At 69.4% G+C, this 43,290-nt stretch carries 38 protein-coding genes and 1 pseudogene; 25 read left to right on the plus strand and 14 right to left on the minus strand.

Going from position 1 to position 43,290, the window contains the following annotated elements; translation table 11 throughout:
• Positions 1 to 437: 437 nt before the first annotated feature.
• Positions 438 to 1,907, minus strand: a complete 1,470-nt coding sequence (locus HKK72_RS15985; protein WP_187235164.1) for a WS/DGAT/MGAT family O-acyltransferase — start codon at positions 1,905 to 1,907, stop codon at positions 438 to 440.
• A 167-nt stretch (positions 1,908 to 2,074) separates the two neighbouring features.
• On the opposite strand from HKK72_RS15985, the gene HKK72_RS15990 reads away from it, so the two are divergent.
• Positions 2,075 to 2,752, plus strand: a complete 678-nt coding sequence (locus HKK72_RS15990; protein ID WP_187235165.1) for a uracil-DNA glycosylase — start codon at positions 2,075 to 2,077, stop codon at positions 2,750 to 2,752.
• Between the two features lie 52 nt (positions 2,753 to 2,804).
• Here the strand turns inward: HKK72_RS15990 and HKK72_RS15995 are convergent, their stop codons facing one another.
• The gene (locus tag HKK72_RS15995; RefSeq protein WP_187235166.1) at positions 2,805 to 3,542 is read right to left on the minus strand and encodes a TenA family transcriptional regulator; all 738 of its coding nucleotides are present in this window, start codon (positions 3,540 to 3,542) and stop codon (positions 2,805 to 2,807) included.
• Positions 3,543 to 3,758: 216 nt separating this feature from the next.
• On the opposite strand from HKK72_RS15995, the gene HKK72_RS16000 reads away from it, so the two are divergent.
• Entirely contained in the window at positions 3,759 to 5,144 is a 1,386-nt protein-coding gene (locus HKK72_RS16000; RefSeq protein ID WP_187235167.1) for an FAD-dependent oxidoreductase, read from the plus strand.
• Positions 5,145 to 5,206: 62 nt separating this feature from the next.
• Here HKK72_RS16000 and HKK72_RS16005 read toward each other — a convergent pair whose 3' ends face one another.
• Together HKK72_RS16005 and HKK72_RS16010 are read right to left on the minus strand one after the other, a co-directional pair.
• Complete coding sequence (locus tag HKK72_RS16005; RefSeq protein WP_187235168.1) at positions 5,207 to 6,616, minus strand: hypothetical protein; 1,410 nt, start codon at positions 6,614 to 6,616, stop codon at positions 5,207 to 5,209.
• A 1,534-nt stretch (positions 6,617 to 8,150) separates the two neighbouring features.
• A complete protein-coding gene (locus HKK72_RS16010; RefSeq protein ID WP_187235169.1) occupies positions 8,151 to 9,191 on the minus strand; it encodes an RNA ligase family protein in 1,041 nt (346 codons plus the stop codon).
• A 324-nt stretch (positions 9,192 to 9,515) separates the two neighbouring features.
• Between HKK72_RS16010 and HKK72_RS16015 the strand changes: the two genes are divergently transcribed.
• The 4 genes and pseudogenes from HKK72_RS16015 (at position 9,516) to HKK72_RS16030 (ending at position 12,245) form a co-directional block, all read left to right on the plus strand.
• Positions 9,516 to 9,710 carry a hypothetical protein gene (locus HKK72_RS16015; protein ID WP_187235170.1) on the plus strand — a complete coding sequence of 65 codons (195 nt, stop codon included), beginning with the start codon at positions 9,516 to 9,518 and terminating at the stop codon, positions 9,708 to 9,710.
• Positions 9,707 to 10,881, plus strand: a pseudogene (locus HKK72_RS16020) (epoxide hydrolase family protein). The gene HKK72_RS16015 and the pseudogene HKK72_RS16020 overlap by 4 nt, the downstream one beginning before the upstream one ends.
• A gap of 363 nt (positions 10,882 to 11,244) precedes the next feature.
• Positions 11,245 to 11,439 carry a hypothetical protein gene (locus HKK72_RS39860; protein WP_222720777.1) on the plus strand — a complete coding sequence of 65 codons (195 nt, stop codon included), beginning with the start codon at positions 11,245 to 11,247 and terminating at the stop codon, positions 11,437 to 11,439.
• 71 nt (positions 11,440 to 11,510) lie between these two features.
• Positions 11,511 to 12,245 carry a CPBP family intramembrane glutamic endopeptidase gene (locus HKK72_RS16030; protein WP_187235171.1) on the plus strand — a complete coding sequence of 245 codons (735 nt, stop codon included), beginning with the start codon at positions 11,511 to 11,513 and terminating at the stop codon, positions 12,243 to 12,245.
• Positions 12,246 to 12,551: 306 nt separating this feature from the next.
• Here the strand turns inward: HKK72_RS16030 and HKK72_RS16035 are convergent, their stop codons facing one another.
• Positions 12,552 to 13,976: a PLP-dependent aminotransferase family protein gene (locus tag HKK72_RS16035; protein WP_187235172.1), complete on the minus strand. Its 1,425-nt coding sequence runs from the start codon at positions 13,974 to 13,976 to the stop codon at positions 12,552 to 12,554.
• A gap of 76 nt (positions 13,977 to 14,052) precedes the next feature.
• Between HKK72_RS16035 and HKK72_RS16040 the strand changes: the two genes are divergently transcribed.
• Positions 14,053 to 15,225: a trans-sulfuration enzyme family protein gene (locus tag HKK72_RS16040; protein WP_222720778.1), complete on the plus strand. Its 1,173-nt coding sequence runs from the start codon at positions 14,053 to 14,055 to the stop codon at positions 15,223 to 15,225.
• Between the two features lie 26 nt (positions 15,226 to 15,251).
• Here HKK72_RS16040 and HKK72_RS16045 read toward each other — a convergent pair whose 3' ends face one another.
• Positions 15,252 to 15,707: an Imm1 family immunity protein gene (locus tag HKK72_RS16045; protein WP_187235174.1), complete on the minus strand. Its 456-nt coding sequence runs from the start codon at positions 15,705 to 15,707 to the stop codon at positions 15,252 to 15,254.
• 119 nt (positions 15,708 to 15,826) lie between these two features.
• Here HKK72_RS16045 and HKK72_RS16050 point away from each other — a divergent pair, with 119 nt between their 5' ends.
• Positions 15,827 to 17,002 carry a hypothetical protein gene (locus tag HKK72_RS16050; protein ID WP_187235175.1) on the plus strand — a complete coding sequence of 392 codons (1,176 nt, stop codon included), beginning with the start codon at positions 15,827 to 15,829 and terminating at the stop codon, positions 17,000 to 17,002.
• A 181-nt stretch (positions 17,003 to 17,183) separates the two neighbouring features.
• Here the strand turns inward: HKK72_RS16050 and HKK72_RS16055 are convergent, their stop codons facing one another.
• Entirely contained in the window at positions 17,184 to 17,597 is a 414-nt protein-coding gene (locus HKK72_RS16055; RefSeq protein WP_187235176.1) for a hypothetical protein, read from the minus strand.
• Between the two features lie 743 nt (positions 17,598 to 18,340).
• On the opposite strand from HKK72_RS16055, the gene HKK72_RS16060 reads away from it, so the two are divergent.
• The gene (locus HKK72_RS16060; protein WP_187235177.1) at positions 18,341 to 19,306 is read left to right on the plus strand and encodes a hypothetical protein; all 966 of its coding nucleotides are present in this window, start codon (positions 18,341 to 18,343) and stop codon (positions 19,304 to 19,306) included.
• A 173-nt stretch (positions 19,307 to 19,479) separates the two neighbouring features.
• Here the strand turns inward: HKK72_RS16060 and HKK72_RS42175 are convergent, their stop codons facing one another.
• Positions 19,480 to 21,057, minus strand: coding sequence for a MinD/ParA family protein (locus HKK72_RS42175; protein WP_187235178.1), 1,578 nt, complete (start codon positions 21,055 to 21,057; stop codon positions 19,480 to 19,482).
• Between the two features lie 297 nt (positions 21,058 to 21,354).
• Positions 21,355 to 22,668: an MFS transporter gene (locus HKK72_RS16070; RefSeq protein ID WP_187235179.1), complete on the minus strand. Its 1,314-nt coding sequence runs from the start codon at positions 22,666 to 22,668 to the stop codon at positions 21,355 to 21,357.
• 295 nt (positions 22,669 to 22,963) lie between these two features.
• Here HKK72_RS16070 and HKK72_RS16075 point away from each other — a divergent pair, with 295 nt between their 5' ends.
• On the plus strand, positions 22,964 to 24,928 hold the full coding sequence (locus HKK72_RS16075) for a RiPP maturation radical SAM C-methyltransferase (RefSeq protein ID WP_187235180.1): 1,965 nt from the start codon (positions 22,964 to 22,966) through the stop codon (positions 24,926 to 24,928).
• A complete protein-coding gene (locus HKK72_RS16080; protein WP_187235181.1) occupies positions 24,925 to 25,503 on the plus strand; it encodes a DUF5825 family protein in 579 nt (192 codons plus the stop codon). The genes HKK72_RS16075 and HKK72_RS16080 overlap by 4 nt, the downstream gene beginning before the upstream one ends.
• Before the next feature lie 57 nt (positions 25,504 to 25,560).
• On the opposite strand, the gene HKK72_RS16085 is transcribed toward HKK72_RS16080, so the two are convergent.
• Positions 25,561 to 26,427 (minus strand): phytanoyl-CoA dioxygenase family protein, encoded by an 867-nt coding sequence (locus tag HKK72_RS16085; protein ID WP_187235182.1) that lies wholly within the window; start codon positions 26,425 to 26,427, stop codon positions 25,561 to 25,563.
• A gap of 102 nt (positions 26,428 to 26,529) precedes the next feature.
• Between HKK72_RS16085 and HKK72_RS16090 the strand changes: the two genes are divergently transcribed.
• From HKK72_RS16090 to HKK72_RS16150, 13 genes are all read left to right on the plus strand, one after another.
• Positions 26,530 to 27,564, plus strand: coding sequence for an NAD-dependent epimerase/dehydratase family protein (locus HKK72_RS16090; protein ID WP_315987284.1), 1,035 nt, complete (start codon positions 26,530 to 26,532; stop codon positions 27,562 to 27,564).
• Positions 27,561 to 28,733, plus strand: a complete 1,173-nt coding sequence (locus HKK72_RS16095) for a glycosyltransferase (RefSeq protein WP_315987285.1) — start codon at positions 27,561 to 27,563, stop codon at positions 28,731 to 28,733. The genes HKK72_RS16090 and HKK72_RS16095 overlap by 4 nt, the downstream gene beginning before the upstream one ends.
• Positions 28,734 to 28,776: 43 nt before the next feature.
• Positions 28,777 to 29,490 (plus strand): hypothetical protein, encoded by a 714-nt coding sequence (locus HKK72_RS16100; protein WP_187235183.1) that lies wholly within the window; start codon positions 28,777 to 28,779, stop codon positions 29,488 to 29,490.
• Positions 29,460 to 29,837, plus strand: coding sequence for a hypothetical protein (locus HKK72_RS16105; protein ID WP_187235184.1), 378 nt, complete (start codon positions 29,460 to 29,462; stop codon positions 29,835 to 29,837). Before HKK72_RS16100 ends, HKK72_RS16105 begins: the two co-directional genes overlap by 31 nt.
• Complete coding sequence (locus HKK72_RS16110) at positions 29,837 to 30,958, plus strand: glycosyltransferase family 4 protein (RefSeq protein WP_261986868.1); 1,122 nt, start codon at positions 29,837 to 29,839, stop codon at positions 30,956 to 30,958. Before HKK72_RS16105 ends, HKK72_RS16110 begins: the two co-directional genes overlap by 1 nt.
• The gene (locus HKK72_RS16115; protein ID WP_187235185.1) at positions 30,955 to 31,782 is read left to right on the plus strand and encodes a hypothetical protein; all 828 of its coding nucleotides are present in this window, start codon (positions 30,955 to 30,957) and stop codon (positions 31,780 to 31,782) included. Before HKK72_RS16110 ends, HKK72_RS16115 begins: the two co-directional genes overlap by 4 nt.
• Positions 31,783 to 31,944: 162 nt before the next feature.
• Positions 31,945 to 32,274 carry a hypothetical protein gene (locus tag HKK72_RS16120; RefSeq protein WP_187235186.1) on the plus strand — a complete coding sequence of 110 codons (330 nt, stop codon included), beginning with the start codon at positions 31,945 to 31,947 and terminating at the stop codon, positions 32,272 to 32,274.
• 89 nt (positions 32,275 to 32,363) lie between these two features.
• Positions 32,364 to 32,729, plus strand: a complete 366-nt coding sequence (locus tag HKK72_RS16125; protein ID WP_187235197.1) for a DUF2203 domain-containing protein — start codon at positions 32,364 to 32,366, stop codon at positions 32,727 to 32,729.
• A 258-nt stretch (positions 32,730 to 32,987) separates the two neighbouring features.
• Positions 32,988 to 34,868 (plus strand): DUF2334 domain-containing protein, encoded by a 1,881-nt coding sequence (locus HKK72_RS16130; RefSeq protein ID WP_222720779.1) that lies wholly within the window; start codon positions 32,988 to 32,990, stop codon positions 34,866 to 34,868.
• Positions 34,869 to 34,938: 70 nt separating this feature from the next.
• Positions 34,939 to 35,586: a PadR family transcriptional regulator gene (locus tag HKK72_RS16135; protein WP_187235187.1), complete on the plus strand. Its 648-nt coding sequence runs from the start codon at positions 34,939 to 34,941 to the stop codon at positions 35,584 to 35,586.
• A 123-nt stretch (positions 35,587 to 35,709) separates the two neighbouring features.
• A complete protein-coding gene (locus HKK72_RS16140; protein ID WP_187235188.1) occupies positions 35,710 to 36,675 on the plus strand; it encodes an ATP-binding cassette domain-containing protein in 966 nt (321 codons plus the stop codon).
• A complete protein-coding gene (locus HKK72_RS16145) occupies positions 36,672 to 37,517 on the plus strand; it encodes an ABC transporter permease (RefSeq protein WP_410050308.1) in 846 nt (281 codons plus the stop codon). The genes HKK72_RS16140 and HKK72_RS16145 overlap by 4 nt, the downstream gene beginning before the upstream one ends.
• A 171-nt stretch (positions 37,518 to 37,688) precedes the next feature.
• A complete protein-coding gene (locus HKK72_RS16150) occupies positions 37,689 to 38,540 on the plus strand; it encodes an MBL fold metallo-hydrolase (RefSeq protein WP_261986869.1) in 852 nt (283 codons plus the stop codon).
• Between the two features lie 50 nt (positions 38,541 to 38,590).
• Here the strand turns inward: HKK72_RS16150 and HKK72_RS16155 are convergent, their stop codons facing one another.
• Positions 38,591 to 39,304: a hypothetical protein gene (locus HKK72_RS16155; protein WP_187235189.1), complete on the minus strand. Its 714-nt coding sequence runs from the start codon at positions 39,302 to 39,304 to the stop codon at positions 38,591 to 38,593.
• Positions 39,305 to 39,404: 100 nt separating this feature from the next.
• On the opposite strand from HKK72_RS16155, the gene HKK72_RS16160 reads away from it, so the two are divergent.
• A complete protein-coding gene (locus HKK72_RS16160) occupies positions 39,405 to 40,124 on the plus strand; it encodes an NDP-sugar synthase (RefSeq protein ID WP_187235190.1) in 720 nt (239 codons plus the stop codon).
• Positions 40,125 to 40,248: 124 nt separating this feature from the next.
• Here HKK72_RS16160 and HKK72_RS16165 read toward each other — a convergent pair whose 3' ends face one another.
• The 3 genes from HKK72_RS16165 to HKK72_RS16175 form a co-directional block, all read right to left on the minus strand.
• Entirely contained in the window at positions 40,249 to 40,539 is a 291-nt protein-coding gene (locus HKK72_RS16165; protein WP_187235191.1) for a hypothetical protein, read from the minus strand.
• 171 nt (positions 40,540 to 40,710) lie between these two features.
• Entirely contained in the window at positions 40,711 to 42,459 is a 1,749-nt protein-coding gene (locus HKK72_RS16170) for a serine/threonine-protein kinase (protein ID WP_315987286.1), read from the minus strand.
• A gap of 106 nt (positions 42,460 to 42,565) precedes the next feature.
• A partial coding sequence (locus HKK72_RS16175) for a quinone oxidoreductase family protein (protein ID WP_187235193.1) occupies positions 42,566 to 43,290 on the minus strand: 725 nt, incomplete at its 5' end.

Below are 43,290 nucleotides of genomic sequence, written 5' to 3' on the forward strand. Positions count from 1 at the left end.
CAGCGTCCCCTCACCCCGGTCGGACGAGGATGCGGCGCGGCCCACGGCCCCTGCCCCCCGGTCCGTTAATGGCACGGCACACCTCCGCCGAGACCATATTCACCAGCGCACAAAATGCCCCAGAGCCCCCGGACCCAAGAGCGGGCCCATTCCGCGATGCCGGCCTGTAGGTACGGGAGGACTGACCCGGGTGCCGACGACGGATCAGGCCACCAGGCGGGCCTTCAGGGGTCTGTCGTGTTTCGGCAGCTCACGCAATCGTTGGCGCACGACGAGCACCGCTTCGATCAGAGCGCACGCACGTGAGAAGCGTGCCGAGAGCCTCGGTGTGCGCCTCGGTGACCGGCCCGGTGACCTCGAGATCGAACCAGTACTAGGCGCGAAGGTCGAGGGATCCCGGGGAATGGTGCGATGGCCTTACCTGGAGGGTGGCGAGGTCACGCTTGCGGGAGCGCGTCGGCGAGGATCTTGAGTTCTTCGAGGCCGTCGCGCATGTAGTCGATCAGGTCCCAGTTGCCGGGCACCAGGTCCGGACACGCGACGATGCCGATGTCGAGGCTGCCGTTGTAGGAGAACACGGTGATGTTGACCCCGCCGGTGAGATCGCTGATGACCGACGCCGGATAGTAGGCGAGCACCCGTGCGCCGCAGATGTACAGCGGCACCTGCGGCCCCGGCACGTTCGAGATCATCAGGTTCGCCGGCTGGACGAACGCAGGGGCGACCTGAAGGGCCACCCGGGTCGCCATCGCCGAGAACGCCCCCGGCACCATGCCGCTGAGCTCTTCGAACCAGTCGCCCGCCGAGGTGGTGACGAACCGCCGTTTGACCGTGCCCATGGCCGTGTGCACCGCCGCGAAGCGCTCGGCGGGATCGGCGATGTGCGTCGGCAGCGGCGCGATCATCGCCGACAGCCGGTTGGCGCCGTCACACCCGGGCCCGCCCCTGCGCAGCGACACCGGCACCGCGGCGACGAGCGGCTGGCCCGGTAGGACGTCCCGCTTGAGGAGCCAGCGGCGCAACGCGGTCGCGCACGTCGCCATGACGATGTCGTTCACGCTGACTCCGAGCGCACGCCGCAGCCGCCGGATGTCGCTCAGCGGCACCGATCCGAAGGCGAAGCTCCGGCGGGCCCCGATGGGACCGTCGAAGGGCGTGCGCGGCGGAGTCAGCCGCGGCAACCGGGGCGGGCTGTCGCGGCGCAGCACCGTGTGGGCGGCGCGGGCCATGAGGTCGGCGCCCGGATACTGGCCGACGACCGGTATCTGGTCGAGGTACGGAGCGGTGCGCGCGATCGAGCGCGCCGTGTGAAGCGGATGGATGGCGGCCTTGGCGAGCCCGAGGCCGAGCATGCGCAGCGGGTTCGGCGGACGCTCCGGCTCCTCCGACTCCGGCGGACGCCCCACCGCCCGCACCGGCTTCGGCTCCGGGTCGACGTCCAGCAGCGCCGTGAGCAGCTCGGCACCGAGCACGCCGTCGCTGGCCGCGTGGTGGACTTTGGCGAACAGGGCGGCCCGGCCGCCGTTGAGGCCCTGCACGAGGTACAGCTCCCACAGCGGGCGGCGCCGGTCGAGCGGGCGTTCGTGCAGCCGTGCGATCGCCTCCCCGAGCTGCAGGTCGGTGCCCGGCGCGGGCAGGCCCACCTCGTGGACGTGCCACGACGGATCGAAGTCCGGGTCCTCGATCCAGTACGGCCGGTCGATGCCGAGCGGCGCCGCGGACAGTTTCCTGCGCAGCGGCCTGGCCAGATGAGCGCGCTGCCGGACGAGCTCGACCACGGCCTCACGGGTGAGCGCGCCGCCTGGACACTCCGCCGGATCAACGATCCCGAGCCCGCCGATGTGCGCGACGGTCCGCCCACTCTCGACATGCAGGAAGGTGGTGTCCACTGCGGTCAGTTGGCTCATTGTGAGGCCCCCACGGCACGTAAGCGCATAAGCGATCCTCACCACGAATTACGGGGTACCCGACAGTAGGTCAATAGAGATGGTAAGGAAGTAACCCGCACTTAACGGCACGTTGACAGGGGCGACTACCACCCGGGACGTCCGGGTTGTCACTAAGCTAAATGTCCATGGCAGGACGTCCTCTACAGGAAATCGTTGAAGCGGGCTGGGCCACGGCGCTCGACCCGGTGGCCGGCCGGATCGCCGCGATGGGCGACTTCCTGCGCGCGGAGGTGGCGGCCGGTCGCCGCTATCTGCCCGCCGGTGCCCATGTGCTGCGCGCGTTCCAGCAGCCCTTCGCGGACGTACGGGTGCTGATCGTCGGACAGGATCCCTATCCGACGCCCGGTCATCCGGTGGGGCTCAGCTTCTCCGTGGCCCCTGACGTACGGCCGTTGCCGGGCAGCCTCGTGAACATCTTCCGGGAGTACTCCGAGGACCTCGGCCATCCGATGCCCAGCACGGGCGACCTCACCCCCTGGACCGAGCGCGGTGTGCTTCTGCTCAACCGCGCGCTCACGGTCGCGCCGCGCAAGCCCGCCTCGCACCGCGGCAAGGGCTGGGAGGAGATCACCGAGCAGGCGATCCGGGCGCTCGCCGCGCGAGGCACTCCGCTCGTCGCGATCCTGTGGGGCCGTGACGCCCGTAACCTGCGCCCGCTGCTGCAGGGGGTGCCCTGCATCGAGTCGGCTCATCCGAGCCCGATGTCGGCCGACCGCGGCTTCTTCCGGTCCCGCCCGTTCAGCCGGGCCGGTCATCTTCTCGAGCAGCAGGGCGGCCAGTCGATCGACTGGAAGCTCCCCTGATCGGGGTGGTCAGGTCAAGGCGTTCCTGACCACCCGGTCAGGTCATGGGCGGTCAGATCATGGCGTCGAAGGCGCGGCGGAACAGTTCGAGCGAACGGCGGATGGCCGCCTCGACCTGCTCGCGCTCGTCCTCGCGCGCGGTGATCTTGATGAGCTCCAGGGCCTCGCGGGGATGGGCGTCGTCATACTCCGCGTGCTCGATGAGCCACATGAGGGCGTGCTTGTCGTCCCCGCAGTACTCCTTGAAGGCGGGAAGCACCAGGCGGGTCCAGTCCCCGGTGACACCCTCGATCGCGTAGTTGATGGCGCCGAAGGCCTCGGCGAGCGATCCGCGATAGGCCATCGACCAAAGGAATTCGTAGAGCGCGCCGACCTCGGGGCCGGGCCGGTGAGAGACCATCTCTTCGTAGGAGATGCCGAGCGCCGCGCCCCAGTCGATGTACCACTGCGCGTGCAGCGCCTCGGTGCGGATGTTGCCGATCAGCCAGTCGCGGGCGAGGATGTCGCCGGGTTTCTGCCCGAACGTGGTCCTCGCCAGGTAGGCGCCCATGTACTTCGGGAACGCCTCGACGACGCAGAAGAACTCGAGCAGGACGCCTCGCCATACCCCTGCGGGGAACGGCTCTTGCGTGGTCGCCGCGAACAGAGGCGACTTGAGCACGCCCGTCCACTCAGGTGCGAGATTGGCGGTCATTGCCTCGACCCACTCGGGGTGAGGGGTCTCCGTCAGGTCCTCCTTCACCGCGCGGTGATACTGGGTGCGCGACGGCGGTCGTGTCGCAGTGCTCATCGGTGTGCGCTCCTCATTGGATGCCCTGCCCCGATTCCAGAGTGCGAACGCTTAGAGTATCGGCACGGTGGGCTCAAGGGGCAATCAACGATTTCCTTACTTTTCCGTTAGATATGTCGGTAACGCGCACCTTTCGCATACTGATCCTTGGTTAACGCGTCGAACGCACCGACAATCGGTCGACCGCCACCGAGCCGTCGAGACCAGGGAGGCCTCGTGCCGGAGAGCCGTGACCACGCGGTCGTGATCGGAGGCAGTCTGGCCGGTCTGCTGGCCGCGCGCGTGCTGACCGGCCACTTCACTCGCGTGACCATCGTCGAACGCGATCGCTTCCCTGAGACACCCGACCAGCGTCCCGGCGTACCGCAGGGGCACCACCTGCATGTGCTGTGGACGCGCGGGCTGGAACTGCTCGAAGAGCTCTTCCCCGGGTTCGAGGAGGAGATGCGCGCCGCCGGTGCGCCGAACCTCCACGTGCCCAGGGACGTCCTCTGGCTCACCGCCGCCGGGTGGCGGCAGCGCTTCGAGGTCACCCGCATGCTCACCTTCGGCCGCGGGCTTCTCGACTGGATCCTGCGCGGGCGCCTGGCCAAAGAGGTCGAACTGATGACCGGGCACGAGGTCACCGGCCTCATCCCGCGCGGCGGAGGCGTCGGCGGCGTCGTGGTGCGGGAACGCGGCGAAACCGGCGCTGACGAGCCGCTGCATGCCGACTTCGTCGTGGACGCGAGCGGGCGCGGCGCCCGCACGCCGGGCTGGCTGGCCGAGCTCGGTTACCCGGCGCCCCCGGAGACGCTGGTCGATCCGCTGCTCGGATACGCCAGCCGCCAGTACGCCGTCCCGGAGGGCTTCGACGCCGACTGGACGGCGCTCTATCTCCAGGCGGATCCGCCCGCCACCAGGCGCACCGGCGGGCTGTTCCCGATGGAGGGGGGCCGGTGGATGTGCAGCCTGAGCGGGGCCGGCCGGGACTACGGGCCCACCGACGAGGCCGCCTTCCTCGACTTCGCCAAGGGCCTGCGCAGCCCGGTGCTCTACGAGGCGATCCGGGACGCCGAGCCGCTCACGCCCATCATGGGATTCCGGCACACGGCCAACCGGCGCCGCCACTACGACCGGCTGCGCGCGTGGCCGGAGCGGTTCGTCGTGATGGGCGATGCCGTGTGCACGTTCGACCCGATCTACGGTCAGGGCATGAGCGTCGCCGCGCTCCAGGCGGTCGCGCTCGACCAGTGGCTGCGCGGTCGCGCCGGCACCCGGGAGTTCCAGCGGCGGGCCGCGCGCGTCGGGTCCGGCGCCTGGCTGATCGCCACGGGCGAGGATCTGCGGTACGCCGAGACCGAGGGCCCCCCGATCCGGCTGCGTACCAAGGTCATCAACCGGTACGTGAGCAGTGTCGTCGCCGCGGCCGACGTCGACCGGCGCGTCTGCGCCCAGCTCCTCGACGTTCTCGCGCTGCGGTCACGGCCGGAATCGCTGTTCCTGCCGCCGGTGCTGCTGCGGGTGATGACCGCCGGCCGCTCCACCGCATCGCGCGAGGCGGCGCTCGTCGGCGGCGCGGACCCGGGCCCCCCGCCCCGAGCCATGTCGTCAGGTCGCTGAGCCGTGTCCACGGAGGGAACTTGAACCAATCTCCCACCGTCGTCATCCCGCTCGGCGCTTTTCTATCCGACGCTGAACCCCCCAGGCCAGGCCTCACCGGTGATCATTCCGTGGACTTGGACCTCACGAAGTCGCTTCAGCGTCCACTCGATCGCGGTGTCGCTCAGGCCGGTCTCACGAAGCGTTCGCGCCAGATCTTCTGGATCCACTGCTCTCACCTCGGCCAGCACCTCGTCGCTGATTCGTCCGTTCTCGCGCTTCATCGCCTCCAGAACGAAGTCGGATCGGATGTTACGCACCGTGTTGTCCGGGAAGGCATGGCCGTGATCGATCGCCGCGGGGCGGCCATCCGGACGCATGAGGAAATTACCCTTCCCGGGCTCATTGTGCCGATCGGTATTGCCCCCGACGTAGTCCAGGACGGCCATCCGCTCCCGGTCCTGCACCGTATACCGCGCGAGTTCGCCCGGGCTCGAGCCGGTGACCCACTCCTGCAGCGATCCGTGCCCACGTGGCCCATCCAGAAATATCGTAGGGGGCACAAGACCGAAGCCAAGCTTTTGATCCAGCTTGAAGAAAGCGACCTCTCGTGCGGACGGCCCGCCCACGGGAAAGGGAACCGGCTTCAGCCAGGTCGGCGAACCGTCCTTGTCGGCTTTGTACGCACCGTACATACCGTCGCCCAGTGTCAGCCGGTAGACGACGCTGGCTCCCTGGTGGTCCACCTTCTCAACGAGATCCGGCCGTTGCGCCCACGGGATCCGCTGCGCCCTCTCCCGCATGGCGTCCTCTGCCGCACCGGCGGCCTGTGCGGCGCTCCGAGCTCTCGGCGGAGCGGATTTCCCGGCATTTCTCGGCTTGTGCGGTTCGGGAACCCCCGCCTTCCCCAGCTTGGCCGCTTTACCGATTCCTTTGCCGCCGTAGACCACGGCCGCGATGGTTGGAAATACACGCCCGTACGCCCGCGTCCTATGGCCATTGTTCCAATCGTCACGGAACGGCTTGGTCTCATCGTTCCAGATCGCCGCGGCACTGCTAACGGGATGGGCGGCCAGTTCACGAAGACCGGCATAAGTGCTATTAAAATTGGAATGACTGCAAAGATGAACCAGGCAAGCCGCGAAAAGGACGCCGTCCCAGGCCTCGGTGATCGCATGCCATGAACCGCGACGAGCACCGTCCATTCCTCCGCAGTAAAAGGCTATCCATTCCCAGCAATTACCATCGCTCGCCTCCCGGGCCACGCCGACGGGACCACCGTCCGCACGCGACCCCGCCGGGTCCTGCCCGGCCGGCGGGGCACCCGCCGAGCCCCCCGAATTCACCGCGCTCAACGGGCCGCCACCGTTCGCGGCCGGCCCGCACGGGCGCGAACCGACCTCGCACACGGCCGCCCCGACATCGCCGGTGACCCGCGCCGCAAGCCCAGACCCGGCCAAGGCCGCGAGAACGCAAACGACCAGCGCAACCATCGCCACATGAGAGACGGCGCCCTCGCCACGATCCGACGACGACCGTCGCGTCCGAGCGCGTCCGAACAACGCGATCACAACACCCCCCCGAGGGCCAGACGCACCGTCGGCACGCTAACCACCGGATTCCCCGCAGATCCAGAGCCCGCGGCCCCGGCCCCCCAGGTCCCAGGTGAGACCGAGGTCCACCCACATGTCACGCCTCCCGGGATGCGCCGACACCCCTCCGGACATCAGGCCCGAGCTTGTTCCGCACACCGGAACCGAGCATGATCGCACCGTTACGGCAGGCGCATGATGGGCGACCGTCCGGCCGAGCGCGTCACCACGATCACCACTCGGTTCCGACGCCCGCACCGGCACCACCGTCCAATACGATCGTGTCCTTTCCACGCACGACGATCGCCACGGGCATCACGCGAGCCGTCAGCCGCCAGTAGGCGCGTGGCCCGATGACACGGCTCGTGAGCTGGCGGTATGTCTCCGAACGCTCCGACGGCCTGCGCACCGACCTCACCGTGGACAGCCGGTGGCTGCAGATCCGTGTTCAGGTCGGCGCCGGCGACGAGACGCTCCGCGAAAGGCATGTCCCACTTCCATGTATTCGGTACGTCGTGATTCGATGCTCTCGCGGAGCTTTGAATCCCGAGGCTCGGATTGACGGCGTGCGGAGGTGAAGTCTCCGTATCACTCTGGCCGCGTCGTGCCTTAAGCGGCGGCGCGCTCGGCCGATGAGAAGGTCCTAAAGAGACATCACTGCACAACCTGGCTCGTGATCAATTCCGCAGACTCGGCGTCAGAGCCGAGATTCGTAGAACCCGGAAAGGCGCGACGAGCGAACGCGCGCGGGCAGGCGCAGCGTTTCGAGCGCCACGAGAATATTCATGGCCACAGTCTGGCGACAAGACGACCTTGTGGTCGATATCCACTTGCCGGGACATTGGACCTCATAGCCATCACGGACCTCCCGGGCAGGGCCGCTCTATATACGGCGGCCGGAGATCGCGATCTGTGGGGAGCTGCCCGTAAGGTAGAAAAGGATCAACAAGCTCTCCGACAACACCGCCGCCCGCGACGTTCTTCGCGGCCTCGGTGTCACCGTGGCCGAAGATGGCACGATCGGCACGGATCCCGACAGCGACTCCGCCTATGCGGCCCTCGCCCGGACATTGACCGATGACCAGCGGCGGCGACGGGATCCCTATCTCAACCGGAGCACACAGGTGCCGTTGTACGCGCCGTGTCCTGAGGCGCTGCCGCTGATCGGAAGACTCGGAGCGGTGGTTGTGACAGTGAGAAGCAGCAACGTTTGTTCGCTGGTTCGAGCGACGGCTGCGAGGGAGCCGGGGCGGTGATGTCGATGAGATTTAGTGACGGAGTCATGGAGGTGCATGGGTGAAGCACGGGCCTGCGGTGCGGTCCCGCCCTTGGCGAGGGAGCGGCTGTTCTGTGGAGACCTCGTTCGCCTGGCTCAAGCGGCCCAAGAACTTGTTCATATCGCTGCGGGTTGGCGTGTCGGCCAAGTACGGCTGGTTCAGTGGTTTTGAAGTGTGGCCAGCGTGCGGGCTGCGGGGGTGAGCGTGGCGGTCAGGCGCTGGCGGTCGGGCTCGGGCAGGCCACCCAGGTCGTCATCGAGGTCGGCGAGCAGGTCGGCCACCACCTCGGCGGCCAATGCGGCGGTGTCAGCGGCTGGGCCGAGCTTGCTGCGGGCCGCGTCCACTCGCGGCGGGGTGAGCCGCTCGACCGCGGCTCCCAGCAGCCAGGCCGGCACTCCCGTCACTCCGCCGGGCGGCGGCACGAACGGCCGGGCGCCGTTGTAGCGGGCGTCCTCGGCGAAGTCGGGATGCTTGACCTTCAATACCGGCCGTGGTCCCCGTTCGCTCGTATCCCAGGATACGGCGGGCTTGAGGACGTAGCCTTCGGCGCGGTTGCCGGGTAGTTCCGGAAGGCCCAGCGTGCCGGGCACCAGTGTCGGGAAGTCGACCGTCAGCTCTCCTAGCTTCTGCCGCTGGCCTTGACCCACCAGCGGCACGCACTCCAAGCCCACACCGGCCACCAGGTCCGCCAGCTCGGCGCGGCTCATCCAACGCGGTCCCGACGGTGTGGCGACGGCGCCGTCGAACGCCAGCCATACCAGGTCAGGGCTGTACCACACGCCGGTCTGCACCGGGCCGATGTCCTCGACTGGCGGTATCTGCGGGTGCGGATAGCCTCCGCCGGCCAGTTCCCCGTACAAGACCACGTCCTGTCCGGCCGTCCGGGCCGCTGCTGCCGCCGCTGTCGCCAGTACCGGCCACAGTCGCGTCACCCCGAAGAATGTCTCAAGCCGATCCTCGTCCAACAGCCCGCGCCGCCCGGCAGCCCGCGCCGTCCGGCCGTCGCTGACCAACGCGAGATGCGCGCCGTGCACCTTCTCCTCGGCCACCCAGCTCCCACCGGGCAACGTCCCGTCGCCGAACCGCTGCGGGATTTTCGGGTACCACACGGCCTTGACCTCCGTTCCGTGCCCGGGCGCCCTGCTGCCCGGCCGGGACTCTCCGGCGGGCAGCTTCTCTGACGCCCACCTGAAGATCAACTCATTTTCCGAGCCCGCAGGACACCACGACTTCAAACATCCGGTTCAGAGGCTCCCCAGGGACGGGCTCACGCTGGCGAAGGTGTGATGGCCGGGGTGCATTTGACCCACCCGGCTATGCGCAAGGGTCCTCGAAAGTCTTCCCTTGAAACAGAATGACCTACCGCGCGGGAGGCGGGGACTCGCTGATCCGGTGCCGTCACATCGGACGTTCAGGGCCGCAAGTGTGTCCAGCTCGGGAGGTGTGCTGTGACGGTACGACGTCAAGGGGGCCTGACGTCAAGAAGGCTTGACGTCAGGCCACCTTGACGCAAGAATGCTTTCATGTCGACTCCCGACGAGATTGAGGGCCGGTTCACGCCCGCATGGCAGGCTCACGGCCGGTGGATCGGCGATCAGGCCGAGCAGCACTTGCGTGGTGGCTGCTCCGGCTTGGGCGAGGGCCAGGTCGTGGCCCTACGAGCCGCTGCCGGCGAATCGGAGGCCGAGGCCTACGCTGATGACGAGGACCGGGCATGAGGCAGGACGCCGGGAGTGCGGTAGAGAACTCCGTCCGTCCGTTCACGCTCGACATCCCGCAAGCAGACCTGGAGGACCTGACCCGTCGTCTGGACGCGACCAGATGGCCGGATGAGATATCCGGGGTCGGCTGGTCCCAGGGGGTACCGCTGGTCTATCTCAAGGAACTGGCCGAGTACTGGAGCACCACCTATGACTGGCGGTCGCACGAAGCAGAACTCAATCGGCTTCCCCAGTTCACGACGGTGATCGACGATGCCGACGTTCATTTCCTCCATGTCCGATCCGCCGAACCGGATGCATTGCCGCTGCTGATCACCCACGGCTGGCCCGGGTCGATCGTCGAGTTCCTCGACGTCATAGGACCGCTGACCGATCCCCGGGCCCACGGGGGCGATCCCGCCGACGCCTTCCACCTGGTGATCCCCTCCATCCCGGGTTCGGGCCGTCCGGCCCGACCAGTGACGGCGGCTGGGACGTGCGTCGCATCGCCAGGGCCTGGGCGGAACTCATGCGGCGCCTGGGCTACCAACGCTACGGCGCGCAGGGCGGTGACTGGGGGCATGCGATCACCTTGGAGCTGGCCGTCATCGACTCTGACCACGTCGTCGGCATCCACCTCAACACCCTGCTCACGCTTCCTCCCGACGACCCGGCGCAGGCGGTCGGGCTCACCGATGACGACAGGGCGCGGCTCGATCGGCTGATCAGAGCGGAGCCTGAGATGTCGGGTTACGCGAAGATTCAAGGCACGCGGCCGCAGACGCTCGCCTATGCGCTCACCGACTCCCCGGTCGGGCAACTGGCGTGGATCGTCGAGAAGTTCAAGGAGTGGACCGACTCCACCGAACTGCCCGAGGACGCGGTCTCCCGCGACCGTCTCCTGACCAACGTAATGCTCTATTGGCTCACGGCGACCGCAGGGTCGTCTGCACGCCCTTACTGGGAGGAGTTCCATCAGTCCCGTCCGCCGCGCGCCGAGGCGCCGACGACGCCCACCGGTGTCGCGGTCTTCGCGGCGGACGTCGCCCGTCCCGTCCGGCGGCTCGCCGAACGCCAGCACAACATCGTCCACTGGTCCGAATTCGATCGAGGCGGTCATTTCGCCGCAATGGAGGAACCGGACCTGTTCGTTCAGGACGTGGGCGCGTTCTTCCGCCGGTTCCGCTGACGGCCCGCGCGAGCGAACGCGGATGTCAACACTTGGGTCCGCGGCGGCGCACACGGCCTCGGTAAGGGCGGTCGGAACCCATCGTTTCCCATCTCGTAACGTGCCGCCCTCGAATGCGGGCTCGACGTCCTCGCCGTCGTTCGGGTGACCCGGTATTCGGCAGCCGCAGGACATGACGTTGTCCGGTCATCGAGCCGCCGGGTGACGCCGCCGCGGACGACCACTCCTGAAGTGGGATACCGGCTTACCCTTCAGCACCGCGGTAGCCTGAATTGACGGTGGGCGCCGGGATGAGCTGCTCGGAATCGAACTGAATTACCCACGCAACGATGGACAGAAACGACTTCCAGTACGATCTCAGGAATGACAACCGGAAACGCTCGCTCCCAGAGCGGATCGGAACTCGGTTACGCTCGCGTCTCCGCCACCAGGCAGTCCCTGGAACGCCAACTCGACGCGCTCGCCAGTATCGGTATCCCCGTCGCGGGGGTCTGCGTCGACAAGAAGATCACTGATGATCGCCCGGCTTGGCGACACTATCGTGTGAAGACGGCGTGACCTCGGCACCGGCGACAGTCGCAGGCCGCGGTGATCGAGACGGGCTCGTCCCAGGGCTTCTCGTCCTGACGATGGTCATCTGCGCGATCTGGCCCGTATGCACGATCTCTGCCGTCGTCGGCGGCGTGGCCCTTGCCGCCACGGCGGCACTTGCCATTGTCCTGCGCTCATCGGCGGGGATCCGTGCGGCGGTATTCATCGGCACCTTGGCCGTCTGTTTCACCACCGGGATCCTCGCGAATTGGCCACCAGCGCTGACCGCGATCCTCGCGTGCGCCCTGCCTTTGACCGCACTACACCTTGCGGCGCGCCAGGCTCCGCGGCTTCGTCCTGCGACTCCGTGGCTGGCGTGGGGAAAAACAAGTCGGGAAACACCATGGCTCGCCCTGGCGACCGTGATGGGCGCCGCCATCGCGCTCGCCGCCTGGGCGCTCGCCGTCCACCCCGAACCTTCCGCCTATCTGCGCAGTCTCCAAGAACTCCCGACGTGGCAGGCCCTACTCGGCGTCGGAGCGTTCGCCCTCGTCAACCCCGTCTGGGAAGAAGCTCTCTTCCGCGGGGTGCTCCTTTCCGAGCTCGCCACCATCTGGCGGCCTCGCGTCGCACTCGTGCTCCAAGCGCTGTTGTTCGGCGCTGCGCACTGGACCGGCTTCCCCTCCGGCCCCACTGGCACGTTCATGGCCGCGAGCTGGGGCTTTATTCTCGGCATCATGCGCTTGCGCACCGGCGGTATCATCATCCCTTACCTCGTCCACGTCACCGCCAACGCCACCATCGGCGCCCTCGCGATCACCCTCCTGCGCTGAGTCCACAGGCCGCAGGCAACCCGAAGTGCGCCCGGTCGACAAAAAGGGCCGCGACGCCGTCACGTGCGTCGGGCTCGTTGACGGCCGATCTGTTTCACAAGCCGTGACCGCGGTCGCCGGGCGCTTGTTGAGAGCGCCCGCGCTTGGCGTGTCGAGAAGGGCTGCTGACGGCCGCTGTGGGCGGCGAGGGCGGTGCGTTCACCCCGGGTACCCGTGCTCGATGGGGGTTGCTCTATAAGAGATCATGAAGTTCTCCGGGCGGCGGAACTGACCGTGTCGCCTTACCCGTGTCCGTGCTCTGCACGACTAGACCGCGAAGTCGAGCGCGGCCTGGCCGTTGTCGCCGGATTCGAGTTCGGCCCAGGCCCGGCGCAGTCGTTCGGCTGCGAGCCGCAGGTCGGGCGGTTCGGCGACATAGGAGATGCGCAGGTGATTTGAGAATGCGTCGTCGTGTGAGGTCTTGGTGCCGGAAAGGACACGTACGCCATGGCGGGCCGCGAGCTGGGAGAAGTCTTCCGCATTACCGTGAGGGAGGCGGACCCACAGGAAGGGCCCGCCCTGTGGATGGGTCCATGACCATGTGGGCAGGTGCGTGCGGAGCAGACCGGAGAGGATGTCCAGCCGTTCGGTGAGCTGGCGTCGTCGGTACGCCCTCGTCTCGTCGGTTGCCGGCAGGACCCGTGCGGCGAGGAGCTGAGAGATGTGCGACGAGCCGAGGTCGGCGACGACCTTGAGGCGGGCCAGGCGTGTGATGAGGTACTCGGGCGCGCGGATCCAGCCCATGCGCATGCCGGCCCAGAACAGTTTGCTCAAAGAGCCGACGGTGATGACGGTGGCCCCGCCCGAAGAGGCGGTGAGGGACACCGCGGGCCGCCCGTCGAACGCGAGGTCGGCGAGCGTGGTGTCGTCGACGATCGCGGTCCCGGTGGCCTCCGCGAGGCGGGCGATGGCGTGCCAGCGTGCGGAACTCATCATCGTGCCCGTCGGATTCTGGCAGGCCGTCATGAGGTAGATGAGCCGGGCGGGTGAACGGTCGAGCGTCTCGCGCAAGGCGCGTACCTTCAGGCCCTCGTCGTCCACCGGCAGACCGATGACGGTCGCACCGACCGCTCGTGCGGAGTCCAGGGCACCGGCGTAGGTCGGGTTCTCCGTGAGGATGGTCCCCCGGTCTCGGCCGAACAGGGTGAACAGCAGATCGATGGCCTGCTGGGCCCCGCTGGTGACCAGGATCTCGTCGGCGGTCGTGGTGAGCCCGAGCGAGGTGTAGCGCGCCGCGATCGCGGCACGGAGCGAGGGCAGGCCGAGCGGCTCGTAGTCGAAGCCCGCAGCGAGAGCACGCAGGTCGCCGGCCGTGACGTTCAGGGTTTCTTCGGGCAGACCGTCCAGGCAGGCGGGCATGACCGAGCCCGAGCAGTCGATGAGCCCGTCGAATCGCTCGCCGGGGAGTTTGGCGGCCGGCATCTCCGAGACCGGGACCGCGGGCCCGATCGAACGGGCCGAGACGGCCACGCGGGTCCCGCTGCCCCGTGCGCTTTCGAGCAGGCCCTCCTCGCGCAGGACCCGGTAGGCGGCGATGACGGTGGTGCGGCTCAGTCCCAGCGATCTGGCCAGGTCGCGTTCGGACGGCAGGCGTGAGCCGACGCCGACCTCGCCGCGGCGGGCCGCGGCGCGGATCTGGTCGGCCAGCCGCCGATATAGAGGGCCGCTGCCGGAGAGATCGACGCTGTCCATTTAGGTCCAATGGCTCGGCAAGTGGATATCGATTAACAGGCCACTTTGCCGTCATTCTAGTCGAATGGATACTTCCATGATGCTCGAAACCCTACTGGTGCACGCGGACGCCGACGACGGTGAGTCCGCCATAGTGCCACCGATTTATCAATCCGTGCCCTTCTCGGCCGCCTCGGCCGAGGAGTTCGCGAAAGTGAGCACCACTCCTCGGGCGGAGCGGTTCTACCGACGGTACGGCAACCCGACCCAGGCCCGGCTCGAGGCCGTCATGGCGACCATCGAGGGAGCTGAGGCCGGGCTGGCCACCGCGTCCGGCATGGGCGCGGTCTCGACCACGGTCTTGTCGCTTGTCGCAGGCGGCGACCACGTCGTCGCGCAGCGCAGCATGTACGGAGGGACTCTGAGTTTCCTGCAGGAGGTGGCGCCGAGGCTGGGCATCGAGGTCACACTCGTCGATCAGACGGACACCAGGGCGTTCGAGCGCGCGGTCCGGCCGAACACCAAACTGATCATGCTGGAGACCCCCAGCAATCCGCTGCTGCAGATCACGGACGTGGAAGCCGTCACCGGGATCGCCCGCGACCACGGCATCCTGACGTTCGCCGACAACACGGTCGCCACGCCGGTGAATCACCGCCCGCTCGACCAGGGCGTGGACCTCGTCATGCACAGCATCACAAAGTCCGTGTCCGGGCACTCGGACGTGCTGGCCGGGATCGTGCTCGGCCGGTCCGATCTGATCGACAGGATCTGGCAGACCCATACCTTGATCGGGGCCGTCATCAGCCCCCACGACGCCTGGTTGGCGCTCCGCGGCCTGCGGACCCTGGCGATGCGCGTGGAACACCAGAACCGTACCGCTCTCGCCCTCGCCCGATTCCTGGACGATCACCCTGCCGTGGCCAAGGTCAACTACCCCGGCCTGGCCGGTCACCCTCAGCACGACGTGGCGAAGCGCCAGATGCGCGGCCATGGCGGGCTGCTGAGCTTCGAGCTTCGCGGTGGCTATGACACGGCGGAACGATTCATCGCCGCACTCGGCGTCCCCGCGCGCTCGCCAAGCCTGGGCGGCGTGCGTTCACTCGTCGTCCAGCCAGCCGCGATGTGGGAACACGAACTGACCGAGGAACAGCTCTCCGAGGCCGGTGTCCCGCCCGCGCTGGTACGGTTCGCCGTTGGTCTGGAGGCCGAGACCGACCTGATCGCCGATCTCGAGCGCGGGCTCACCGCGGCCTCGAGCGCCCGGTGACCGATGGACGCCCGCATCTCGAGCAACTATGCCGGTTGCCAGGTGAGGCCCGTGGTGGGGCGCTCTCCGGTAGTGATGTATTCGATCACGGCGCGGCGGGCGCTGGTCGCGCTGACGCGTGCTCGGTAGCCGGCTACGGTGATGGATCGTGCGTCGATCGACCACACGATATGCAGTAGCGGGTCGCCCGGTGGCAGTTCGACGGCGATGGTGTGGTCGGGGAGCCAGGTCACAGCGGCCCTGTCCACTTCGATGTCGATCTCGATGCGAAGGCCTTCGCCGTTGCCGTCGTAGGAGTGGACGAAGTCCCGGGGAAAGAGGTCTCCGCCCTCGCCTTCTCCCTGAGGGCGAAACCACAGCGCCTGGCCGGAGCGGCCGGTTCGCAGGATCTCACGGACGGCCTCATCGAACTTCTCGGCCGCCTCTTTCGGGCCGGACAGCTTCTCGGGGTACACCAGGTGGTTGATCATTAGGTACGTCATCAGAGGGTAATTCTGGATCTTCTGACACGAGGTCGCCTTGAGTTCCTGGCCGTCAGCGTATAAATCACAGCGGATGAACCGCCGTGTGGACCATGCGCAGCAGGTGGTGTACACAGGCGATGAACGAGCTGGACGCTGAAGTGGTTCAGCCTGCGATGCTCGAGCGTCCGGTGGATCCGGCCCGTTATCGGGGTGTGGTCCGGTCGGACAAGACCGTGCGGTGGGCGGTGGATGAGCTCGAGCAGGTCAGGCGGATGCGTGGGCGATCCCCGGGTGCGTGGCCCTCGCCGACCGCCCTGCCCGAGTCGCTGGACCGACTCGCCGAGTGGCTGACCGAGCTGGGATGGGATGATCTCACCTGCCTGGTTCGCCGGGAGGAACTGGCGGTCTATCGGACATTGTCGGCCGTCCAGCCGGGCTTGTTCACTGATCGGATCGTTCGCGTCTTGGTCGCGTTTCGCCGCAGCCTCATGGAGTGCAAGCGGTATGAGGAAGCACTCGAGGTCGTCGAGGAGCTCGTGCGGCTGTCGGAAACCAGCCGATCAGCGCAGGCGGAGGCCCCGGATGCGCGCTACTCGCGGACGCTGCTCCTTGCCAGGCTCGGCCGCGATCAGGAGGCGGTGGAGTCCGCGGCCGAGGCGGTGACCGAGGCCCGCGGGCGGCTACGGCACGCTGGGGTCGCATCGGCGAGCTTCGAGCTCATCCATGCACTGGCGGCCTATGCGGATCGTCTGGACAAGGTCGGCCGCGTCGCCGAAGCGGCCGAGGTGAGCGCCGAGGTCATGGCGGCTTGGTGGCGACAGGCCGACTCGACGGTTCAGTTCCTGCAGACGCTGGATCTGTGCAGCGACCGGCTCGTCCGGAGCGGGCAGACCGAACAGGCGCGCGCGTGCATCGTCGAGGCGATGGGAAGGATGCGGCGCCGTAAGCGTGACACCTACCAGGCAAGGGCCTGGCACAATCTCGGCGTCCGCCTGCTCGCGCTGGGGGCGCCGGAAGCAGCGCTGACCGCCGGCGAGGAAGCGGTACAGCTTTACCGCGACAGGGCGCGCGCTCATCAGGAGCGGCACCGGGAGCTGGAGGCGGACGACGACTGGGACGACGATCACCGCTACTCCCAGGCGTACCTGCTCGAGCGGCGGAACGAGGAGCTGAAGTCCTCGCGGCAGGAGGTTTGTCGAGCCGAGCAGGACCTGCACGACGCCCTGCTCGCCCTGAGTGCCTGCCTGCAGCAACTCGACCGCATCGACGAGGCGGCGGCGGCCACCGCCGAAGCCGCCGCACTCCCCGCTTGAATCCCGTCTCGTAACGATCTTGGGCATACCGGCTGCGGGGTACGGGACCGCCACGACCAGGCGGGCGTCGGCGCGGATGATGGGACCCGCAGGTTGACCGAGTGCCGATGGTTCCTGGAGGAGGCCGCCACGCTGCGCCTAGATCACGGCCAGAGATGCGCCCTAGCCCGGGGCCCCATGCCTACCCGTCGAAGTAGGACCAGCGGAATCTGTGTTCGAGCAGCGGCGTCAGGGTTCCACGGTGGAGCGCGCCGAAGCTCACGACCAGCTCGTTGTCGTCGTTGCTGACCTGCGCGAGCAATCCCGGGGCCGCAAAGAACCTCTCGGCGAAGAAGGTCGGTAGGAATGGACTCAGGGGTATGGGACGGAGCAGGTTCCACAACGCGTCAAGGCTCGCGGTCGGCATGCAGTAGGTCCATGCATGGTAGGGGGCGGCAATGATGGCTTCGAAGAGGGTGAACTGCAGGAGGAAGCGGCTCAGCGGTTCCTTTTCGAGGATCGTCTCCGGGGCCTCCGCGTAGGGGTCTTCGGTGAGCCACACGGGGGGATCGGCATCGCCCGGCCTCTGTGGTGGCCACAGGATGGACCAGTCCATACCGGCCCCATTCCACACCGCAAGGACCAACCGATCGCCGAGCGGTCCGGAAGCACGCTTGGGGCTGCCTCAGCACCGGGTCGTTGAATCTGTGGATCGCCGGGCGGAGGCGAGCCAAGCGGTGGAAGGCGGCCAACGCATCCGGCCGGTCGCCCAACTCTCCCGCAGTGCTCTCTTCCCTGGCCGACTCCGTCTCCTCGGCGGGGAACCAGCCGAGGACGAACGACTCCAGGGCCCGGATCGGATCGGTCTCCACGTGGTCGACCCATTCCAACCCCTGGCACCGGCCCGGGTGCCGGGACCGGTCGGACCGCGTCCAGCATCTCGCGGCTCAGCGGCTGGTCGAGCTCCAATTCGGCGTGGTTGAAGTCGGCAGGTGCCGACGACCGTCCCCGGCAGAGCGCGGTACCGAGGGGAAGGCAGCCCCGATCCAGGCGGGCGAAGAGGTGAATGGGCAGGGCGGCCCGGAAGTCGAACCGTGGGTGCAGCGCCGGAACCGTGTCCCCTTGAAGGAGCACCTTGGTGAAGTCCTGGACGCCGCTTCCCCCTGGGTGGTCCCCGGGCGCGACGATGCAAGATCTGTCCAATGGACCTCCACGGTCGGCGTCGTCGGCTACCACCTCGGCGGCGGTGCAATCCCCGGTGAAGCGGTTCTACGGCGGTGAGCCGCCCACCGGGGCGGCCGTTCACCACACGCAGGACGCAGACCTCGAGCCCAGACCCGACCAGAATAGGGTGCTTGGGTGCGAGCTGAGTTGATCATGGAGCGTGAACTGTTCCCGGAACGGGGACCCGGTCGCTCCGCTGACGGAGGCTGGCAGGTGCGCACACCCGAGCCGCGGCTGCTGATCTTCGACCCGTACTTCCAGACGCTGTGTCAGGCCTTCGACCTGCCATGGGAGGGGTACTGTTCGGTGCGCTCAGACCTAGAGCGCGTCGCGGTGGCCGGTCCGGACCAGATCGCGGTCGTCGCCCGCGACGGCCGTACCGTGTGGCGGGTGCCTCATCACAGATGGGGACCTCGCCTCGGCGCCGTCGACTCGGCGGGTTCCTGCGCGTTCAGCCCGGACGGGAGCCAGGTCTGGGCACTGGTGCCCCGGCCCGTCGACGATACGGGTGGCGACCATTGCTGGGTGCTCGACGCAGCCACCGGGCGCCTGCTGGACCGCGTGCCGTTGCACTGCTCCATCGTCGATTCCTCGATTTCGCCTCATCCCGACGGACGTCACCTGGTGATGAGCCTGGACGCACCTTACGAGGTCGGCTGGATCGGCTGGGGTCGGTGGGACAACGGCCGAGCCATGGTCTCCCTCCGTCAAGCGGACTACGAGGTCCTGGCCGACGTGCACCCGAACGGAGGCCGCTATCTGACCACACCGATCGAGGACGACAAGCTCACGGTGCGTCGCTTCCCGGACAGGGCGGTGCAGGCGGTCCGCCGGAGCGCGGAGGTCTTCGACGGCGTCGCCGGGTTCGACGTCTCCGGCGGGTTCCTGGACACCGGACGGGTCATCGCCAAGGAATTCGACGGTCCGACCGCCCTGTTCACGGCCGAGACCCTGGAAATGGTGGATCTCGTTGACTACCCACCCGATACGGTCACCGACCTACCGCTCCCCAACGGCAGAGGCATCTGGAGCACCTTCGACTTCTTCACCGGTCGCCTGCAGATCTGGAAAGATCCATCCGCACCGCTCCACAACTCTTGATCCAACTGGCTGGGATGCTTGGTGCTCCCTCGAGGTGAGGAGCCTGGTGTGAAGCCGAGCGGCAGGTTGGTCATGTCGGCGTTGTTGTTCGGCAGCCCCGTCCCGAGGGCGTCGGCGATATCGCCCACCCGCCGGCGTGCGGGAGCAGCCGGCCGCGTGACCTCGGGATGATCTCAGGACGCGATCGCGCGCCGCATGGCCTCAGCGGCGATGCGTACGCCCGTCAGCCTGGTGGCATAGGCCATCCGGCGCGCGTCGAGGGTGCTCCCCAGCGCGACGTGCCGGTCATAGCGCAGCCACACCGCACCCGCACCGCGTTCCTGGACCAGTGCGGTGGCCCGGCCGAGGTCGAGGAGCGAATCCGCGTCCGGGTTGCGTGACACGAACACCACGACCGTCCGGTGCACCAGCTCGGAGTAGCCGCTGAGCATCATCCAGTCGAGCGCCTCGCGCGCGCTCACGGCGCCGTCATACGTGGTGTGGGTGACCAGGATCTGGGCGTGCGCGCCGCTCAGGACGGCGCGGGGCACGTCGCCGAGCAGGCCCGCGCCACAGTCGACGACGGTGAGCCCGAACAGCCGGTTCAACGGCGCCGCGACGTTCTGGTAGGTGCCGGCGTCCAACGGGCTGTCGTGCACGGCCGACCGGGTGCCCGGCAGCACCCACAGGTTCTTGCCGGCGCGCGTGAGATACGGCTGGAGCTCCTCGAACGAACCGTTCTGAGCGGTGGTCGCGGCCAGATCTCCCAGCGAGTGGGCGGGAGTGATGCCGAGCCGCAGAGCCAGCGAGCCGAGGCCCGGGTCTACGTCGAGGGCGAGCACCGGGTCCTGCCGGTAGTGCCCGTACACGGTCGCGAGCAGCGCCGCCACCGTGCTCTTGCCCGCACCGCCGCGGATGCTGGTCACGGCGATCCGCCGGCCGGTGGTGACGGGGTGCTGGACCCATTCGCCGAACTTCGCGGCCGTCTGGACCTCTTCCGCCGGACGGAAGGCGTGCGCGACTCCGTGGCCGACCCGGCGAATCAGCGAGTCACCGTGCGCCTGCTGCCCGACGAGCTCACGCGGGTCGCGCACCTGGGGCACGGGCGGGCGCGTGACGGGGTTCGGCACTTCGGGCAGCGCCATCTGCTGCGCGGCCTGCTGAGGGTCGGCGTACGGCTCCTGACCCTGCGGGTGCAGGTTCTGTGGATACGGGCCCTGGGGGTTCGGCTGCTGTGGGTACGGGTCCTGCGGGTACGAGTCCTGTGGGTAGGGGTCTTGCCGGTACGAGTCCTGTGGGTAGGGGTCTTGCGGGTACGGGTCCTGCGGCTTTTGGGGCTGCGGCTCCGGAGGTGCCGGCTCCGAGGCGTACCACGGAGGCGCTTCCGCCGGCGGCGCCTCGGCGTCCTCGGCCGCCGGCGGCCGCTCGGTCCGTGGCGGGTCGGGCGGCCGCTGGTACCACTGCGCGTTGCCGGACGGCTGCTGGGGATACCACTGCGCGAAGGCCGGCTGCTGCGGGGGAGCGAGGTCTTTCGCGGGATCGGGCTCTGGTGCGGGGGTGGGCTCTTGCTCGAAAGCACGCTCTTGCACGGGGGCGGGCTGCTGGGCGTACCACTGCCCGGGCGGCTGGGAAGGCGTGGCCTGGGGCCTGGAGCCCGCTGTCGGCTGTGGCGTGTGATCTTCGGCGACATGCGGGCCGTTCCGCTCGTCGTCTGGGTCGGGTCGTGCGGCGCCGGGCGTTTCCTCCCACCCGCCGCGGTCCTCGTAGGCCACCCCGACTTCCTCTCAGTTAGAAGGTGTTGAGCAGCCGAGCGCCATCGCGCTCAACGTCGCCGTCCACCGCATCGGGCGCGCCCCACCCGCCAGGTGGCGAGAACCGCTCCTCGAGCATGCTCTCACCCGCCTACTCGGTTCGTCGCCAGTGGCGCTCTGCCCGTTCCTTGCAAACGTCGGTGAGAACGCCGTCGCCATGGTTCGGCGGCTCAGGTCCGGGCTCCGGCTCTTCTCTCAATACAGATGTGTCACGTGACGCATCGGTTCCACGCGACGAGGGTTCAACGCCTCATGGAGTCAGGACACCGTGCTGGTCTGGAGTGGGGGTTCGGTGCCGGCCGTGGCGGCGCTGGAGAAGCTGGTGCCACCGCGGACCAGCAGTGGCAGGGGCGCGGTCACGAGCACCAGGATCGCCCCGGCGAGGAGTACGTTGCGGGTGCCCAGCGCGCTGACCGTGACGCCGGCCAGCGCGAAGCCCAGGGGCGTCAGCCCGTCGCTGCCGAGCCAGTCGAGCGCCAGGACCCGGCCGAGCAGATGGTCGGGCACATCGTGCTGCACCGCCGTCATCCACAGGATCTCGAAGATGGTGAGGCCCACGCCGGTGACGGCCCAGCACAGCAGGACGCCGGCCAGCGGCAGGAAGGCCAGTGACAACATCGCCCCGGAGATGGTCGTCACCCCGAGGGTCGCCACCACACCGGGCCGGTGGGTACGGATTCGGCTGCCGAACACGGCACCGAGGATCGATCCGACCCCCAGGGCGGTGAACGCGGCGCCGTAGGCCTGGGGGCCGCCGAGTCGCTGCCCCGCCTCGATCGGAGCCGCGACGAACGCGGGCGCCATCACGAACCCCATGACGACCGTGGACATGCAGATCGACGCCAGCAGCCAGCGTCGCTCCCGGATCGCGCGCACGCCCTCGGTGAAGTCGCGTGCGCCGCGGCGGAGCAACCCGGCCTCGGGGGAGCCGACCGGTCTCGCTCGCGGGTGTTCTCTCGTCAGCGTCAGCGTCACGAGGCTGGCCGTGAAGGTCGCGACATCGATCCACAGGGCGGGCCCCGCTCCGTGCGTGGCGATGATGACGCCCGCGAGCGAGGGGCCGATGATGATGGCGACGTACTGCGACAGCGAGGTGAGCGCGTTGCCGGCCTGCAGATGGGTCTTGGGCAGGACGCGGGGGAGCACTGCGCGGTAGGCGGGCTGGAACATGCCCTCGGCGACGCCGATGGCGACGATCGAGACGATGAAGACCGGGCCGGGCAGGGTCGTCGGGCCGGCGGCCATGACGGCCACGCCGACGACCCGTACGGCGTCGGTCGACATCATGACGCGGCTGCGACGCCAGCGGTCGCCCACCGACGTGGCGGCGACCGTTCCGACGAGGACGGAGATGCCCTGGACGGCCAACACCAGACCCAACCCGGCCGCCCCGGCATGGCGGTCGAGGACCACGAGCGCGAGGATGATGGGGAACATCCGGTTCCCGATCGCGCTGAGCGCCTGACCCGACCACAGCAGGGCGAAGTCTCGGTGGGCCAGCGCGGCCGACATGCCGGGCTTGGAGCCGGCCTTCTCGACGGTGGCCAGGTCATCGGATGTTCTGTCAGCCATACAAGAACTCCCGTCACTTTACTCGCTATCTTGACCCCTTCTTGTTGCAAATGGAACACCCCGGAAACGGCCACCGGCACCCGACGGCAAGGGCCGACCGGCCATTATCGCGCAGCCGGTCAATGTTACGGAATGACTGTATTTAGACAGGAGTGTTGTCATTTGCAGTAAGTATGGCAAAATACTCCTGCATTGACCCCGTGACCAGGCGTAATTGATAGTAGTCGTCCGACTGCGCAACGCAATCGCCCCGGCTTCGTTGCAAGAAATTACCCATGTGGCGAAAAGTAGGACCATGCGAATCAGTCTTGTCTCCATGCCATGGCAGTCGATCAGACTGCCGTCCCTCCCTGTTGCGCTGCTGCACGCGCGATTGACCGAGGATCGCCCGGGTGACACGGTCGCGGAGTACCACGGATACCTCAGGTGGGCGGAGTTCCTGCTGGAGTCGAGTGCCGGTTCGGTGACGCCGGCGGACTACATGTCCGTCGCCGATGACGGGGTCTTCCACGGGCTGGGCGACTGGGTGTTCTCAGGTGTGCTGTACGACGATCCGGATTGGCGGGCGGACGTCCTCGACGACTACGCCCGGCGGTACGGCGTGGACGTCGAGGTCGCGCGGCGTGCCCGTTCGCATGCCGGGCGGTTCGTGGAGATCGCCGTTGACGAGATCCTCGCCACCGGGCCGGAGGTCGTGGGATTCACCAGCACCTTCATGCAGAACGTGCCGAGCCTGGCGGCCGCCCGGCGGCTGAAGGAGCGCGCCCCCCACGTCATCGTGGTGATGGGAGGCGGAAACTGCGACGGTTCCATGGGGCACGTCCTGCACCGCAACCACCCCTTCGTCGACTACGTCGTACGAGGTGAGGGGGAGTTGGCGTTCCCCGAACTGTTGAGGAGCATCGAGGCGGGCGTCCGGCCCGTGGACGTACCCGGGGTGTGCTGGTGGAGGGGCGAGGAGTCGGTGGCCAATCCGCAGGCCCCGCGTGCCGTTCCGCCCGACGTGATCCCCCGTCCCGACTTCGACGGATGGCAGCTCGCCCTGGACGCCTCCGGAATGACCGACCACCTCGAGCCCGAACTCGTGCTCGAAGGGGCCCGGGGCTGCTGGTGGGGGGAGAAGCACCAGTGCACGTTCTGCGGGCTCAACGGGTCTTCGATCGAATTCCGGAGCAGGCCGGCCGAGCGCATGTGGTCGGACCTCCGGCACCTGGTGGCCCGGCACCGCATCCTCGACGTGATCATGGTGGACAACATCATCGACATGGCCTACTTCCGCGATCTGCTGCCGAGGCTGGCGGAGGCCGACTGGGATCTGCGGATCCACTACGAGGTCAAGGCGAATCTGCAGCCGGAACAGGTCGAGTTGCTCGCCGCCGCCGGAGTGATGTGCGTACAGCCGGGGATCGAAAGCCTGAGCCGCCGCGTGCTCGGCCTCATGAACAAGGGCACGACCGGTGTCATCAACCTGCGGACGCTGCGCGAATGCGAGAACCGCGGGATCACCGCGTCCTGGAACTACCTGTACGGGTTTCCCGGCGAGACCGCGGACGACTACGACCCGATCATCGATCAGCTCCCGGCCCTGGCGCATCTGCAGCCTCCGGGATCGGTGTCGCGCCTTCTCCTGGAGCGGTTCAGCCCGTACTTCGACCGGCCCGAGCTCGGGTTCCGCGAGCGCCGGCCCGCGGAGATGTACGAGCACGTCTACGACCTGCCGGAGCGGGAACTGCACGACATGGTCTACTTCTTCGACTCCCCGCCGCAGGGCATCGGCGCCGACACCGCCAGACGGCTCCATGCCGCCGTGGAGCGGTGGCAGCGCGACCACTCGCGATCCAGCCTCATCGCCCGCGACGGTTCCGGCGACGCGCTCGTCATCGAGGACTCCCGAGCCGGCCGACCGCAGCGGGAGCACGTTCTCACCGGCTGGCGGGCCGCCGCGTACCGTGCGCTCGAACGGGGCCGTGACGCGCGGTCGCTCGTCGACGCCCTCGCCGCGGCAGGTCACGAGCGGTCGCCGGCCGACGTCGAGGACTGGCTCGCCGAACAGGTGGCGTACGGCCTGCTGTTCGTGGACGACGGCGTCCACGTCGCGCTCGCCACGAGCGGCGCCCCCCGGAAGGCGGGCGGTCCGCTCACCGAGAGCCTGAAGATCTTCCCGCACGTCCGGCTGCCGTTCACCTTCCCCTGGTGGAGATTCGAGCACGAGCCCCCCGCGGCAACGCCCGAGCAGAGCGAGCCGAGGGTGCAGGTATGAGCGCCGCCGCCCTCGGCGCCCCCGACCTGCCCGGTGTGCTCGACCTGCCCGGTGTGCAGGTGCGCCAGGCGACCTGCGACCGCGTCGAGGTCGGCACTGAGATGGACCTAGGCGCCGAACCGATGCCGACGGCGCGCGCCGTGGCGTTCCTGCGGGACCAGCGCGCGCTCGGGATGACGGTCGGCTGGCGAGGACGGCTCTCGGGCCGGCTCGACGTCACCCCGCTCCACCATCTGCCGCCGCCGGAGACGCTCGAGGGCGGGGCGGCGGAGGCCGCCGGCTGGCGGGACTCCCACCGGCGGGCGTTCTGCCAGTTCCGCCGCGGCCCCGGGTTCATCCTGGTGCTGGACGGCCGGGACCCGGGGTTCACCGGGCGGTACGTGCTCGACCGGCCCGACCTGGTGACCGCATTCACGACCTGCCTGCGGCCCACCCCGCTGGAGCGGCTCGGGCCCGCCGAACGCGAGGCCGCGCTGACCTTGCACAAAGAGGGCCTGCTGCTGGTGACCGGGCACATCGCCGTGACTCTCCCGACCCGCGTGCGCGAATGGCGGGCTCCCGCGCCGACCGGCTGACCGGGCGCCGACTCCGGCGACCCCGCGACCCCGCGACCCCGCGACCCGGCCAGAGGCCTACGGGAGTGCGGGCGGACCCTCCAGCAGACGCTCGGGATGCATGCCGTCCACCATGCCGATGAACGGCGGATAGATGCCGTACCCGAGCATCCGCCGGATCTCCGGCGAGACGGCCCGCGCGACGTCCCGGGGAGTCGACAGCGTGAACGCCTCCTGGGTGCGCAGCCACGGCTCGCAGTACTGCGCGGTCACCGCCAGCCGGGCCGAGCCCGAGTCGTTGGCGCCCCCGCCGTGCCAGAGCGTGCCGAGGAAGAGGACACAGGATCCGGCGGGCATGACACTCGGGCACCGAGGGTCGGCGTCGGTGGGAACCCGGCCGTCGCCCCACCGATGGCTGCCGGGGACCACCACCGTCGCGCCGTTGTCCTCGGTGAAGTGATCGATGGCCCAGATGGTCGCGGCCGACAGCGCCCGTCGGGGGCGCGGCACCGGGTAGAACCCGTCATCGGGATGCAGGAGCTGGGCGTTCTCGCCGGGCAGGATGTTGATGACCTGGAGCTGGGAGAGCAGGTAGCCCGGCAGTAGCAGCCGGTCGAGCAGCGCGAGCACGCGCGGATGATCCACGAGCCGGTCGGTTACCCGCGTCTTGGTGAGCGTGCTGTAGAGACGCTGGGTGCGGTGCCCCTCGAAGCTGTTGCGCCCGGGCGGGCCGAGCAGTGCCAGTGCCTCGCCGCGGATCCGTTCGAGCTCGGCCGCTCCGAGCAGGTCCGGCAGGATGACATGACCGTCGCGGGTCAGGGTCCGCAGATCGGACTCCACGACCGCCGGGTCGACGCCGCGGTCGCCGGCGTCCGCGGCCCGATGGGTGCCGGCGAGGTCGGTCGCCAGATCCGCGAGCCCGCGCACCTCGGGGTTGTCGCTCATGACACGCTCCTGTTCGCCGCAGATCATGAGTTGCGGTCGAGTCGACTGTCAAGAGCCGCCGCGCTTCCCCTTCGCGGATGCTGATCGAATAGGGTGCGCTCCGTGCGGGTCGTGGTGACGGGGGCCGGCGGGTTCATCGGCGGCCATGTGGCGGAGGCGATGGCCCTGGCCGGCCACGAGGTCCTCGCCGCCGACGCGCTCGGCCGGTCGGCGACGCCGGCCGCCGCACGCGCGAATCTGGCGGCGCTCGCAGATCACCCCGGGCTCACCCTGGTCGAGGCCGATCTGGCCGTCGACGACCTGACGAGGCTGGCCGAGGCTGACGTGGTCGTGCACCTCGCCGGCCGCCCGGGCGTGCGCACCTCCTTCGGCGCGGGGGCGGCCGAGGTCGAGCGGGACAACGTGACCGCGACCCGCAGGCTGCTTGCGGCCTGCGCGGAGCGGCCGCCCGGCCGGCGACCCCGCGTCGTGGTCGCATCGAGTTCTTCGGTGTACGGCTCGGCGGGCGACCGTCCCCACCGCGAGGACGACCCGCTGCGCCCCGCCAGCCCGTACGCGGTCAGCAAGGCGGCGGTGGAACGGCTGGCGGCCCAGGCGGCGCGCGGCGGGGTCCCCACGGTGGTGCTGCGCTACTTCTCCGTCTACGGGCCACGGCAGCGCCCGGACATGGCGTTCCACCGGTTCATCGACGCGGCCCTCGGCGGCCGTCCGCTGCCCGTGCTCGGGGACGGCGGGCAGTCACGGGCGTTCACCCACATCTCCGACATCGTCACCGCCACGCTCGCCGCGGCCACCGCCGAGCTCGGCACCGCCGAGCCCGGCACCTCGGATCCGGCCACCTCGGATCCGGCCGCCGCCACGGTGATCAATGTCGGGCACGCGGAGCCGGTGCAGGTGCGCACGGCGATCGCGCTGCTCGCCGACCTGCTGGGGGTACGGCCGCACGTGCGCCACTACGAACGGGCGCCCGGTGACGTGTCACGCACGTGGGCCGATACCGAACGCGCCGCGCGGCTGCTGGGGTGGCGGGCCCGGGTCGGGCCGGCCGAAGGGCTCGCCGACCAGATCGCCTGGCACCGCGGGCGCGAGACCTGGGCGACCGGTGCGCGTGAGGCGGCGAGGTGGGGAGCGCGGTGACCGACGGAATGCTCGACCGGCATGAGGCGGCCTACGTGGCCTTCGACCGGTTCCCCGGCAGCAAGGGCGCGGCCGTGCACATCGGCCAGATGGCCGGTCAGCTGTTCGACCACTTCGGCGGTGGCCTCCTCGCCGTGCTCGGCGGCGGCGGGCTCCCGCGCTATCAGCGGGACGGCGGTATAGAGATCGCCCGGTTCGACGAGCCGATCCCCAATCTGATCGATCGGGCGGAGGCGTTCTCGGCGTGGGTCGCCGGCCATCTCACGCCGCATCTGGGCACGCTGCGGGTGTGCCACGTGCGCGATCCGTGGGGGGCGCTGCCGGTCGTCACCGCGCCCGGGCGGCGGCATCAGGTGGTGTACGAGGCCAACGGGCTGCCGTCGATCGAGATGACCCATACCTGGCCGTCGGCGGCGCCCGCCACCCTTGACAAGGTGCGTGAACTGGAACGTCTCTGCCTCGAGCGCTCCGACGTCGTGGTGGTCCCGTCGGCCGTCATCGCGGGTGCGGTGGCCGGGCTGGGCGTACCCGAGGACAAGATCCGTCTGGTCCCCAACGGCGCCGACGTGCCCGAGCGCCCGCCGCCGCGTCCCGCCGCCGCGCCGGACCGCTACCTCGTCTACGTCGGCGCGCTGCAGCCCTGGCAGGGGATCGACGTGCTGCTCCGCGCGTTCGCCCGGCTCGCCGATCTCACCGACCTGAGGCTGGTGGTGTGCGCGTCGGTGCCGGAACGGCGCGCCCGGCCGCTACGGCGGCTGGCGGAGCGGCTCGGTGTCTCGGACCGGATCGACTGGCACCACACCCTGCCGCACGAGGAGGTCGCGGGCTGGCTGGCCGGCGCCGAGCTGTCGGTGGCCCCGCTCACCGGCTGCGCGCGCAATCTCGACCAGGGCTGCGCGCCGCTGAAGATTCTGGAGTCGATGGCGGTCGGCACGCCGGTGGTCGCCTCGGACCTACCGGCCGTGCGCGAGCTGATGGCCGACGGTGAGCACGGCAGGCTGGTCGCCGCCGACCGGCCGGCCGACCTCGCCCGGGCCATGCGAGTGCTGCTCGAGTATCCGGACGTCGCACGGGCGATGGGCGAGCGTGCCCGCAGGCGCGTCGGCGACACCCTGACCTGGAGCCGGTCGAGGGCCCGGCTGACCGAGGTCTACAAGTCGATCGCTTGATTGGGTCTTGTAGGAATTATCCCGATTGGTAGTGTTCCGAATCATGTTCTGGCGCAAGACTCGCGAGGCGATCGGCCGCTTCCATCCGCTGCACCAGAGCCTGATCTGGGAGCGCACGCTGTCGGCGGCCCTGCCGCCGGCCGAATGGGCGATGCTGCTCGCGAGCATGTCCCAGCACGACGCCCTGGTGAAGCGCCGCAAGTGGCGGCTGCCCGACCGGATGGGGACCACGCTGGTCCCGCTGATCCGGGTGCTCTGCGAGGACGTCGCGCCGAACGGGGCACTCGCCCTGACGGCCGACCTGCGCGGCCCCGACGTGCCGGGAAAGGCCGGACCCACGCGGGACCTGCCGGTGCATCGGCCGATCCGGTCCGTCAAGGAGTGGTTCGTCCATGACACGTGGCTCCGGTTGCGCGCAGACCTGCGCGACGGCAGCGTGCTGGAGCTGACGGTCACCGACCGGATCCGGCACCGCAGGATCCACAAGGTGAACCCGCGCGGCAAGCACAAGAGAAAGACCAAGACCAAGGTCGTGCAGCGGATCAGCGCCACCCGCGTGCTGCCGAAGGGCAGAGCGATCCAGCGGCCGGCCGTTCCACCGCCGGGATGGATTCGCCTGCGGGTCCGCGACGACAAGCGGGCGGTGCTGCGCGCCACCGCGAAGGTCGGCCCGAACGCGATGGCGCCGGCCGAGCAGGTCCTGATGGTGGCCGCCGAGCTGTTCAGATGGACGCCCCCGAGGAGGACGGCAGCGTGAACCACTGCACGGTCACCACCGGCTTCTTCGTGCTGGGCCACTGCGGCCGGCCGGCCGTCGCGGCGTGTCAGTGCGGCCGGCCGGTCTGTGCCGGGCATGTCGGGCCGAGCGGGATGTGCCCGGAGTGCACGGCCGCCCAGGCCTACGGCCACTCGGGTCCCGGTCCCTACGACCCGGCCTGGACGCACGGCTACCGCCGCTGGTTCTACCAGCGCAGCTCGCACGGTTACCAGGACACCACGTGGTACTCCACGTTCGACGGCTACGACCGCGGCGCCTTCGAGCCGGGCGCGGCGTACGCACCGGACTACGGCCCCGATGAGGGCGGCGGGTTCGTGGACAGCTGATGCGGGTTCTGTGGCTCACGGAGCACTATCCGCCCAGCCGCGGCGGGATGGCCGAGTCGTGCGATCGCATCGTCCGCGGGCTGCGCGCCGCGGGGGTGGTGATCGACGTCGCGCACCTCACCCGCAGAGCCCGGCCCTGGCAGGTGACCCGCGAACACGGCGGCCGGCTGCTGACCGTACCGCTGGAGGACAACCCGGAGCACGCGCTGCGCCGGCTCTGGACCACGCTCAGCGCGGAGCCCGCGCGAGATCGGGCCTACAGCCACGTGGTGGCGTTCGGCGGCACCTACGCGATGGCGGCCGCGCCCATCCTGTCGGCCTGGCTGGCGGCTCCGCTGGTGACGCTGCTGCGCGGCAACGACTTCGACACCGGTGTGTTCTCGCTGCGCCGGCGCGGCGCGCTGATGGACGCGCTGCGCGCCTCGGCCCGCGTGTGCGTGGTCGCCCGTTCGCACGCTCCGCTGGTGTCGGCACTGGTGCCGGACGCCCGGGTGAGCTGGGTGGCCAACGGCATCGACACCCGAGACTGGCGGATCCTGCCGTCCGAGCGGGAGAAGGCGCGGATCTGGCGCGAGTCGCACGTGGAGCCGGGCCGCCGGACGCTGGGGCTGATCGGCCAGCTCAAGAACAAGAAGGGCGTGGGATTCCTGCTCGACGCGCTGCACGCCTCGGGCCGGGCCGGCGAGTTCCATCTCGTGCTGGTCGGCGAGCTCGAGGAGGTCGTCGCCGAGCGGCTCGACGCCGGCCAGGTCGCCTGTTCCCGGCTGCCGTTCCTCGACCGCTACGAACTGCTCGCCGTCTACGCGGCTTGTGATCTGGTCGCGCTGCCGTCGTTCTACGACGGGCTCCCCAACGTCGCGCTCGAGGCCGCGGCACTGGACGTACCTCTGCTGGCCTCCGACGCCGGAGGCCTCGCCGACCTGGTCGACGACGAGATCGGGTTCACCTTCCGGGCGGGTGATCCGCATGCCTGCCGGGCGGCCGTCGACCGGGCGGCCGACGCCGCCGTCGAGCCGCTGGCCAAGCTCGGCGCGGCCGCAGGCGAACGGGTCCGGCGGGACTTCACCCCGGCGAGGGAGACCGCCGAATATCTGGCCGTACTGCGCGACCTCGCCGAATGATCGTCTGTTACGCGCAGGGCGGTGGGCTGGGTCATCTCACCCGGATCCGGGCCTTCCTGCACACGACGCGCCGCCGGGAGCGGGTGACGATCCTGACCGGTTCGCCGTTCGCCGCCGACGCGCGCGTGGTGGGCGGGCATGAGGTGCTGTCCGCGCCGGCCGGGATGGACCGGGACGGTCTCAGCCGCTGGATCGGCGCGGCTCTGGCCGATCTCGCGCCTCGTGAGCTGCTGGTCGACGCCTTCCCAGCGGGGCTGTCCGGAGAGCTCCACTCCGGGGTCGCGCCGGCCGGAACGCGCATGGTGCATCTCGCCCGCCTGTTGCGCTGGGACGCCTACCGGAGGCTGCTGCCGGCCGCGCCGCCCCGGTTCGACCAGACCTGGACCGTGGAGCCCCTGACCCGGGCGCACCACGCCTACCTCGGCTCGGTGTCTTCGGCTCTCGCGCCCTTGGAGCTGGCCGAGCCCCCGGCCGATGCGGTGCCGCCCTCCCCGGGCGGCTGGTTGATCGTCCATACGGGTCCCGCGGCCGAGGTGCTCGATCTGGTGGAGTACGCGCGGGAGAGCGCCGCGGCCGAGAACGCGCGGCCCCGGTTCACCCTCGTCTCACCGCAGCGGCCCGCCGGGCTGCCCGCCGAGGTGGCGCACCTGGACGTCTACCCGGCGTGGCCGCTGTTCCCCGAGTCGGAGCGGATCATCACGGCGGCGGGATGCAACGCGGTGCGGCAGCTCGCGCCGTGGCGGTCACGGCACCGGATGGTCCCGTTCCCGCGCCGCTTCGACGACCAGTTCGCGCGCGCGGCCCGGCACCGCCGCCTTCGTTGACTTGCGGCGTGTCGTTGGTGCTGCGCACAGCGGTCCAACGACACGCCGCAACTCAACGGGACGGCGCACCGTGATATCGGCCACTGACCGGAACACGCGATTCGGCTCCTATCGTTGTTGGCATGTCCAGGAGATCCATGATCGAGCCGGAAGGAGAGCCGAGTGAAGATCCCCAAGCCCGTCAACGCGGCCTGGGACTGGGTCGAGGAGCACTTTCGTCTGATCGCCCTCGTCGTGACCCTGATGATCGCCGCTTCGACGGTGCTCTGGATACCGCTGCTCGCGGCGTTCGTCGTGGGCGCCACCGTCGGTGGCCTGCTGGTCCAGTTGCGGACGGCCGGCCGGCTGACCCGGTTGCGGGCCGAGGCGGATGAGCTGCTGCGGGAGAACGGCTCGCTGCGCCATCAGAAGACCGTGCTCGCCAGCGGAGTGCTCTCCTCGCAGACCATGCTCACCCAGCGGCTCCCGACGATCCCGGAAGACCCTGAATGATCCCGGAGGACACCGGCGAGCCGTGAGGGCGGCGGGCTCGCCCGCACGTCGGTATGTTCGCACCAGGGAATGAGGGGGTCGCGGTGACGATGAGCGAGCGGGAGTTCACGATCGAGGAGGCCGGCGCCCTCATGCCCGACGTTCGGGCGAAGGCCGCCGAGATCGTACGGCTCCGTGCCGACCTGGCCGAACTCACCCTCGACCTGCACACCGTGGGCTCGTCGCCGATGGGCGGCGTGCCCGAGGCGAAGGCCTACGAGGCACGGCTGCAGGAACACGTGACCTGGTTCACCGACCAGGGCATCGAGATCAAGGGGCTGGCCCCCTTCCTGGTCGACTTCCCCGCCCGGCGCGGCGGCCGGTCCGTCCGGCTCTGCTGGATCGAGGGCGAGCACGACCTGGCGTGGTATCACCTCACCGAACTCGGCTTCGCCGGTCGCCGGCCGCTGGACTGACCGTTCCCCGCGCCGGCCGGTCGGCGGGCGGAGTCGGCGCGAAACGCGTCCATTCTTTCCGGCCATTGTGTTGAAAAGAAAGACCCGCCGATTCAATGGCCGATACCTGCCATCATTGATTTCTCGCCCGTTCGCCGTGGACATCCGTCATCCACAGATCGCACAATAGCGGCGAGGTCGGCGTTCCCCGCATTCCGGTCGGCCGTATTCCATTGCGAATTCCATCATCTCGAGAGGCCGGGCGGGAACGTCATGAGGGTGAGCTGGAAAAATGGCGGGCATGTCTTCTCCGCCACGGCGGCGCTGGTCACCGTTGTGCTGACGGCCGCGATGGGCACCGCGGTCGCCGACCCGGCACCGAATCCGACACAGGGCCCGGCGCAGATCCGGCCGAACACGGTGAAGAGGGCGCCGAGGGCAGTGCGGCCTCTGCCGCCGCACAGCGCCGCCGTCGCCTCGAAACTGGCGGGCTGGGCCAAGGCGCAGCGCTCCGCCGACCAGACCCGGCGCACCCGGCCGCGCGCCGCCACCGTCACCCGCCGAGCGACGGGCCCGGCCGCCGCCCCCCGGCTGCGGCTCGCCGAGACCGGCGAGCCCACCACCCTGGTGCTCTACGACACCGCCGGGCCGTACGGAGCACTGGGCGAGTTGTACGCGACGGCGGCCGCGAACCTGGCGGGGCACTTCGGCCCGGTCACCGCCGAGCCGGTCTCGTCCTACACGGCCGGCCAGGTGGACCAGCACACCGCCACGATCTATGTCGGGTCCACCTACTACGGCGGAGCGATCCCCGACGCCGTGCCGGCCGCGTTCTACTCCGATGTCATGACCACCGCCCGGCCGGTCGTCTGGATCAACAACAACATCTGGAACCTGGCCGGTCACGCGGGCTCGGCGGCGTTCGCGGCCCGCTACGGCTGGGACCCCACGTCGTCGTACTTCGCACCGGGCGGCTCGGTCGGAGACGTGACCCGGGTCGACTACAAGACCCGGGCGCTCACCCGCACGCTCCCGGCGGGGACGGACGGCGGCGTCCTGCACCCTCACATCCTCACCGGCGGCGGTCACCCGGCGGTGACCGAGCTCGCCGAAGCGGTCGACACGAGCACCTCACCGGCCGGCCGGTTCCCCTGGGCGATCCGGTCGGCCAACCTGACCTACCTCGGAGAGATCCCGTTCACGTACACGAGGGAGACCGATCGGGTCCTCGCCTTCGCCGACCTGCTGTTCGACGTGCTCGCACCCGCCACGCCGGAGCGGCACCGGGCGCTGCTCCGGCTCGACGACATCAACCCGACCGCCGGCTCTCACGCCGCCGAGCTGAGAGCCACGGCCGAGTACCTCAAGTCACGGAACATCCCGTACGGGTTCAGCGTCACCCCCGCCTACACCGATCCGCTCGGCGCCTACAGCGTCGGCAACGTGCCCCAGGGAGTGCCGCCCTGGAACCTGCCGCAGTCGGTGACCGAGGTCATCGAGTACATGCTCGCCAACGGCGGGACCATGGTCGGCAAGGGTCACACCCACCAGTACGGCGCCGTGAGGAACCCCTACACCGGTGCGACGCCCAATGACCATGAGTTCTTCCGGGCGCACCTGGACGCCGATGCCCGCGTGATCCTGGACGGCCCGGTGCCGGAGGACTCCGCCGCCTTCGCTGCCGACCGCGTGACCGCGGCGAAGGCCGCCTTCACTTCCGTCGGGCTCCCGGTGCCGATCCTGTGGTCCACGCCGAACTACGCCGCCTCGGCCACCGACTACGGCGTCTTCGGCCGGCACTACGCCGCTCGTTATGAGCGGAGCCTGTACTTCGCCGGCGTGCTGTCCGGGCAGCCGGTCGACGCGGCCCTGCGCATCGGCCAGTTCTTCCCCTATCCGGTCAGGGACGTCTACGGCTCGGCCGTCATCCCCGAGAACCTCGGCAACTACGGTGCCATGGGCCCGAACAGCAACGAGCCGCCGAGAACCGCCGCCGACCTCATCAACGCGGCCGGGCTCAATCTGGCGGTCCGTGACGGTTTCGCGAGCTTCGTTTACAACAGCGGCTATGGTCTGCCGGTCCTGGAGGAGACCATCGACGGCATGAGCGATCTCGGGTACACGTTCGTCGCACCGGACGGCGCGTTGCCCGAGCACTGATCGGTATCGCGCCCGAGACGCGGTTAGCCTGGAGAGGGAACACCAGGCTCCGGGCGGAGGCGGGAAGACGATGTCGGCAACGCGGCTGCTGGTTCTCGGCGGGGTGCGCTCGCTCGGGCGGGCGCACGGCTACCAGATCCGCGGTGAACTGCTCTCCTGGGGGACGGACGAGTGGGCCAACGTCAACCCCGGGTCGATCTATCACGCGCTGAAGCAGCTCACCAAGGACGGACTGCTGCGCGCCCACGACGTCGAGGAGAGCGATGCCGGGCCGCCCCGTACCGACTATGAGCTCACCCAGAAGGGCGACGCGGAGTTCTTCCGCCTGCTGACCGAGGCGCTGAGCAAGGTCGATCAGCGGCAGGACATGCTGTGGGCGGGTCTCGGCTTTCTGTCCGAGCTGCCGAGGGCTAAGGCGATCGACCTGCTCAGGCAGCGGCTCGGCGAACTGGAGGACTGGCGTGCCTCTGTGGCGCCGCATCTCGGTGCCTGGGACCACAGCCTGCAGGAACTGCTCGGCCTGTGGGTCCATTCGGCCGAGACCGGCGCGGAGTGGACGAGGGGTCTGATCGCCAGGCTTGAGGGCGGCGCCTACGTCATGGCCGACGAGGACGACCAGATGCCGGCCCGCCATGCCGCGGCGTGCGTCCATGACATGGCGAGCGCCCCGGTGCCGAGCACGGCCACGTCGGGCGCCTCGGGCGCCTCGGGCGCCTGACCCGAGGGCAGAGCCGCCACCGTGCACGCTCCGGTCACGACCGCGAGATCTATTCAAACTTGACGACCGAAGACGAACGGCTTACGCTCTACGCGGTAATCAAGTTTGATTAGAGAGGTGAGCATGGCTGCTGCCGAGTACGCGGTCGTCGCGGAGGGGTTGCGGAAGCGGTACGGCGACACCAGGGCGCTCGACGGGTTCGACCTCAGCGTCCCCGAGGGCACGGTGTGCGGATTGCTCGGGCCGAACGGCGCGGGCAAGACCACGGCCGTCCGGATCCTGGCCACGCTCCTGCGACCGGACGGCGGGCGCGCAGAGGTGGCCGGCCTCGACGTGGCGCGCCAGACGCAGCGGGTGCGCTACCGGATCGGGCTGCTGGGTCAGCACGCGGCGGTGGACGAGATCCTCACCGGCCGGCAGAACCTGGAGATGTTCGGCCGGCTCTTCCATCTCGACGGCCGGGCCGCACGGCGCCGGGCGGACGAGCTGCTGCGGCAGTTCGGGTTGGCCGAGGCGGCGGGCAAGCCGCCGAAGCGGTACTCCGGAGGCATGCGACGCAGACTCGATCTCGCGGCCAGCCTCATTATGGCGCCCCAGGTGCTCTTCCTGGACGAGCCCACGACCGGCCTCGACCCGCGCAACCGGGGGGAGGTGTGGGAGGCGATCCGCACCTTGGCCGCAGCGGGCACCACCGTGCTGCTCACCACGCAGTATCTCGACGAGGCGGACCGGCTGGCCGACCAGGTCGCCGTGATGGACCACGGCCGTGTGATCGCGGAGGGCACGCCGGACCGGCTCAAGTCGAAGATCGGTGGCGACCGGATCGACATCGTCGTCCGGGATGCGGCCGCGCTCCCCGCCGCCGCCGCGCTCGTCTCCCGCGTCTGCGTCGCCGAGGCCGAGACCGAACCGGCGCTGCGCCGGATCAGCGCTCCCGTACGGGACCGGATGTCCGTGCTCACCGAGGTCGTACGGGCGCTGGCCGACGCGGAGATCACGGCCGAGGACATCTCGCTGCGACGCCCCACGCTCGACGAGGTGTTCCTGCGGCTCACCGGCCACCGCACCGACGAGGAGGCCGCGGCGTGACGACCACGACCACGGCGGCCGGGGGCCTGCCGATGTCCCCGGCCACGCCGGTGGACCGGGCCCGCTGGGCCGTCCTCGACAGCTGGACCATCGCCCGCCGCGACCTGACGCACTGGGTCCGCGAGCCGACGCGCGTCCTCAGCACCCTGATCTTCCCGATCGTGTTCGTGGTGCTGTTCGGCTACGTGTTCGGCAGCGCGATGTCGGTGCCGGGCGGCGGTGCCTACCGTGAGTTTCTCATGCCGGGCATGTTCGCCCAGACCATGATGTTCGGCATCGGGACCACGATGACCGCCGTCATCGCCGACACCGCCGCCGGCGTCACCGATCGGTTCCGCTCGATGCCCATGGCGCCGTCGGCGGTGCTGACCGGCCGGAGCGTCGCCGACCTCGTCAACTCCGTCATCGACGTGGCGATCCTGGTCGCCTGCGGTTACGTCGTCGGCTGGCGGCCGCACGGCGGGGTGGCGGAGACGCTCGCCGCGGTGGGCCTGCTGTTGCTGCTGCGGTTCGCCTGCGTGTGGATCGGCATCTACCTGGGACTGCTGATCCCCAGCGTCGAGGCCGGCGGCGCGGTGTGGGGCCTGCTGTTCCCCTTCACCATGATCGCGAACACGTTCGTGGCGCCGTCCCAGATGCCGCACTGGCTGGGCGTGCTGGCCGAATGGAACCCGCTGTCCTCCACGGTGGCCGCCACGCGCGAGCTGTTCGGCAACCCCGGCCTCGACAAGGGCTCCTGGATCATCGAGCACCCGGTGTCCATGGCCGTCGTATGGCCGTCGGTGCTCGTGACGGTCTTCTTCCTGCTGTCCGTGCGCCGTTACCGGGGGCTGAGCCGCTGAGACCGGCTGAACGGGTCGCGCGGGACGCCGTGATGGCGCGGTCTAACCTGGGGATTAGGGATGCCGCGCCGCACCGGCCGCGACCGGGGCGGACCATCCGAAGCGGCGGCACGATCACGAGCCGGACGGCCGTACGGACAGGAGTCGCGCTCTCGAGAGGAGTGTCGTCCGATGACCACCGCCATGAAGGCCCCGCTGGAGTTCCCCGCGCGGGAGACCCCGGACTTCTCCGAGGGAGAGGTCTACTTCATCGGGAACGCCACCACCGTGATCCGTTACGGCGGCTTCACCATTCTGACCGACCCCGCGTTCATGCACCGCGGGGGATACGCCGATCTCGGACACGGGATCTACACGCGGCGAGAGGTCGATCCGGCCTGTGACCTCACCGACCTGCCGTGGCTGGACATAGTCGTGCTGTCGCACTTCCACGGGGATCATTTCGATGAGGTGAGCCTCAGGGAGCTGAACCCACAGCTACCGATCATCAGCACCTTCCACGCCATCGGGGAACTCCGCGCGCACGGTTTCGAGCGCGGACACGCCCTCGACACGTGGGAGTCCATTCCGGCCGTCAAGGGCGAGGCTCAACTGAGGATCACGGCCATGCCGGGCAAGCACGCGCCGGACCCGCTGGCGGCGATGTTCCCGCCGGTCATGGGCACCATGTTCGACTTCAGCAGGGGGCGCGAGCGGCTGTTCCGGCTCTACATCACCGGCGACACGCTGCTGCACGACCGGCTCCATGACATCGCCATCCGCTATCCCGGCATCGACCTGGCCCTGGTGCACATCGGAGGCGCGATGCTGTTGAGCACCATGGTGTCGATGACCGGGGTCCAGGGCGTGCGCGCGGTCGAGATCGTCAGGCCGCACGTCGCAACGCCCATCCACTACAACGACTTCTCGGTCTTCGCGTCCGGGCTGGACGACTTCAAGAAGGCCGCCGAGGCGTCGACGCCCGCCACGGAGTTCCACTACCTCATGCACGGCGACACCTACCGCTTCCGCCGTAACGCGTAGCGTCGGCCCACCGCCGCAGATCTGAGGCGTCCCGCCGATCGATCGCGCGGTCACGGCAGGATGCGGGCTCGGGCGGTGCGGGTGCGTTTCCACCGGGAGATCCATTGGGCGACCCATCTGCGGATGCTCAGGGCGAACACGCGCTGCAGACGGCGGCACGTCACCGCGAGGCCGACCACGATCAGCGCGACCGCGATGACGACGGGGACCGGGCCGAACCGGTCGCTCAGCTCCGTGAGCAGCTGCCGGGTGCGGGAGCGGTGGTCGGCGAGAACGAGGCCGGCGAACGCGAAGGCGACCAGCGGCCCCGCCGCGACGGAGACGCGTCTCCAGAACCGGTCGACGAGCAGATGGTGGCGCAGGGTCTCGGTCGCACCCAGGATGCGGTTCACCCGGAGCAGCCGCACCGCGGTCATGACGTGCACCAGGCGCAGGAGCCGCAGAGCCTGAAAGGGCAGGAGTGCGAAGAGCGCCGCCGGGACCGCGACGGCGGCGATCACGATCGGCCACAGGTGCGCCCGGAGCCAGGTGAGACGCTGCCCGGTTAGCAGGAACAGCAGGACGGGCTCTCCCGTGAGCACCGCGGTCGAGCCCCAGTTCAGCACCTTGCCGAGCTGGCCGGGCCAGCCGCCGACCGCGCTGAGGAAGGTCGCGGGCACCGATACACCGGCGGCGACGATCACCGGGACCGCGAGCCGCCGCTCGACGCGGGCGGCCCGGTCGTTCCTGCGGCGCTGACGAGCTGTGACGTTCTCTTCCGGCATCAGTCGGGATCTTAGACACCGATTCGCCGGCACGGCGGGCAATGCCCGGATTCGCCGAGCACGGGGCACGGCGCCGTCAAGGTGGCAATAGGGTTTCCCCATGTCGATTAGCGGAAAGAGTGCGGAGGTCCGGCAAGCGGTCATCCTGGCGGGTGGCCAGGCGACCAGGCTGCGGCCCTATACCGATGACCGGCCCAAGGCGATGGTGCCGGTCGCGGGCCGGCCGATCGTGGACTGGCAGCTCGAATGGCTTGCGCAGGCGGGCTGCGAGCACGTCGTGATCTCGTGTGGCTACCTGGCCGACGTGCTGGAGAAGCACCTGGCCGACCACGCCTATCCGCTGCGGATCGAGGTCACGGTGGAGACCGAACCGCTCGGCCGCGGCGGAGCGCTGCGTTTCGCGGCCGGCCACCTGCCGTACCCGGGGGAGCGCTGGCTGGCCCTCAACGGCGACGTTCTGTGCCGGTTCCCGCTGGAAGACCTGATCGATCGGCATGCGACGGCGGACGCGAAGGCCACGATCGCACTCGCGCAGTACCGCACCACCTGGGGCATCGCCACGCTGGACGAGCAGGACCGCATCGCGGGGTTCGTGCAGTCACCGAGGCTGCCGTACTGGATCAACGGCGGGATCTACGTCTTCGAGCCCGAGGTCGTGGAGCTGCTGCCCGTCAAGGGCGATCACGAGGACACCACGTTCCCGCAGCTGGCGGTGGACAAGCGCCTGGCCGGTTACAAGATCGACGGCTACTGGCGCGGGGTCGACACCGTCAAGGACGTCAAGGAGGCCGGCGCGGAGCTTCCCCGGCAGGGCTGGTAGCCGGGCCGGCGTCGAGGCACCGCACACAGCCGAGTCGCCCGCTGCGCGATAGTCAGGGCGGCCGCGGCTGCCGTGCCGGGCCGTCCTGACCTGTCTGAAGATCTGATCTTCGGGATGAGGGGGCTCAGCTCTCGTTACGGATCACGTCGTAGTCGCCGAAGACGATCGGCCCGTCGCACAGCTCGGCCATGCGCTTGGCAAAATTCTCGGTCTCCTCCATCTGGTTATTGCGCTGTGCCTCCTCGTAGGACAGAAACTCCATGATGGCGACGTAATGGTTCGGCCGGTCGTGACAGCGGCCCATCATGTCATGGCTCATGGTGTTCTTCTCCATGGTGCAGCAGCGCCATTCCTCCATGAGCGCCATGACGTCCTGCGGCTTCCTCGTATCGAATTCCATGATCTGAATGAACACGATATTCCCCCTTTTCGGCGATACTGGCACCTCTCATTAGACCTGCGGGGTGGATGTGTCGCAAGGAAAGATTCGTGGAAGCAAGTTTTACCGCGAACAAACGGAAATCGCCGCTTTTGTCGCGCAAAACGATACGGTGAGACGCCCTGATAGGCCGAATATCTGCGTATGTTAGTTAATGCGCGATATGTCGAAATTGTCGTAGTCTGCAGCCACTTGGCCGCCGCTACCGCCGCCCTGCCGCATGACGACGACCCCGGCCTTGCGCGGCGCCAGCGGATTGTCGCCGTCGGTGTACTCCGCGGCCAGCTCGCCGTTGATCCACATCCGCAGGTGCACCTTCTTGTCCTGCCCCTCACAGGCGATCTGGATCTTGTTGGTGCCCTGCGGCTTGAAACCTTTGGCGTCCGACGTCGGAGCGAGCTCCTTGGAGATGTTGGCGCCCGAAACCTTGCGGATGACCGTGCCGTCCCCGTCGCGACGGACCAGGAACACGTAGCCGTCCAGTTGCGAGTCCTCCGCTCCGAAGCACCACAGCCCCACCTGACCGTACTTCGGTCCGGACACCGGCGTCACGTCGGCGGACACCAGGGCTCGCGACGGCAGTTCCCCGTCGAACGGCGCAATGGTCGACTCTTCGGTGTCGTTGCCCGTGGTCCCGAGCCGGTACCGGCCGTTGAGATAACCCGATCCGAAGAGATCCCGGTACTCGCCGCCGGACCAGCGCGTGCTGATGTTGGAGAAGTCGTCGCTGAAGACGGTGCTGGTGCTCGAGGGCGGGCCACCCGAGCCGGTGAGCCAGAGCACGGCGATGAGCGCGAGCACCAGAACGCCGGCCACGCCCGCCCCGGCCAGTGCGAGGGCGCGGCGCTTCTCCCGGCGGGGAGCCCGGCCGGGGGCCTGACCCGGCGGCGCCATGGCGGTGGGCGCGTTGGCGCCGGGGTGGCCGGGCGCGTAGCCGGGCGGCGTCGGCACCGTTCCAGAGCCGTCCGCCCGCGTCGGCTGGTACGGATAGGGCCCGCCCGGCGGGACGCCGGGGGGCGGTGTGGCCTGCCAGGTGCGGCCGATCGTGGCGGCGGTCTGGGCGGTGTCGGCCCGCTGCTGGCCGACCAGCCCGTCCAGTAGTTCCTGAGCGGTCGGCCGCAGCGCGGGATCCTTGGCCAGCGCCCGCTCGACCAGGTGCCGTATCTCGTCTTCCAGACCCTCGATCTGCGGATCGCCGTGGGAGATCCGATAGAGCACTGCGGGCAGGGTGGCCGCCGGGAACGGCGCGTCGCCGGTCCCGGCGTAGGCCACGACGGCGCCCCAGGCGAAGACATCGGACGCGGCGGTGGCCCGCCCGCCCCCGATGATCTCCGGCGCCATGTACGCGGGAGTGCCGACGAACTGGCCGGTCTTGGTCTGGTCCACGACCGTGTCGAGCGCACGGGCGATGCCGAAGTCGATCACCCGTGGGCCGAGCGAGGAGAGCAGGACGTTGGCCGGCTTCAGATCGCGATGCACGACCCCGGCACCGTGGATGGCGGTGAGCGCCGTGGCGACCCCGACAGCGAGATGGTCGAGGGTCGCCCCGCGCATCGGGCCGGAGTCGCGCACGAACTCGTGCAGGTTCGGACCGTTGACGTACTCGGTCACGATGTAGAGCGGATCGCCGTCGAGGTTGGCGTCGAGCACCGGGGCCGTACAGAACCTGCGCACCTTCCGGGCCGATTCGACCTCGCGCCGGAAGCGGTCGCGGAACGACGGATCGTGCGCCAGGTCAGGGTTGATCACCTTGACCGCGGCGCGCTCGCCGGCGGAGGTCTCGGCCAGATAGACCGTGCCCATGCCTCCCCGGCCGATCCGGCCGACCAGCCGGTAGGTGCCCAGCGTCCGCGGGTCACCGGCGTTCAGGGGATCGACCGCGCTCTCTGCCGACACAGTTGCTCCACGCCTCCCTGTCTTCGTGCACGAAAGTGCACGTTGAGGCAGATTAGCGAAGAGTCGTGCCCTAAGGGAGCAGGGTGGTGCGTAGGGGCGCTGTGGCCTAGGGGAGGAGCAGCAGCTTGCCCGTCGTGCGGCGGCCCTGGAGGTCCTCGTGCGCCGTGCGGGTGTCGGCGAGGTCATAGCGCCGGCTGATGTGCACGCGCAGGTCGCCGTTCTTCACCCAGCCCAGCACGTCCGAGGCTCGGGCGAGCAGTTCCTCGCGCGTGGCGACGTAGTGGGCCAGGGTCGGCCGGGTGAGGAAGAGCGAGCCGCCGTTGTTGAGCCGCATCGGCTCGACCGGTGGCACCGGCCCGCTCGCCGCGCCGTACAGCGCGAGCGTGCCGCGCGGTCGCAGGCTCTCCAGGCTGCCGTCGAAGGTGGCGGCGCCCACGCCGTCGTACACGGCGGCGACGCCCTCGCCGCCGGTCAGCCGCAGGACCTCCGGGGCGAACTCGGTCTCGGTGTAGCGAATGATCTCGTCTGCCCCGGCGTCGCGAGCGAGCTTCTCCTTCTCCGGGGTCGAGACGGTGCCGATCACGCGGCCGCCGAGCAGCTTCACGACCTGGGTGAGGAGCAGGCCCATGCCGCCCGCGGCGGCGTGCACGAGCACCGTGTCACCCGGCCGTACGGGGTAGGTGGAGTGGGTGAGGTAGTGCGCGGTCATGCCCTGGAGCATCGCGGCGGCCGCGTCCTCGGCCGACACGCCGTCCGGAACGCGGACGGCCCGGTCCGCCCGCACGATCGCCTTCTCGGCGTACGAACCGTTCACGTCCGAGGACGCGACCA

The sequence above is a fragment of the Actinomadura sp. HBU206391 genome (assembly GCF_014323665.1).
In the GTDB taxonomy this organism is placed as follows: Bacteria; Actinomycetota; Actinomycetes; order Streptosporangiales; family Streptosporangiaceae; genus Actinomadura_C.

What these genes read in the sequence shown, in the direction of transcription:
- HKK72_RS15985 (WP_187235164.1), bottom strand. Translation starts at nt 1,907, where the DNA reads ATGAGCCAACTGACCGCAGTGGACACCACCTTCCTGCATGTCGAGAGT.
- HKK72_RS15990 (WP_187235165.1), top strand. Translation starts at nt 2,075, where the DNA reads ATGGCAGGACGTCCTCTACAGGAAATCGTTGAAGCGGGCTGGGCCACG.
- HKK72_RS15995 (WP_187235166.1), bottom strand. Translation starts at nt 3,542, where the DNA reads ATGAGCACTGCGACACGACCGCCGTCGCGCACCCAGTATCACCGCGCG.
- HKK72_RS16005 (WP_187235168.1), bottom strand. Translation starts at nt 6,616, where the DNA reads ATGGTTGCGCTGGTCGTTTGCGTTCTCGCGGCCTTGGCCGGGTCTGGG.
- HKK72_RS16015 (WP_187235170.1), top strand. Translation starts at nt 9,516, where the DNA reads ATGTCGACTCCCGACGAGATTGAGGGCCGGTTCACGCCCGCATGGCAG.
- HKK72_RS39860 (WP_222720777.1), top strand. Translation starts at nt 11,245, where the DNA reads ATGACAACCGGAAACGCTCGCTCCCAGAGCGGATCGGAACTCGGTTAC.
- HKK72_RS16030 (WP_187235171.1), top strand. Translation starts at nt 11,511, where the DNA reads ATGGTCATCTGCGCGATCTGGCCCGTATGCACGATCTCTGCCGTCGTC.
- HKK72_RS16035 (WP_187235172.1), bottom strand. Translation starts at nt 13,976, where the DNA reads ATGGACAGCGTCGATCTCTCCGGCAGCGGCCCTCTATATCGGCGGCTG.
- HKK72_RS16040 (WP_222720778.1), top strand. Translation starts at nt 14,053, where the DNA reads ATGATGCTCGAAACCCTACTGGTGCACGCGGACGCCGACGACGGTGAG.
- HKK72_RS16045 (WP_187235174.1), bottom strand. Translation starts at nt 15,707, where the DNA reads ATGACGTACCTAATGATCAACCACCTGGTGTACCCCGAGAAGCTGTCC.
- HKK72_RS16050 (WP_187235175.1), top strand. Translation starts at nt 15,827, where the DNA reads ATGAACGAGCTGGACGCTGAAGTGGTTCAGCCTGCGATGCTCGAGCGT.
- HKK72_RS16055 (WP_187235176.1), bottom strand. Translation starts at nt 17,597, where the DNA reads ATGGACTGGTCCATCCTGTGGCCACCACAGAGGCCGGGCGATGCCGAT.
- HKK72_RS16070 (WP_187235179.1), bottom strand. Translation starts at nt 22,668, where the DNA reads ATGGCTGACAGAACATCCGATGACCTGGCCACCGTCGAGAAGGCCGGC.
- HKK72_RS16075 (WP_187235180.1), top strand. Translation starts at nt 22,964, where the DNA reads ATGCGAATCAGTCTTGTCTCCATGCCATGGCAGTCGATCAGACTGCCG.
- HKK72_RS16080 (WP_187235181.1), top strand. Translation starts at nt 24,925, where the DNA reads ATGAGCGCCGCCGCCCTCGGCGCCCCCGACCTGCCCGGTGTGCTCGAC.
- HKK72_RS16085 (WP_187235182.1), bottom strand. Translation starts at nt 26,427, where the DNA reads ATGAGCGACAACCCCGAGGTGCGCGGGCTCGCGGATCTGGCGACCGAC.
- HKK72_RS16100 (WP_187235183.1), top strand. Translation starts at nt 28,777, where the DNA reads ATGTTCTGGCGCAAGACTCGCGAGGCGATCGGCCGCTTCCATCCGCTG.
- HKK72_RS16105 (WP_187235184.1), top strand. Translation starts at nt 29,460, where the DNA reads ATGGACGCCCCCGAGGAGGACGGCAGCGTGAACCACTGCACGGTCACC.
- HKK72_RS16110 (WP_261986868.1), top strand. Translation starts at nt 29,837, where the DNA reads ATGCGGGTTCTGTGGCTCACGGAGCACTATCCGCCCAGCCGCGGCGGG.
- HKK72_RS16115 (WP_187235185.1), top strand. Translation starts at nt 30,955, where the DNA reads ATGATCGTCTGTTACGCGCAGGGCGGTGGGCTGGGTCATCTCACCCGG.
- HKK72_RS16125 (WP_187235197.1), top strand. Translation starts at nt 32,364, where the DNA reads ATGAGCGAGCGGGAGTTCACGATCGAGGAGGCCGGCGCCCTCATGCCC.
- HKK72_RS16135 (WP_187235187.1), top strand. Translation starts at nt 34,939, where the DNA reads ATGTCGGCAACGCGGCTGCTGGTTCTCGGCGGGGTGCGCTCGCTCGGG.
- HKK72_RS16140 (WP_187235188.1), top strand. Translation starts at nt 35,710, where the DNA reads ATGGCTGCTGCCGAGTACGCGGTCGTCGCGGAGGGGTTGCGGAAGCGG.
- HKK72_RS16150 (WP_261986869.1), top strand. Translation starts at nt 37,689, where the DNA reads ATGACCACCGCCATGAAGGCCCCGCTGGAGTTCCCCGCGCGGGAGACC.
- HKK72_RS16155 (WP_187235189.1), bottom strand. Translation starts at nt 39,304, where the DNA reads ATGCCGGAAGAGAACGTCACAGCTCGTCAGCGCCGCAGGAACGACCGG.
- HKK72_RS16160 (WP_187235190.1), top strand. Translation starts at nt 39,405, where the DNA reads ATGTCGATTAGCGGAAAGAGTGCGGAGGTCCGGCAAGCGGTCATCCTG.